Raw genomic sequence first — 57,397 nt, 5'->3', positions numbered from 1 at the left:
CCGGAAGAAGCGGAAGCTTGAAGCGGTGGCAGTTTGAACCGGGTGGCGGTTTGTGAGTCTGATCATCGGTATCGACCCGGGATCTCGCAAAACCGGCTTTGGCATCATTAGCCAGGTCGGTTCCCGCCAGGAGTATGTTACGTCCGGGGTTATCCGCCTCGAATCTTTTCCCACCTTCCCCGAGCGCCTGGACAATCTCTATCGCTGCCTGATGGAGGTGATCGAACAGTGGTCACCTCAGGAGGCCGCCATTGAGCAGGTGTTTATGGGGCGAAGTGCCAGTTCAGCCCTCAAGCTGGGGCAGGCGAGGGGCGTAGCCATGCTGGCCGCAACGCAGTCAAAGCTGCCGGTCAGTGAATATGCCGCTCGCAAAATTAAGCAGGCGGTCGTTGGCAAGGGCGGGGCAGACAAGGTGCAGGTTCAACATATGGTGCAGTTTCTGCTTAAACTACCCGGACTGCCGCAAGAAGACGCAGCCGATGCTCTGGCTGTAGCTTTGTGTCATGCCAACACCCAGGCCGGGTTGATTCGCGTTGCCGGCAGCCGTCACTCGCGACGGGGGCGCTGGCTCGAATGACCGTGCTCTATGCCATTGAACTGTTTGGCGTGGCCGTTTTCGCTATGGCTGGCGCACTGGAAGCGGCGCGTAATCGGCTCGATCTGTTTGGTGTTCTGGTGCTTGCCTTTGTGTCGGCACTTGGTGGCGGCACACTCCGCGATCTGTTGCTTAATGTGTCTCCGCTAGCCTGGATAGGTGACGTTACCCTGGCCTATACGGCCTTTGGCGGCGGCCTACTGATGTTCTTTATGGCTCGCTATTTCGCTGTCCCGTTCAAGGTGCTGCTTTATGCGGATGCCATAGGGCTGGCCGCATTCACAGTATCGGGAACCCAGGCTGCACTGGCTCTGGAGTTGCCCGGTTTAATTGTGGTGATGATGGGCATGGCCTCTGGCATCTTCGGTGGCATTCTTCGTGACATCATGGCTAACGAGGTACCGCTGATTTTTCGGCGAGACATCTATGCGACCGCCAGTTTTTGCGGTGCTCTGTTGGTTTGGCTGGGACACCAGGTCTGGCCCGATTCATCCTGGCTCTGGCTCGCCGGGTTCATTCTGGTGCTGGCGGTGCGGTCTGCCGCCATTCACTGGCGATTGTCGTTACCGGGCTTTCTCAGTACCGTAGCGTATCGAAAAGACAACCACCCGAGGGATTTATGATAGGGCGATTACAAGGGGTATTGCTCGAGAACCGCGCGCCAGACTTGCTTATCGATGTGCATGGCGTCGGTTATGACGTTCAGGCGCCTCTGTCGACAGCGTTCAAACTACCCCCTGTCGGCCAGACGGTGGTATTGCACACTCATCTTGCCGTCCGGGAAGACGCCCATTTGTTGTTCGGTTTTGGCAGTCAGCGGGAGCGCAGTTTGTTCCGGGCTCTGATCAAAACCAGTGGCGTCGGGCCCAAGCTGGCGCTCGCTATTCTCAGTGGTATGGAGCCGGATCGCTTCGTGCAGTGCATTCATGATGAAGATCCGAGTACCCTGGTAAAAATCCCTGGTGTGGGCAAGAAAACGGCGGAGCGGTTGATCATCGAAATGCGGGATCGAATCAATGATCTCGGCGGCGCTGAGCGCTTGCTGGCAATGCCTCTGGTAGGGCAGGCAGAGGTTGACGAGCCGCGACCCGAAGAAGACGCGGAAAGCGCCCTGGTAGCGTTAGGCTACAAGCCAGTTCAGGCATCGAAGGCCATTGCCCGGGTAGTTGAGCCGGGTATGGATTCCCAGTCCCTTATTCGCGCTGCCCTGAAGCACATGATGTAACGGGCCCATTCCACACCGGACAGCTGATCATGATTGAAACGGATCGTTTTATAGCGCCAGAACCCCAGAGCCCGCGTGAAGAGCAGTATGACCGGGCAATACGCCCTACCAGTCTGGCTGAGTACATCGGTCAGGCGGTGGTGCGTGAAAAAATGGACATTTTTATCAGCGCAGCACGGATGCGCCGGGAACCGCTGGACCACACACTCGTGTTTGGCCCGCCCGGGCTGGGCAAAACCACCCTGGCCAACATTATCGCTCATGAAATGGGGGTCAGCATCAAGACAACTTCAGGTCCGGTGCTTGAAAAGGCGGGAGATCTGGCCGCTATGCTGACCAATCTCGAATCCGGCGATATTCTGTTCATCGATGAAATTCATCGTCTGGCGCCACATATTGAAGAAGTGCTGTACCCGGCGATGGAAGACTATCAACTGGACATCATGATCGGTGAAGGCCCGGCTGCCCGCAGCATCAAGCTCGATTTGCCCCCCTTTACCCTGGTCGGTGCAACCACCCGGGCTGGTCTGCTGACGTCACCATTGCGAGATCGCTTTGGTATTGTCGAGCGGTTGGAGTTTTACAGTGTTTCAGAGCTGACCCAGATTATTGAGCGCTCTGCCGGTAAACTCGGCGTGACCATCAATCATGAAGGGGCCTCTGAGATTGCTTGTCGGTCGCGGGGTACCCCACGGATCGCCAATCGGCTGTTACGCCGGGTTCGCGACTACGCTGAGGTCAAACACAACGGGTCGGTTGACCATGAAATCGCGGACCTGGCACTCGATATGCTCAACGTTGATAAAGCCGGGTTCGATCATCTGGATCGTCGGTTGTTACTGATGCTGATCGAGAAGTTCTCCGGCGGCCCTGTTGGCGTAGAGAGTCTTGCTGCCGCCCTCAGCGAGGAGCGCGATACCATTGAAGATGTCGTGGAGCCTTATCTGATTCAGCAGGGGTATCTGATCCGGACACCCAGAGGGCGAATGGTCACTGATTTAGCCTATCTTCATTTCGACCTGCAACGCTGATCCAAACCTCGGTCAAACCCCGCTCGGGCCCTGTGCAAAGGGTTCGAAAAGCCCCTGGGCCGTTTCGGACACTGCTAGTATTTACGCCGAAAACTCTTTAGCCTAGCGCTCATTGTTATCAAGAGGAATTGGGTGTGGGCAGTCAATTGTCAATCTGGGAATTGGTCAGCGAAGCCTCGCTGTTAGTGCAGTTGGTCATGTTGACATTGCTGGCAGCTTCCGTCGCGACCTGGATCTTTATTTTTGAACGTCGCAAAGTGTTACGTGCGGCTTATCGTCGCTTTGCCGGGTTTGAGGAACGCTTTTGGTCCGGTATGGATTTGGCGCAACTGTATCGCCAGGTAAATGCCAATCCGGATCCGCAAAACGGCGGTGAACATATTTTCCGCGTCGGGTTTAAGGAATTTAACCGGTTGCGCCAGCAGAATATGACCGATGCCGATGCCATCATGGCCGGGTGCCAGCGCGCCATGCGCGTGGCTTGTAGCAAGGAAATGGAGAAGTTGGACCATCACCTGCCTTTTTTGGCGACGGTCGGTTCAACCAGTCCTTATATCGGGCTTTTTGGTACTGTCTGGGGCATCATGAACTCCTTTCGTGGCCTGGCCTCTGTGCCCCAGGTGACACTGGCTACGGTCGCGCCGGGTATTTCCGAAGCGTTGATTGCTACAGCCATGGGCTTGTTTGCGGCCATTCCTGCGGTCATTGCCTACAACCGTTTTTCGGCTCAGGCCGATAAACTGGTCGGCAACTATGAAACCTTCGCCGAAGAGTTTTCCGCGATCCTGCATCGACAGGCGCATTTGTTGGGCAGCCAGCCAGCAAAACAGCGAGAAGTGCCAGCATGATTTCAGTGCGTCGAGGCCGCAAGCCGATGTCTGACATTAACGTCGTGCCGTATATCGACGTAATGCTGGTGTTGCTGATCATTTTTATGGTGACGGCACCGATGATGATGCAGGGCGTAGAAGTAGACGTTCCCCAAGTAGTGTCGGGGCCGTTGGATCGGGATGACGAGCAGGAATACCTGATCGTAGCCGTCGATGATCAGGGGCAGATATTCATTGAGCGCGGAGAAGAGGCACCTGAATCAGTGCAGGTTGGCGCGGTAGGTGAGTACGCACTCCGGGTATTGCAGCAGCAGCCAAGCCTTGAAGTATACATACGCGGTGATAATCGGGTTCCCTACGGAACCGTCATGCAAGTCATGTCGGCGTTACAGCAGGCGGGCATCAGCTCGGTTGGGCTGATCACCGAGGCGCCGGATGAAAGCTGAGACAGCTCGGTGGCAGGATCTGGCAGGGCCTGTCAGTTGGGCCGTTGTACTGCATGCGTTAATCGGCTTTGTATTGCTTGTGGGGTTTAGCTTTACGTCGCCTACTGCGGATAAGTTTGAACTGCCGCCCGTTATGCAGGCAAGTCTGCAAATAGAACCCCGGCAGCAAGCAGCAGCGCAACCCAAACCTGAACCAGCACCACAACCAGAGCCAGCACCGGAGCCCGAGCCAGTACCAGAGCCAGAGCCACCAGCACCGAAGCCGGAACCCGAGCCAGCACCACAACCGGAGCCAGAGCCACCAGCACCGCAACCGGAACCTGAGCCAGCTCCGGAGCCAGAGCCACCAACACCGCAGCCGGAACCCGAGCCAGCACCGCAACCTGAGCCAGTTCCACAACCTGAGCCAGTTCCAGAGCCGAGAAGAGATCCTGCACCTACAGAGAATGCGTTCAGTGACTTGCTGGCGGGGCTGGATGAAGAAGATGCGGTCATTGAACAGCAACAGCAGCAGGCTGAGCAGCGTCGGGCTACCGAGGAGCGGATTTCCTCTGTAACAGACGATTACAAAGGGCGTATTGGACAGCAGGTTCAGCGAGCCTGGTCGCGGCCCATGGAAATCAGGGTAATGGATCTGCGCGACAGGGAGACGGTTGTGCGTATTAACCTGTTGCCGACGGGGGAAATGCAGGGGGAACCTGTTATCGTGTCGAGCAGTGGCATTGCGAGCCTGGATCAGTCGGCGCTCAGAGCCCTGCAACGAATTCGCCGATTCGAAGTGCCTGAAGACATGCAGGCGTTTAACCAGAATTTTCGCAGCTTTACCATTACCTTCAAACCAGAGGATCTGATGTAGTGAGAATAAAAGATTCAGTGATAGTCAGCCTGCTCGCCCTGGTGTCCATGGTCTGTTCGGGCCTCGTGCAAGCCGAAGACCTCGATATCGTTGTAACCCGGGGCTACGACACCAAGACAAAGATCGCTATTGTTCCGTTCTACTGGGAAGGTCGTGAAACCCTGCCAGAAGAGGTGCACAGCATTATTGACCAGAACCTTTCCCGAACCGGACGGTTTGAATCTTTACCTCCCCGCAATATGTTGACTCAGCCAACATCGGAAGATGCGGTGTTTTATCGCGACTGGCGTTTGCTCAACCAGGAATACCTGGTCATTGGGTCCATTGAGCCCATGGGCGATCAGCGTGTGAAGGTTAACTTTGCCCTCTATGACGTGGTTGAAGGCCGTCGTGTTGTTTCGGGCAACCAGACTGTGGGCATTGTTCAGCTCAGGGACCTGGCTCACTCGGTATCTGATTTGATCCACGAGCGCATTACCGGGGTGAAGGGTATCTTTTCGACCAAAATTGCCTTTGTGACCCGTCGGCCGACGACGGACAATAATTTCGAGTTCCGATTGCAGGTGGCCGATGCCGATGGACAACGTGCACGTACCGTGTACCGCTCCAGTGAACCCATTATTTCCCCGACCTGGTCACACAGTGGCCGCCGGTTAGCGTTTGCCAACAAAGTCGGTGATCGCTGGAAGGTATTTGTTCAGGAGTTGTCGACCGGTCGGTCAAATTCAATCAATGGGCCGCGGGGCTATACCTCAGCACCTTCGTTCTCACCCGATGGTCAATACCTGGCATACGTGTCCAGCACAGCGGGTAATCCTGAACTCTATCTCTATGATTTCTCAAGCGGTGACAGCACCCGATTAACGCAAAATAACTACATTGATACAGAGCCGAGCTTCTCTCCGGACTCAAAATCACTGGTCTACACTTCAGAAAGGGGCGGGAGTCCACAAATTTATCAAATGGACCTTGCCAGTAAGCGTGCGCAACGCTTAACCTTTGAAGGCAGTCAAAACCTGAAGGCTCAGTACAGTAGCGACGGCGAGTATCTGGTCTTTGTGCATCAGATGAACGGTCGATTCCACGTTGCCGCAATGGACCTGGCAAGCCGGGAGATCCGCATACTGACTGAGACCAACCTGGATGAGTCACCCAGCATTGCTCCCAACGGTACAATGCTGGTCTATGCTACTAAGTCCAGGGGTAAAGGCGTTTTGGCGTGGGTGTCGCTGGATGGCCAGGTCACCAGTGAAATGCCTTCGATTCATGGAGACGTGATTGAACCATCATGGTCTCCTTACCTGAACTAGTCACACTTTATAACGGTGTACTTGAACTAGGTGATCAAGCAAGGCAAGATGCGAAATAGGCCTCGTGCTTAGCTGAGCACCTGATAATAATGATCGACAACAGATGGGAAAAGGAAAATGGCTAAAACCAAACTGATTCATGTTGCTGCTATCACGTTCGCGGTGTTTTTGGCGGGCTGTGCGTCCAACGATGTTGAAGAAACCAGCGGTGCGGAAACGACTGAAACCGGTACAGACGAAGGTCTGGGCGATCTGACACTCGAAGTTGAACAGCAGGATCCTGTTGAAATGGATACTTCTGGCGACGACGAAATGGCCGATGCTGTAACCAGCGAGTTTATGGACCTGCTGGACCAGACGTTGGTTTACTTCGATTTCGACGAGTCTTCAATCCGTTCAGAGTTCCGTACCGTGCTGAATGCGCACGCGATGAACCTGGCAGCGAACCCGAATATGAGCGTTGTCCTGGAAGGGCATGCTGATGAGCGCGGTACTCGCGAGTACAACCTGGCACTGGGTGAGCGTCGTGCAAAGGCTATCGCTGATTACATGATGTTGCGCGGCGTGGCTTCTAGCCAGATCGATACCGTCAGCTACGGTGAAGAAATGCCGCTGGCGCTGGGTAGCACAGAAAGTGACTACGCTGAAAACCGTCGTGTAGAGATTGTCTATCCGTAATCGAGAGACCATGTTTAAAAAAATGGTAATGACAAGTGCTGCCGTGATCGGCAGCACTTTTGTTTGTGTTTCACCGGTCATGGCTGAGCCTGTTGTTGTTCAGTCCCAAGCCGATCATCTTGCCAATTCGCCTTCTCGGGGGAGTTCCTCGACGCCGGGCCCTGATCCTGCTTTTGTCGAAAACCTGATGTTTCAGGTACGTGACCTTGAGCAGCAAGTGGCCGAGCAGCGCGGATTGGTTGAAGAATTGAACTACCAGATTCAGATACTTCAGCAAGAACAAAAAGAGCGCTATGTCGATCTTGATCAGCGCCTTTTGAATATGCAGCAGCAGTTGGACATGCAAGCCGTGGCCCCTGCTGAGCGTGAAGTATCTTCTTCCCTTAGCGAAAGTGCAGTCAGCGATGAAGACGTTCTGGCTGAATACAACGCGGCGAGGGAACTCATTCGTAACCGGGACTTCCCGGGGGCTATTGCAGCCCTGTCCGACTTTGCCCAGGCCCATCCGAACCATGAACTGACGCCCAACGCCTGGTATTGGCTGGGTGAAGTGCATTTGGTCAGTCGGGAGGTGACACAGGCACAGGCTGCCTTTGAGACCGTAGTCGATGACTTCGGAAGCCACTCCAAGGTTCCCGATTCGCTCTATAAGTTGGGTGTCATCGCTCAGCAGCAGGAGCAGGGACCCCGGGCGACTCAGTTGTTCAACCGGGTTATTAGCGATTATCCGGGCAGTCAGAGCGCGAAGTTATCTCAGGCTCGGCTTGAGAGCAACTGAGCAACAGCACCGGGTCTGTACCAGCCGCTACTGAACCTTTTCGTTTATCAAACCTGCTGCCAAAATCAGGGTGAGCCACATCAGTGGCCCCCCGGCAAGGTAGGCAGGGTATTGATGCCCGAGCCAGGGCTATGATTAACAGGATGCATGAGCATTGAACAAGAAAGCTGTTGTACTGCTGTCAGGTGGGTTGGATTCGACCACCGTTCTAGCCAAAGCCATTGCTGACGGTTACGAGGTTTATGCCCTGAGTTTCGATTACGGGCAGCGCCATGATGTGGAGCTCGAAGCTGCCCGGCGTATTGCGAAGTCGATGGGTGTGCGAGAGCACAAGGTGATCCCGATGGACCTGCGATCATTGGGCGGTTCTGCCCTTACCGATGACAGCATAGATGTGCCCGTAACGGCGAGCGAGGGCATTCCTGCTACCTATGTACCGGCCAGGAACACTGTTTTTCTGTCGATTGCGCTGGGATGGGCGGAAGTGCTTGAAGCTCAGACCTTGTTTATCGGTGTCAGCGCGGTGGATTATTCAGGCTATCCGGATTGTCGTCCCGAGTTTATTTCTGCCTTTGAGCGGCTGGCCAATCTGGCGACTCGAATGGGTGTTGAAGGGCACGTACTTACGGTGCAGGCGCCTTTGCTTAACCTCACCAAGGCTGCAACAGTTAATTTGGGGCTCTCGCTAGGGGTCGACTACAGTATGACGGTCAGTTGTTACCAGGCGAATGTGGCCGGTGAGGCCTGCGGTTTGTGCGACAGTTGCCGCTTGCGGAAAATAGGTTTTGAGCAGGCTGGCGTTGCCGATCCGACCCGTTACGTCTCATAACGGCGTATTCAAAGTCTTTGTAGATCAAAGGCTTGGAGAAAAAAAGTGAGCCGTCGGGGTTGCGCCGACCCGAAAAATACATATTATATGCGCCTCCTTAGGGTCGTTAGCTCAGTTGGTAGAGCAGTTGGCTTTTAACCAATTGGTCGCAGGTTCGAATCCTGCACGACCCACCACTTTCTCATTGGGCTGTCTTGATCGGGGAAGTGAGGCTTTAAAATTGACAAATTAAAGGTAAGTGGTTGTTTTAATTTGTATTTTTTTTAGGCTTAGGTAAAATAGTCCAACCAGTTGAGGGTCGTTAGCTCAGTTGGTAGAGCAGTTGGCTTTTAACCAATTGGTCGCAGGTTCGAATCCTGCACGACCCACCAAACATCGAAAAGGAGAGCCCAGGCTCTCCTTTTTTTGTACCTGAATGTTTTCCTCAATGGTCTCTTTTGCCCTTGGGGAATAGCAGTGCGGGCTTGTTGGGGTAGGGTCAGGCATTGTTGTTTGCGCCTGGCACCCCCACATTGCGCAGACAAACACGTGAGTCCTTCGCGACGGCGTTGTTTGTCGTTACACTGTATCCAATATGACTGAGTGACCGGGTAGCCATGATTGATGCTGTTGAATTGTCAGACCTGACAATCAATTTCGACATTCCTGTGACCGAGCAGGCCACTAGCCTGACACCAGATCAGGTGAAGGCGCTGAGCTCTGAGATCGAGACACTGCTTCGCGAACAAAATGCGGTATTGGTTGCGCATTATTACACCGACCCTTTGATTCAATCGCTGGCTGACTCTACCGGCGGGTTTATCGGCGACTCACTCGAGATGGCACGATATGGGCGCGATGTGGATGCCGAGACTGTGGTGGTAGCCGGTGTTCGGTTTATGGGGGAAACTGCAAAAATCCTGAGCCCCGACAAACGTGTGCTCATGCCGACACTGGAGGCAACCTGTTCACTCGATCTGGGCTGTCCTGCTGACGAATTTGCGGCGTTTTGCGATCAACACCCAGACCGGACCGTTGTTGTTTATGCCAACACATCGGCAGCGGTCAAGGCCCGGGCAGACTGGGTGGTGACGTCCAGTATTGCGTTGGACGTGGTGGATCATCTGGACCGCGCGGGTGAGAAAATTCTGTGGGCACCCGACCAGCATCTGGGGCGCTACATTCAGCGGGAAACGGGTGCTGACATGTTGTTGTGGAATGGCGCCTGCATTGTTCACGAAGAATTCAGGGCGAAAGGGCTTCAGGATATGAAGGCCATGTACCCCGACGCTGCCGTACTGGTGCACCCCGAGTCACCCGAGTCGGTTGTCGAGCTCGCAGACGTGGTTGGGTCCACGACCCAACTGATCGCAGCCTCTGAGCGGTTGCCGAATCAGCAATTCATCGTCGCGACGGATCGTGGTATTTTTTACAAGATGCAGCAACGTTCTCCGGGTAAAACGTTCATTGAAGCGCCCACCGCCGGTCAGGGTGCCAGTTGTCGCAGCTGTGCGCATTGCCCCTGGATGGCCATGAATGATCTGCAACGGCTGCGACAGGTATTGATGCAGGGGGGCGAGGAAATTGAAGTGTCTCCTGAGCTGATCCGTCAGGCGCGCATACCGTTGGACCGCATGCTGGCCTTTAAGCAAGGCTAATGTCCTGAGTCAGAAATTCGCAGGGTAATTGGCTGGTCGTCAACCATTGCGTCTGTGCCATCCGGGCTGTCGGGTGCATTTGCGTGGGGAACGCTGTCAATACGTCCCTGTGAGCTCGGAGACCGCATCCATGCGGTCTAACGACCCCGGGTAGATGCACCCAACAGTCTTTCAATCGTGAGTCGGATAATCGTCACGAATTTTTGACTCAGGACACTAGCTGGCCCTAACGTCAACGGGGCAATAGGGCCAGTTGGCGCTCATATTCTGATACTTTTTCCCTCAGTCGCGCCAGTTGGCTGGCATCGCCAGGCTGCTCAATGGCGCGTCTAAGCAGATTCAGGGCGCGTGACTCCTCACCTCGATGCCAGTACCAGGCAGCTGTTGCCTCGGCTTCCCGGCTTTGCAGGCATTCGCCGCTGAGACGGTGGCGTAGCTCAACGACCTGTAAATACTGACCTCTGACTCGGTCGAGTGCGAGCAGCGCATCGCGACACGCATTGCTCGCGCCCGATTGTGCAAGGAGTTCTGCCCGCGCGTACCAGGCTGGATCAAAGTCCGGAAACATCGTCAACAGCAATGCTAGCCGCTCCAGTGTAAGGGCCTTGTTTGTCTCCGGTTGAAACCGGATCCAGCCAAGCAGGGTATTTGGGTCTGCATCGTTCATCAGTGACTGTGGTAGCAGTTGTTCGGGCGTGGTGGCCAGGGATTGCCAGGCCGGGTCTGGCGCAAAATCATCCTCAGCGGCATAGCGCATATTGATGTACCAGCGCAATGTGTCGTATTGATTGTAAGTCTGTCCGGTGACCCCGGTAGCGCTGCCTTGCCGGGCTTCCAGTTGCGCGGAGCGAGTGATCGCTCTGGGGTGGGTTTGCCAGTAGTCGGACCCGGAGCGGCCGCCCAGTGACTGTTGCAAGCGGGCAAACACAGCCGCACCTGCGGATGGGTTGTAACCGGCTTCGCGCAGCATATCGGTAGCGTAGCTGTCCGCTTCGCTTTCCATCGATCGGCTGAAAGCCAGGCTTTGTTGTGCTGCGCCCATTTGTGAACCGATCAGAGTGGCACCGCCTATTTCGCTGTCCATGGTTGCCAGAGCAACACCCAGTAACGCGCCGCTGATGGCCAGCCAGGCCTGTTGTCGGTTATTGTCTGATAGCCGGTTGAAGTGGCGCAGACTCAGGTGTGCGATTTCGTGTGCCACCACCGAGGTGAATTCATCCTCAGTGCGGGCGTTCTGCCAGAGGCCGAGGTTGAACCCCATGACATTGCCTGGCAAGGCAAAGGCGTTGAAGGCTTTTTGCCGCAATAACACCACGCTGACGGGTCCCAGGCTCGCGCTGGAGGTTTGTCGCAGCCGTTCGGCGCGTTCGGCCAACCAGTATTCGAGCCAAACATCATTGATGACATTGCCTTGTCGCTGTAATCTGCGCTGCAGGTAGTCTGCTACGGCGCGTTCCTGCTCCTGAGTCCAGCCCAGTGACGAGTCACCAAATTCGGCACGGGCCGGTGTTATTGAACCCATCATCAGACAGAGGCAAAGCCAGGATATGCAGCGCCGCCATTGAAGCCGCCTGTGAAATCGTTGGCATTGCAATGAAAAGGTTGGGTAACGAGTGGTTCGGTCTTGCCTGGAATGCACGTGGGTTCCATACAACGTAGATGTGTTGCCCTATAATACGAGCTCTTTGGAATCCCGACAGCGAGGCGTTGTAATTGACTTGTAAAAGTACCCCGGCGCGGCAGCTCGATGCCTGCGGATTGCGATGCCCATTGCCGCTATTACGCACCAAGCAGGCTCTTGCCGGTATGCAATCGGGAGAAACTCTGGAAGTATTGGCGACAGATGCCGGTTCCTGGCGGGACATTCCTGCCTATCTCAGCCGAGCCCCCCACCAGTTATTGGAGCAGGACGAATCCGAAGCAGGCTTGTTTCGGTTCCTGATTCAGCGAGGAGAAGATTGATTTGAAACTGTATCGTGTCGTACAGGGATTCTTTTCACGTTATTTTTCAGATGAAGAAGCGGTTATATTCTTTATCCTGCTGATGTTGTCGATCCTGCTCGTCTACAGCCTTGGGCAGGTGCTGGCTCCGGTTTTTACCGCAGTGATTCTGGCCTACCTGCTGTCGCCCTTTGTCGATCGGTTGAATAACCTCAAAATTCCCCATCTGTTATCGGTGACGACTGTTTGTCTGGCCTTTTTTGGCTTGCTGGTGGTTGCGATGCTGATTATCGTGCCAGCTTTGCTGCGGCAAATCACCAGTCTGGTCAGTGAAATGCCGGTAATGATTCGCCTGATGCAAGAACAGATTCAGTCACTACCGCAGCGTTATCCCGAACTCATTTCCAATGAGCTGGCGCAGCAATGGCTGCTGGGTGTTGATTTACGAGGCATTAGCCAGCAGTTGACCGGGTTCCTGCCCAGAGTGCTGTCTTTTTCGCTAAATACCCTCCCCAGCGCCGTTGGTGTATTGATCTACCTGATCGTTGTGCCGCTGATGGTGTTCTTCATGTTGAAAGACCGGGTTGTGCTTTGGGACAGCTTCAAGGCAGCTTTGCCCGCCCGGCGCAGTCTGATGAATCAAATTGCACTGGAAATGAACCAGCAGATTGCCAACTACATTCGCGGCAAGGTCATCGAGATTCTGATCATTGGCAGCATTTCCTTTGTGACGTTTGAAATGTTTGGCCTGAATTACTCAGCTTTGCTCGCGGTGCTGGTGGGCGTATCGGTTCTGATTCCTTACATCGGGGCGACCATTGTGACCATTCCGGTCTTCGCCATCGGTGCGTTTCAGTTTGGGTTCACTAACGAGCTGTACTACATCATGATTGCCTACCTGATCATTCAGATACTGGACGGTAACGTCCTGGTGCCGTTACTGTTCTCAGAAGCTGTTAACCTGAATCCGGTCTCTATTATTGTCGCGGTACTTCTGTTCGGCGGGATATGGGGGTTTTGGGGGGTCTTTTTCGCCATTCCATTGGCGACACTGGTCAAGGCCATCTTCAATGCCTGGCCCAAACATCAGGAAGCCAGGGCTGCTGAAGAAGCCAAAGTCGAAGAGGTTAACTAGTTTACTGTAACAGACTAAATGCCCTTGTCGGAGCTTCCCAAAAGGTTCGCAACAAGGCCCCGGCAGAGTAAAGCCCGGGAGGCTAGCCGGTTCGCCTGGGCCGGGCACCAAGTTCATCGAGAATTCGGTGAACGTGATTGCGGGCATCGACGTCAACCCAGGCCCGAGTCAGAACGCCTTGTTCGTCGATCAGAAACGTACTGCGCACCAGGCCGGTTATGGTGCGACCAAGCAATTCTTTCTCCCGCAGCACCCCAAAAAGATTACACAGTGCTTCGTTGCTGTCGGAGATCAGCTCAAAGGGCAGGCTTTGGGCTCGCTTGAATGATTCATGGCTGTCGAGGCTGACCCCAAACAGAATGATGTTTTGCTGGCGGAAGCGACCATAGTTGGCACCGAAGTCCTGCGTTTCAATGGTGCACGCCGGGGTGTTATTTTTCGGATAGAAGTACATCAGTATTCGGTATCCGCGCAGTGCACGCAGATGAACGTTTTTGTGGCTGGTCGCTGGCACGACAAAATCAGGCACCGGCTGACCTATTTCGACGGTCATGATGTTACTCCTTAAGCAGTTGTCCATACGAGAGCGAGCCTTCATTTGTCGTATGGGTTGTCAGCCTGGTCGTCAGGGTTGCCATGAAATAGGCGCGGCCGGGACGCAGCTCTGTTGAGTATGGCTCAATATTTGAACAATTCCAGTTGACCGTATGGTCAGGTGATCGAAAGGGCGCTGGCCGGACTTGTGTCAGTGCAGGCGCGCCAGTACCATTGCCGGTTTAGACCATAGTAGTCCCAGCGTCCGGAATGACCTGTGTCAGCCGAGGCGATCGAATCAAGAGCACACCGGAGACGTTAGTTTCATGATCACAGGCAGTATTGTCGCCATGGTTACACCGATGCACCCTGACGGTGCTGTCGATTGGACCAGCCTTGAGCAGCTCATCGAGTTCCACATAGACAATGGCACCGCTGCCATTGGTGCTGTTGGCACGACGGGTGAAGCTTCTACGCTCGACATGAAAGAGCACGAGGAAGTGATTCGGTTTGCCGTCGACAAATGCGCCGGTCGCATACCGGTTGTCGCGGGTACGGGGAGTAATTCTACCCGTGAGGCCATGCATCTCACCCGGGCCGCCAAGGCGGCTGGTGCTGATGCGGCTTTGCTGGTTACGCCTTATTACAACAAACCGACTCAGGAAGGCTTGTATCAGCACTACTGCTATATTGCTGAAAACGTCGACATACCTCAGATTTTGTACAACGTCCCCGGTCGAACCGCATGTGACATGCTTCCTGAGACAGCCTTGCGTCTGGCTGAAATAGACAACATAGTTGGCATCAAGGAAGCGACCGGGGATCTCGAACGCGCCCGGTTTCTGATTGATAACGCACCTGAAGGTTTTGCCATTTACAGTGGTGATGACGCCACCGCCATGGAATTGATGCTCATGGGCGGGCATGGTGATATTTCAGTGACGGCCAACGTCTCTCCCAAAGCCATGTCGAGTCTCTGTGCCGCCGCCATAGCCGGTGATCGGGAGCTGGCGACACGGCTGAACGACCTGCTGATGCCCCTGCACACCAATCTATTTGTTGAAGCAAACCCGATTCCGGTGAAGTGGGCCCTGAACCTGATGGGGCTGATTCCGGCGGGCATACGCCTGCCGTTAACCCCTTTGTCTGAACCCATGCACGACATTGTTCGCAAGGCGCTGATGGAATCGGGTGTTGTCTGACGTGAGACTCCCACTGGTACTGCTGAGCGCCATACTGGTGCTGGCCGCTTGCGGTCAGCGCGAGATCAACGTCGACTATAACCCGAATGCCCAGGCACCATCAGACTGGTACCCGATACCGGTTGAGGAGCCTCGCACGGTCACCAACGGCAATCGCCTGGTTAACCGACCACCTGTCACCATCGATGACTCCCTGTTTGAACGCAGTGGCACCACCGACCTGATCATTACGGATAATACTGACAGTTTTGGCAACGTATCGCTGCAGGTCAATCGCAGCGCCAGCCTGACGTGGGAGTTGCTGGAAGGTGCTGTAGTGCAGCTGGGTTGGCCGGTGGCCGACCGCAACCGTAGCCAGTATCGCCTGGAGCTTGAAGATGCCGATGTCGCCAGTCGCAACCTGTTCGGTCGCATCGGCGCCTTTTTCAGCGGAGAGCGGCAAACGGTCTATTTGATACTGGTGCCAAGAGTCAGCGGTACCGGCATCGCAGCCGAATACCCGGATGATCGTGTATTGAGTGCCGAGGAAAACCGTGAGTTGATGAACCAGCTTCGTGATGCCTTGCTTCAAGGTCGGGCGCAAACCAGCGGTCAGCCGGCCGATCAGGAGTAACAATAATGCGGTTTACCTCCCTGGGCAGTGGCAGTAAAGGCAACGCCACACTGATCCAGGCAGGCGCTACAACGCTTCTGGTGGACTGCGGTTTTGGGCTGAAAGAAGCTGAATCCCGATTGCTGGCCAGGGGTGTTGATCCGGCGCAATTGACGGCAATCATGGTAACTCATGAGCACGGCGATCATTTGCGCGGAGCTCCCATGCTCAGTCGCAAACATGGCGTGCCGGTATACACGACACCCGGAACGGCGCGTTCGTTTAAAACTCCTGTTCCATTGTTTGAACCGATTAACGTGCACCGCCCGTTTCGCATTGGCGATATTGACATCGAACCGGTCACGGTGCCTCACGATGCACGCGAGCCGGTTCAGTTTGTCTTCACCTTCCAGCAGTACTGTATGGGGGTGCTAACCGACCTGGGCAGTATTACGCCCCTGGTCACACGCAGTTATCAACGTTGTCAGGCATTGCTGCTAGAATGCAATCACGATCCCGGGATGTTGGCGAACGGGCCTTATCCGGCCAGCCTCAAGCGCCGGGTCGGGGGAGATTGGGGGCATTTGAGCAACCAGCAGGCGGCCCAGCTGTTGTCCGGTATCGAGTTAGCGGGTTTGCAGCACCTGATGATTTCGCACATCAGTGAGCACAATAACCACCCTGATTTGGCCATGGCTGCCCTGGCCCCTGTTCTGCAGAACAACACAGCATTGAAAGTGCATACCCTGACCCAGGATGAAGGGTGCCCCTGGATCCCATTACAACCCGCCTAACTGACGAGGCCAAGCAATGAAAAAAACGGGTGAGCTCTACGCCGGCAAGGCAAAAACCGTTTACACCACCGATGATCCTGCGCTGTTGGTGCTGGAATTTCGCAATGACACCTCTGCGTTCGACGGTGAAAAGATGGAGCAACTGGAGCGTAAGGGCCAGGTCAATAATCAGTTCAACGCCTTCATTATGAAAGCGCTGCAGCAGGCTGGTATTGCGACCCATTTTGTAGACCAGCTCTCAACCAATGAAAGTCTGGTACGAAATCTGGATATGATTCCGGTAGAGTGTGTAGTACGTAACCGGGCTGCAGGCAGTCTCGTGCGTCGCCTGGGGATTGAGGAAGGTAAGGAACTGGTACCCGCAATATTCGAGTTTTTCCTCAAGAACGACGCCTTGCACGACCCGATGATCAACGATTCACACATCGCCACCTTTGGCTGGGCGAGCGAGCAGGAAGTGGCGGCCATGAAAGCACTGACCTTGCAGGTCAACGATGTGCTTACCCAGCTGTTTGCCGATGGCGGCATGGTGCTGGTCGACTATAAGCTCGAGTTTGGGCGGTTTAATGGCGATATTGTCCTCGGGGATGAGTTTTCACCCGACGGTTGCCGGTTGTGGGATGCCCGTACCGGTGAGAAGATGGATAAAGACCGGTTCCGGCAGAATCTCGGCAATGTCATCGAAAGCTATGAAGAAGTCGGTCGCCGTATTGGTATTGAGTTTCAGTCCTGAGCTAAGCTCAAGCATTGGAGTTATGGGTGGGTGTGTTGCCAGGAGCCCGTGCCAGGCAACGGATATACCTGACCGGGGTCGGCGTTAACCCGTCCATGGAGCCTAGGCCGCAACATCCTTGTTGCGGACTACCCCGGGCAGGCACATCCGTTCCCTGGCACTCAAATGTTGCAAACGCTGAAAGTTAAGTTAGAGGTCTGTTTTTGTGCAGACTTTGTCTACGAAACGTTCACATGAGGAATCATTATGAAAATCTGGATGGCTACCGCTGCTGCGGCTACCGTTTTGTTTGCGCCCCTGGCATCAGCCAAGGTACTTATCGATATTGATGGTGGGTTGGGGTACAGCTTCAATTCATTGAATGAAGGGTCTTTGGCAAATGACGAAATTGATCTGCAGGGCAACCAAAGCTCTGGTAGTCCTACAGGGTTAAATCAGGATGCGGAAAACGGTCTATATGCTTGGACCAAGATTTCGGTTCCTATCTTCCCGGATGTAGGGCTGAAGTATCAAAATCTGTATAGCACAGGTACCAATACGATTGCCAAAACGTTCCAGTACGGTGATAAAACAGAAACATTTTCTGGTGAAGTTGAGTCTGAATTTGATCTGAGCTATTTCGATTTATCGCTTACCTATGGCATTCCCCTGCCTACAGCATCCATAGACTTTGGTTTGAATTTTCGCTCGCTGATCGGTGGGTTTTCGGCTGAGAATGATAGCTTGAATCAATCAATTGATACGGCATTTGAAGTCGGAAGTACTCCGATCATTGTGCCCATGCTGTACCTGGGTGGTACTTTTGACATTCCTGTAGCCGATGTTCGCCTTGGCGCAGAATTGAAAACCCTGCCGATTGGCGATACCAACATCACGGACTGGGAAGTGAAAGGCACCTGGTTTGCACCCCTGCCAACCAATATCCTGGTTAAACTGGGTATTGAAGCTGGCTACCGCAACTATGGCCTGACCATTGGTGATTCCACCCTGGGTGCTGATACCTCTGACTTTGCGTCAGAAGTTAACTATTCCGGTTTCTTTGCTGGCGCAGCGATGAGCTTCTGATCGGTCGACTCACCTATTGCGCGGTGAGTAGGGTTAACGTTTAAAGCCTCCTTCGGGAGGCTTTTTTGTTGAATGGCCTGTGCGCCTCTATTATGGAGGGTACCAGCCCAACCAGTGAGAGTGCCCAATGAAACCCGTTTTGGCAGCCGCCGATGTGGCAACCGTTGAAAACGCCTGGGCGTCGGTTCAGGCCGGGGAAGACGGTACCTGGCCGTTGATGTTGGCCGCCGGTCAGGCGGTTGCACGACGCGTGGAAGCGCTGGCCTGCGACGGCACCATCTGGATACTGGCCGGAAAGGGCAACAACGGTGGTGATGGCTACGTGGCCGCCTGGTATTTGCACCAGGCGGGGTATGACGTACGACTGATTGCTCCGCTTGGCGCATCGCGGGCGGGTTCGGATGCTGAACGCGCCCGGCGGCGCTGGCTGGATGTGGGTTCAGAGCAAGCGACGCTGCCAGACAGTCAGCCTGCTGTGGTGATCGATGCTCTGCTGGGTTCTGGTCAGCAGGGCCCTCTGGCCGGGTCACTGGCAGAAATGATGATGAAAGTTAACCGTATCTCTGCCAGTCAACTCGCGGTTGATGTGCCGACGGGTCTCAATGCGAATACCGGTGTGGCTGACGCAAACGCCTTTCAGGCTGACCAGACCTTGAGTTTCATCGCCTTCAAGCCAGGCTTGCTGACCGGTGACGGACCCGGTTGTGTGGGTGAGCTGGTACTTGAAACATTGGGCATTGACGCCGCTGACTGGGCACAACGCCTGAATTTGTCCATTCATTGGCAGATGAACACTGAGCCGGCCTGGCCAGCGCGCAGCCCTAACGGTCACAAAGGTGGCTTTGGGCAGGTCAGTATAATGGCGGGCTCTGCGGGGATGGGTGGGGCCGGATTGCTGGCAGCCCGGGCCGCGCTGGCTGCTGGTGCCGGTAAAGTGATCTGGCACACAACGCACGGCATTGCCCAGTCTGCACTGAGTGCGCAGCCGGAATTGATGACGGCAACGTCCGATGCCTCAAGTGTTCCTGCCGCGGCCATTGTGGTGTTGGGGCCGGGTCTGGGCCGAACCGGGGAAGCCTATGCTCTCTGTGAACGCCTGGCCCAGCAGTGTGGAGCGGGTGTATTGGATGCAGATGGATTGTCCTGGCTGGCTGCTCATCCCAAAGCACTGCCTGGCTGGGTGATGACGCCACACCCGGGCGAGGCGGCTGCATTGCTGGGCCTGTCGGCAGCGGCAGTGCAGGCGGATCGCTGCGCGGCCGCGCTGGCATTGAGTGAGCGTTATGAGGCGGTGATTGTGTTAAAAGGTGCTGGCAGCATCATTGCAGAAGCCGGTCAGCTATTTTTCAGCCATCCCGGGACGGTGGCCATGGCTACACCCGGCATGGGCGATACGCTGGCCGGGTGGATTGGCGGGCTCATGGCTCAGGGTTTTTCGTCGCTGCAGGCGGCATGTTCGGCCACATGGTGGCATGCCGCTCTGGCGGCAAATCTGGCTGATCAGCAGCGAATCGTGTTGGCCAGCGACCTGCTACCCCTTATGCAGGCGGCTCGCCCGACCAGTCTCGACCAAGGTTATTAACGCACTGGTTGCGCAGTCTTGTGCGTTGTTCTGTCAGCGTTTCGCCTGTGTTGCGCCGCGGGTTGTCATAGTGATACACCCGTACCTGGTTCAGAACCGAGGTGCAGGTACCCAGAAAAACCCCACCCTGTTGAGACACCGGAGAGCAGGGAGCCGGGCTGAACCGGGTTTGTGTGCTGCCGCTGTTATCGGCGACACAGGCGCCAAGAGAGCCGCCGTCTACGGTGCTGATGCAAATATTGCTGGCATTGGCTGTTAAGGGTGACGTACTGCAACTGCCCTCAGCGCCAAAGCTGGGTTGGCTGATGACGTCACTGGCGTTGGCTTGCAGGGCAAGGCCATCAGTCGCCTGATTACCTTCGCTGTCGGTTGCTACAACGGTCCAGGTGTAGGGGCCTGGGTCGGTCAGAGTGGCGGAGAAAAGCGACCCAAGGCCGGTAGAAACCCGCCCATCGGGACTCACCAGGGTGTGCTGAAACGACAGATTTCCCAGGATGTCTGAGCGGCTACCGCTTACGTCAACCTGCCAGTCTTGCGGTGCGGTGAAGGGCGACGACGGTGTGGCCTGATAGTCGATGCTGATTGGGTTGTTGTCAGTCGGAATCGTCGGTGGAATTGAGAAGGCGTTCGCGAGAGCGTCCCGGCCAATTGGGATGAGCGACGCAGTGTCATCAAACAGCGTGTCATAGGCGAGTGTGGCAAGCGTGTCCGCATCATTGTCGAGGGCGCTCAATCCGCCTGGCGTTGCGGCCAGTTGCACGTGGTCATGCAGTGCATCCAGCCAGTCGAGGTCAGGGTCGGCGATGTATGGGTCGGTATAGGGGCTACGGGCCGTTTCCCACTCCGGCGCGAGCCAGGCTTGCAATTGTGCTTGCGCGGCCTGCTGAAGGGCTGGCGTAAAGCTGCTGATCAATGCATCGCGACATGTTTCATTGGTTGAGCAGTCGTCCAGAGTCTCTCCCTGTTGATACTGGCTCCAGCTATCGAGCAGGGCATCCGTGGTCGGGTTGATATTGATCAGGGAAACGGTCTGGGCGGGCTGATGTCGATACAGGCTCGTGAGGTTGACGGTGGACTGGTCAGCATTCTCTATGGTTGCGTGCATCAGCGCCGAGCGACGCCGCTCGGCCAGGAGTCGATAGACTCCGACATGGTTGGCACGGCTGCAGTCGGCTTCGATACAGACCTCGCTCCAGGCGCCAGGTCGGCCGATCGCCACGGTGCCAGTCAGGCGATACAGCGGATCGTCGGCCCCGGATCGTCCTGAGCCGCCCCCTTCAGGTTGGCTGCAGGCTGTCAGTGCCGTGATAAGCAGGGTGGTGGTGATGAAGCCAGGACCTAGGTGCACAAAAAAACTCCGGATCAGGCAGCCAGGCAGCTGCAGGTATTACATCGGACAGGACGCCCGGAACTTGAGCGGCGCTGACCCGATCTCTCTTTTTCGCTAAACTGGGCATTCTTCCAGCCTTGGCGGCCGATTTACCCTGACTCCGACAGATATCCGGGCCTGAGCAAAGGTTGCGGATAATCGGGTTGAGGCTATGCTGGCAGCCTAAGGCGTGATCATCCCTGAATACGCAGACAGAACAGTGAGAACAATGTGAGTTGGATCATTATACCCGATCAGCCATTGCTGTCCGCGATGGTGTGGGTGGCGATTGCCATGGTCGCGGGCTATGTGGCCCGGGCCTCGGTGGTGCGTCTGTTGAATGCATTGACCGGCTCGATCCGGCTGCTGCTTCGCGCTCAGTCCAAAGCGTTGATAGACGCTGCTGATCAGTTGCGCCGCCGCAACCAGGCGGTGTTGCTGGAAATGGGTCAGCAACGGCTTGAGCGTCGACTGGATCGTGAGTTTCACCAGGTCTGGCATCTGATCGACCGGGACCTGGCTCAGTTTCCTCATTGGCAGCGTCAGATCAGTGAACACATCAGTCAGCTCGAGGAGGATTATCACAAAACGGCGGAAACGCCGCCACCAGCCCCGGACTGGCTCGACTCCATCGCCGCCGTGGTGCGTCTGAAGGAGACGCAGAGCGGTAATCCGGCGTTTTCCAGTGTCCTGAAAGATTTGGAGGCAAATCTTAACCGGCAGCATGAACAGGCTTTGCATGATTACCGTAAAAGCATGAGTCAGCGACACCGGCTGTTGCACAGTATGATGCCGCAGTGGCGCAAGCTCAGCCATGCTATTGAGCGGATCCGTTCGGGTATCCGCGGTCTGCTCGACAGAGCCCGTGACATCGACCGGCATATGGATCAGTACCAGCGCCTGGTTACCGGGACAGAGCAAGCGAGTCGGGGATTGCAGGTGTCATTGCTGGTCGATGGGTTCTTGAGTGCCATGGTGTTATTGCTGTGGTGTGGTGTTGCCTGGTTGAGTTTTGATCTGATGAATGCACCTCTGCAGGCGCTGATGGCAGTGGGCGAGCCGCTGGCCGGTCTGGCGATGAACGACTGGGCCGGCCTGATGTTAATCGGCGTGAGTGTGTTTTTGGGCTGGTTATTGATGGAATCGTTGCGTATCACGCATGTGTTTGACGGTTTGTATGGTATGGACTCACGGGACAGGCGCCGCCTTGTCTGGGTGCTGGCCAGTCTGCTGGTGCTGTCGGCATTGGCTCAGGCAGGTTTGGTGTATATGCACCATAGGGCGGGAATGCCTGTAACCGAGCTTGAACGGTTGATTCAGTATCCGGTTATTGTCTATGAAGCACCTTTGTTGGATCAGGGGTTGGTGCTGGGTGCACGCATGATGCTGGCGTTTGTATTGCCCTTGCTATTGATATTTTTCGCAGTCCCTTTTGAGCGGCTGATACACTGCCTGCGCATCGTAATAGTCGCCCTTGTCGGGTTTGCATTGCGCATTCTGGCCTGGGTGCTGCGGCTTGCGTCGGGTTGGCTATGGTATGCGAATCGCGCCTTGCAGGCGATATACGATGTCTTTATTGGTCTGCCTTTGTGGCTAGCATCGCGTTGGCGATTGAAGTCTGCAAAGGCGGCAAACCAATCAGACGGTGCGACTGAGATTCGCAAGCCGGTTTAGCTTCGTCCAGTTCGGCTTAATGGCTCTAACAGCCCGGATACCCAGTCAATTCCCGGTAAACGCAGTGGTTTCTGGCCTGGCGCCCGGTTAGACTGGCCTCTGTCTTTCGACGGTGTCCGTACAGGTGCTCCGGGTGTGTCCCGGGCTGGTGTGATCCGAGTCGTGTTATGCGCCGGGGCAAATAGACCCGGGCAACGGCTTTCAGGTTGCTATCGGACAGGCGCCGAAAGAATCTCGCGGGAAGGGCATGCCCCACCCTGGCAATACATAGTAAGCTGGGTTTAAACCTGGCGCTTAACACAAGAAAAGGCAGGCATATTGATGCATTTGAAAAAAGGTTTGTTGGCCGGTGCAATCGCATTGGGTTTTGTAGGGTCAGTCATGGCAGAAGAGCTGAATACGGACGAGCAGAAAGCGTCTTACGGCATCGGTTTCGGTTTTGCATCAAACCTGATGCAGCAAACGCAGGGTCTTGACCTGGATACCGAAGCACTGATCTCAGGTATTGAAGCGGCCATGAGTGGTTCGGAGACTGCGGTGGGACAGGCTGAGATCAACGCTGCCATTCAGGCGTTGCAGGAAAAGCAACAAGCCGCCATGGCTGAACAGCAGGCTTCCCAGCAAGGGCAGGTCGCGGAAAACAAAGCCGCAGGTGAAACCTTCCTGGCCGAAAACGCCGACCGTGATGACGTGACGGTCACGGATTCAGGGCTTCAGTATGAAGTGATGTCGTCTACCGACGACGGGGCTTCTCCCACCGCTGATGACACCGTTCGCGTGCATTATCACGGAACTCTGATGGATGGCACGGTCTTCGACAGTTCGGTAGATCGTGGCGAGCCTATTGAGTTTCCGCTCAGTGGCGTGATCGCGGGCTGGACTGAAGGTGTTCAGCTGATGACCGAAGGCGATAAGTACAAGTTCTACATCCCGGCTGAACTGGCTTATGGCGACGCTAGCCCAAGCCCCTCTATTCCGGCGGGTTCGGTACTGATGTTTGAAGTTGAGTTGCTGGAAGTCATGTAACTGTGACGATCGGTGTCTCCGGTTTTGGCGGAGGCACCGAACACGTCTGGTATCGCGAGGCTTGAATCCCGCGATAGGCACCTGTTAATCAGGAAGAGGTCGAATCAGGCGTGATAGATACAAAAAAGGCGTACCCGTGGGTACGCCTTTTTTATGTGTGGCTCCTCGAGCAGGACTCGAACCTGCGACCAATAGATTAACAGTCTACTGCTCTACCAACTGAGCTATCGAGGAATAAGCTCTACCCAGTGCCACGCCCAATCGGGCAGGGTGGCCCCGGTGTTAAATTTTTGGCTCCTCGAGCAGGACTCGAACCTGCGACCAATAGATTAACAGTCTACTGCTCTACCAACTGAGCTATCGAGGAGCAACGGCGTTGTATTCTAGTGATTCGGACTGATGTGTCAACACTAATGCGTTGTTTTTTTTAGGTTTTTTGCAACTGGGGCATCTTTTCAACGATCGGCTTGAAGGGGTTTAAACGCCTTTGCAATGAGGTTTTTGGTTTAGGTACGAAACTTGCTAATTTGAGACTAATGCAAGATAACCGTCAAAAAAATAACGAGGTACCCCATGGTCACATTGGAAATGGTCGATGCTGGTGTCAAAGTCGCAGCCGGCATGCTGGTCAGTGGTCTTTTCTTCTGGTGGTATCTGCGCCGTCACACGTCGCTGGACCAGAAAGTGGTTGAAGATTTGCGCAAGCGTCGGGAGCTGATGGAGCAAGTGGCCAACAATGTGGGTCGCGTTCATCATGTTTATCAGCAATATCTCTCACTGGCGACCGAGTTTGCCCGCTATGGTCAGCAATGGCCAAAAAGCCGTCGCGATGAATTGACCCGGGTAGGGCAGGAGCTGGTGACCGTGTTTCACGACCTTACCGAGGCTGAAAGCACACTGTTGCTGTTGGGCGAGAAAAAACTCGAGCGCGCCCTGCGCATTTACGGCGCCAAAATTGTCAATTTGCGGCGACAGGTGCATGCCGAAAAGCATCAGTTCAGTGGCGAGGAGTTGCATACACTGGATGAAGTCAAACGTGAGATCGCGCAATTGCGTGAGAGCTTCTTTGACGCTCTGAGTACCCGCTATATGCCGCGCCGGGCTGCCTGATATGGCTAAAAAACCCTGTAAGCGATGCCAGCAAGTGCGTTACACCGGTTTTTTCATCGCTATCACATTGTTGCTGGGGTATATGCTACTGAAGGCAACGAGTTAAGCGGCCTGTACTCAGGCTTCAGTGTCAGGTCGGGAATGCGCACAGGGCGGGTGAATCGGGGTCGCACTGGCTGTCATGATTCAGTAGAATGCCGCGCTCACTTCGCCAGCTATGGCCGAGGCAGCCTGCCGTGACTCACAACGATCTTGAATTCCCCCCCTATGTTGCCGGGTGGGGTATGGCCAACGGTCATCTGCAATCCATCGTACCGTCGGTTTTCCGTCAGGTCTCTGTACCTTACCAGCGTTATCGCCTGGAACTGGACGATGGCGATTTCCTGGATCTTGATGAATTGCCGGCCGAAACGGCCAAGGCCCCGCTGGTCATCATCAGTCACGGACTCGAAGGCAGTAGCCACCGGCCTTATGTACAGGGCATGGCGCGCCATTTTCATGACGCGGGCTGGGGTGTCATCGCCTGGAATTTTCGCGGTTGCAGCGGCGACATGAATCGTTTGCCGCGGTTCTATCACAGCGGCGCCATTGCTGACCTAAAAGCCGTCATTAACCATGCCGTGCACCAGGGCGTAGAGCGCATTTTTCTAGTCGGTTTCAGCATGGGGGGGAATCAGACGGTATTAACCCTGGCCGAACCGGATTTGCCCGAGGCTGTCGTCGGCGGCGCCACCTTCAGTGTGCCCCTGGACCTTGAGGCGTGCGCCCATGCTCTGGCCCGGCCAGCCCAGCGAATTTACATGCGACGTTTTCTGCGCGATCTGAAAGTGAAAATCGCCGATAAAGCCGAACGCTTTCCCGATACCGTCAGCCTGGAAGGTTACGACGAGATCCGAAATTTCAAACAGTTCGACGACCGCTACACCGGCCCTTTGCATGGTTATCGCGACGCTGAAGACTATTGGCACAGTTGCTCCAGCGTTAAAGTCCTGGGCCGGCTGCGTCGTCCCACTCTGGTCGTGAATGCGCTTGATGACCCTTTTCTCGCCAGCCCCTGCTACCGCAGACCCAGCAATGCGTCGTCCAACTTACTGCTGGAAACGCCATTGCGCGGGGGCCATGTCGGCTTCATGCGCTGGCGTCTTAACCAAACCCTCTGGTCTGAGTTCCGCGCACTGGCCTTTGCCCGAAGTTGCCTGGAAACGGTGGATTATAAAACCGGTGTCCCGGTTTTATAATCCAGTTCTTCGGCTGGGTTTAGCTGATAGCATCTAGAACCTGCTGGCCACCGGGTAGGCCTATCCAGGGTCGGGCGGAATGCAGCCCACTCAACCCATCCATGGGGCCTAGTCTCCACGGACGGATTCACGACGACCCCGATTGACCATACCCAATGTCACCTACCTCACGCCACGGTAGTCTAAAAAACCGTAGCAGAGCCACAGTCGCAAACCAGGAGTCCCAATGACAGACCCGGAATTTGATCATTTGCTGGATACGCGCGGATTAAGATGCCCGGAACCGGTGATGATGTTGCATCGCCAGATTCGGAAGATGGCCATGGATGAAGTGGTGTGCGTGGTCGCCACCGACCCTGCCACCGAGCGTGATATTCCCCAGTTTTGTGAGTTTCTCAAGCACATCCTCGTCCAGCACTCCAAGCTGGACGACGAGTACCGGTACTGGGTTCAGAAAGCCGGGCGTTGAGCGCTTTTCAAACGGTGACCGGTGCATCCAGATTCGCCAGTGGCTGGCGGCTGAACCAGAACAGCCGAATCACCAGCAGGAAGGCAGCACTGGTCAGACCCGCGATCAGGCCGATCCAGAAGCCGGCCGCGCCCATGGCAGGGGCGATCCAGTCGGTAAACGTCAGCACATAGCCCAGTGGCAGGCAGATGGCCCAAAACGACAGCATCATGATGTACATCGGTATGCGAGTGTCACGGTAACCGCGCAAGGCGCTGATGCAGGTAACCTGCATGACGTCGGCAATCTGAAAAATGGCGGCGTAGGCCAGTAACAGCCCGGCCACGGCCTGTACCTCAGGGTCACTGGTGTAAAGTCGGGCGATCAGGCCAGAGCCGAGAAAGAACAGGGTTGCATATACGGCGGCGATCGCCATCACCAGAACGAGTGAGCTGCGCGCGTTCAGTCGGGCGGCGTCTGTTGCTTTGGCGCCAATCAGAAAGCTGATGCGCAAGGTCAGGGCCATGCCAAGGCTCAGCGGCACCATAAACACCAGCGACACAACATTCAGTGCAATTTGGTGGCCTGCGACCACAACGGGCCCCAGCGGTGCCAGAAACAGCGCGATGACAGAGAAAACGCTGGCTTCGATGAATATCGTGAAACCAATCGGGACGCCCAATGTCAGCACGTATTTGATGTCAGCCCAGTGAGGCTTGACCCAGTCGTCGATCAGGTGGAAACGGCTGTAATGGCGGCTACGATTGAGGTATATGATGAAGCCGGTGACGGCAACCCAGTTGGAGATGGCTGTCGCCCAGCCACAGCCGATACCACCCAGTTCGGGCATGCCGAGTTTGCCGTAGATCAGAATGTAGTTGAGCGGCAAGTTCAGTCCCGTTCCGAGTAGGGAGAAGGCCATGAAAGCCTTGGTATGGCCCAGGCCGTCAGTCAGGCCGCGTAATGCAGCAAATACCAGAATAGCGGGTATGCCCCAGGCGAAAGCAGACAAGTAACCCTGGGTGATTCGCGCCGTGTTGGCCTCCAGTTGCAGAGCATTCAGAATGGGCCGGACATTGACCAGAAACAGAATGATCAGGGCGGCGGCGGCGACCGCAATGTACAGGCCTTGCCAGGTAATCGGCATGACTCGGTTAAGGGTATTGCTCCCCCTATAGCCGGAAATGATCGGTTGCAGTGCGCTCAGGGCACCCATGAAAAACAGGAACAGCGGCACCCAGAGGCTGGTGCCAATGGCCACGCCCGACAGGTCTTCAGCACTGGCGTGGCCAGCCATGATGGTGTCAATGACCCCGTTTGCCATCTGTGCCAATTGTGCGACCAGGATTGGCCCGCCCAGCAGAGCCAGTGTCTTCCATTCGCTCAGCGTGCGTCCTATCAGGCTGGCCTGTCGAATGGGCTTTGGTTGATGACTTTGGTCCACTGCAGAATCCTTGAAAGAGGTGCGCTGTTAAAGAGGCGCGATAGTATGCTCACTTTTGGGGCGTTTCGCCATGGATCCCTGAATCGAACGGGCCCGGCTTGCGTCGTGGTTCCCAAACCGTAAACTGCCCGTCGAACGATTCGAAGGCCAACCCATGCAGACATCACATGCCTTAATCCATACTGATCAGCCATTAAAAGGGGCTGACTTGCCCGTTACCCGCTGGGAAGCCGGTGTGGAGGGGTTGCTCGATTGTCTGAACCCCTGGCTTGAGCAGCGCTGGCGGACCACCCTGGTCGCCGGGGCGGGTGAGCCGGTCTATTTGCCCGCGACGCAAAACAGTGCGTTGCATCAGATTGTATTTGCCCATGGCTATTTCAACAGCGCCTTGCATGAACTGGCACACTGGTGCCTGGCTGGCGCCGACCGGCGGTTGCTTGAAGATTACGGTTACTGGTATTGCCCGGATGGTCGCGATGCCGCTCAGCAGGCTGCGTTCGAGCAAGTCGAAGTTAAGCCTCAGGCGATAGAGTGGTGGTTTGCCGAGGTGTCGGGGCGATCGTTTCGTACCAGCACCGATAACCTCAATGGCACCCCAACCGACAATCAGCCTTTTCGCGAGGCCGTTCAAAAGCAAGCAATACATTACCTGTTGGAAGGTTTGCCTGCCCGGGCAGGTCAGGCCGTTGGCTTGCTGTGCCGCCATTTCGGGAATGCCAGTCCCAAGGCCATCTGTTTCGCTGACCTGCCAGACTGATGGGTTGCCCCCAGAGCATGTCATCCCAATCTATGACTGGACGACGGTGCAAAAAGTCGCTTATTGTCGGACCCGTCTGAACATACCGGTGAGGAAATAGCACATGGCTTCGATTCAACGCGTCAGTTTTTTAGGCTTGGGGGTTATGGGCTTCCCTATGGCCGGGCATCTGCAACAGGCCGGCTTTGAGGTCAGTGTTTATAACCGAACAGCCAGCAAAGCCCGGCTGTGGGTCGATGCATATGGTGGACGCCTCGTAGAGACACCGGCCAGTGCTGCCAGCGAGGCTGATGCCATTCTGGTGTGTGTTGGTAATGACGACGACGTCCGCTCCCTGTTGCTGGGGGAAGATGGGGTTATCGCCAATGCTCGCCCCGGGACGCTGATTATCGACCACACCACAACGTCGGCCGACTTGGCCCGTGAGTTGGATGACGAGTGCCGAAAAGCCGGGCTGAGTTTCCTTGATGCGCCGGTTTCCGGGGGGCAGGCGGGGGCGGAGAATGGTCAGCTGAGTATCATGTGCGGTGGTGATTCTGACGCTTTTGAGCGCGCACGGCCTCTGTTTGCGGCGACTGGAAAGCAGGCGCGCCTTCTGGGGGCAGCGGGCAGTGGGCAATTGTGCAAAATGGTTAATCAGGTGTGCATTGCCGGCATACTGCAAGGTCTGGCCGAGGGCGTCAGCCTGGCCAAAGCGGCGGGACTGAGCGTTGAAGACGTCCAACAAGTGCTGGGGGGTGGAGCAGCCCAAAGCTGGCAGTTGGATAATCGGGCCATCACCATGGCAAACGATGAATTCAATTTTGGCTTCGCCATCGACTGGATGCGCAAGGATCTGGACTACGCATTGGCTGAAGCCGGGAGGCTTGGCCTGGAGCTGCCTGTTGCGACCGAAGTTAATGGTTACTACCGCCAATTGCAGGATGCCGGGTTAAACCGCTGTGACACTTCAGTGTTGATTCGCCGCCTCGCTCCCGGCTGGTCGGGCTAATCAGCGACGCGCTCTGGCGCAGAACCAGTGGCTGCGCCGAAATGGGCCGAAGGCGCTGAAAAGGTCGAGAGTGCATAAAAAGTGCGCTACAATCGGCACCGCTTGCGCAGCCGCGGGTGTGGCACTCTTGTTAATATAGGTGCCACGGGCCCAGCCCCAGTGACGTGTGCGGTGATTGACTGGCTCCTGAAGCCCGGCACCACACACGGTTACAAGCCCTGAAAACGAGTGCAAGTGCGTTAACAGCCAGCGTGCCCCAGGCCCTTGCTGTGTTCTTTAGTAAGGCATTACCGCCGAAGCCTGCCACCTCTGAAATGCTAGAACCAGGTGGCCTTCGGACAACGAAGGGTAACGATCCATATTGCCGATCCTGACAGGACGGACGGGTCAGTTGCCGTAAAACCAACAGGTACCCGGCCGGTGAATCGCCGAGTGCCTCCAACTATATTGGTCTGTGTGAATCTGTGACAAGTCAAGCTAGAAAACCTCGTAAACCCCGTTGGCACATCTCTCAATTCAAAGTACCCGAAGAACCCGGCAAAGTTCGTTTTCACGATCTGTTTTTGCCGATTGCTCTGATGCGCGCCATCCACGAAATGAGCTATCAGTACTGCAGTCCCATCCAGGCGATGACCCTGCCTTATACGCTGGCGGGTCACGACTGCATCGGTAAGGCACAGACGGGCACGGGTAAAACCGCCGCCTTCCTGATTACGGTCATTACCGATCTGATGGAACACCGGTTGCCGGAACAATACGCCGGTGAACCCCGTGCCCTGATTCTCGCACCAACGCGTGAGCTGGCCCTGCAAATTGCTGAAGACGCCAAAGCCCTGACCAAACACAGCCGCCTGAAAGTGGCCGCGTTGGTTGGCGGCATGGATATGGACAAGCAGCGCAAACAACTGGAAGAAAGCCGACTCGACATTCTGGTGGCGACACCGGGCCGTCTGATCGACTTTATGAATCGCAAGCAGGTGTTTCTTGATCAGGTCGAGACACTGGTCATCGACGAAGCCGACCGCATGCTCGACATGGGCTTCATTCCGGACATCAAAACCATTGTCCGGGCGACACCGAAAACCGAAGAGCGCCAGACCCTGCTGTTCTCGGCTACCTTCTCCTACGATATTCTCAATCTGGCTGAACGCTGGACGCGTGAGCCGGTGCGGGTGGAAGTAGAGCCGACCGTGAAAACCGCCGAAGACGTTGAACAACACGTCTATCTGGTGACCACTGCTGAGAAATACCCGCTGCTGCGCCATGTGTTGCGTCAGCCGAATGCTGACCGTGTCATGGTGTTCGCCAATCGGCGTGACATCGTTCGGGACCTGAGCGAGCGCCTTGGCAAAGACGGCATTCAGTGCGAAGTGTTGTCGGGCGAAGTGCCTCAGGCCAAGCGCATCCGTACGCTTGACAACTTTAAAGAAGGCAAGGTGCCGGTTCTGGTTGCGACCGACGTTGCGGGCCGGGGCATTCATGTAGAAGGCGTCTCGCACGTTGTGAATTACACGCTGCCGGAAGATGCCGAAGATTACGTGCACCGCATTGGCCGTACCGGTCGTGCTGGCGCCAAAGGCGTCTCTATCAGCTTTGCCTGCGAAGACGACTCTTTCCAGATCCCGGCGATTGAAGATTACATCAAGCGCAAGATTGAGCTGGAACAACCACCGGTCGAGTGGTTGGCTGAAATCGGCGAGACGACGCCGTTGTCGAAAGCTGACGAAGACGCTGAGCAAGCCAAAGACGATGCTGCTGCGCAGGAAAATGACGCTGAGCAGAAGCAAACAGCCCGTGCAGATCAGGCAGAAGCAGCTGAAGTGATTGTCGAAGCCGACGTCACCGTGCAAGCAGAACAGGCCGATGCCGACCCGGTTGAAGCGGACGACGACCGGGGCAACCGTAAAGACGGTGCCCAGTAAATGACAACGGCACCACCGGGGCTGCGCATCGTCGCTGACGAGAACATGCCCCATGTCGAGCCCTGGTTCTCAGGGCTTGCGACTTCCCTGACTCGCTTGCCGGGTCGCTCCCTCTCCCGATCTGATCTGATGAACGCTGATGTACTGCTGGTGCGCTCCGTTACCCGGGTAGACGCGCAGCTGCTGGAAGGTACGCCGGTGCGATTTGTGGGCAGTGCTACCATCGGCACTGACCACATTGATCTGGCCTGGCTTGAACAGCACGGTATTGCCTTTCATCATGCGCCCGGCTGCAACGCTCAATCGGTAGTAGATTGGGTACTGTCGGTATTTGCCCGCTTGCATCTGGATCTGGAATTGCCCTGGTGGCAACAGACCATTGGCGTTCTGGGTGCTGGCAATGTCGGCGGGAAACTGGTCGAACGGCTGCAAGCCCTGGGCGTCCGCACGCTGGTGTGTGACCCACCCAAAGCCGCACAGAGCGGTCAGGGTGGCTATGTTGATTTACCCACCCTGTTGCAAGCCAGCGACATCGTCTGCATGCATGCGCCCCTGACCCGGGGCGGCAAATACGCCACGGAAGGGATGATCGGCTCAGAACAGCTTGGCTGGCTAAAGCCGGGAGCCTGGCTGATCAACGCCGGTCGAGGCCCGGTCATACAAGAGGCACCCCTGCAGGAAGCCCTCGATGCCCGCTCTATAAACGCCGTACTCGACGTTTGGCCAGATGAACCCCGGGTCGGTGAAACTCTGCTTAATGCGGTTTACCAGGCGAGTCCTCATGTAGCCGGGTACAGCCAGGAAGGCAAGTGGGCAGGCACCCGCATGCTCGCTGAAGCCGTGCATCAATGGTCAGAAAAACCTCTCCCCAACGGTCCGGATTTACCCGAAGGCCCCAGGCTCGACGCTTTCTTTTTCGACACGGACACGCCTGAATACCTTGGCAGCGAATTGATCCAGGCTTTACATGACCCGGCACGCGACACGGTGGCGATGCGGTATGCCCTGGATAGCGGGACTGTCCCGCCGGATACCTTTGACAGCCTGCGCAAACATTACCCCAAGCGTCGGGAGCTGGCGGCCGCCCATGTGATCAATGTGCCCGAAGGCGCGCGAGCCTGGCTGAGTAAGTTGGGTTTTGCGATAGAGCAATGAATGAGACGCTGGTGTTCAGCGTATCGGCTCGGCTCCTCGTGGCGGAAACCAATAAGTTGACCATTCTCAGCCGAACTGCCTTAAACCAAGCTATTGATCAGCCGGGGTGTCGATGCGCTCAATGAGAAACTGGTTACGACCCTTTTCCTTGCATTGATAAAGCAGCTCGTCGGCCCGGACATAGAGATTGTCGGGTGTGACGTCACTGCCATTGAGTACGCAAGCCACTCCGATGGAGGCGGTGATCGGGGTGGTGTCGGTTGTTGACGAAATGACCGTCAATGCTGCCTGGAACTGGTGCAGCATCTGTTTGATTGCTGTGCTTGATTCCGTTCGAAACACGACTCCAAATTCCTCACCACCAATACGGAATACATGATCATCGCTGCGCTGAAACGTGCGTTGTAGCAATTGACCCAGTTGCGTTAGCAAGACGTCACCGGCCGGGTGCCCGAATTGATCGTTAAAGTTCTTAAAATAGTCCAGGTCGATCAAGGCGAGGCAAAGCCAGGGGTTATCCCGGTCTTTACTGCGAACCGATTGTTCCAGTGTTGACTCAAACGTTCGTCGATTTTTCAGCCCCGTCAGTGCATCGGTAATAGAGTCCTGTTCGAAACGATTGGCCAGTTGCTTCAACTCCCGGGTCTTGATCGCCACTTGTTCCTTGAGTTCCTGGTTCATTCCCCGTTCCCGCTCGAACAGGTAGGACTGGTTTTCAATCCTCTCCAGTTTCAGTGATCGGATACGGTCTGCCATGGCCAGGGACAGTACCAGCAGTTCGATCAGCGAGCCGATATTCAGGGCGTTTTCAGTCAGCCAGGTCGAGGGTACCAGGGAAAGTACACGTCCGTAGTACGCGAAGGCTGAAGCAATCAACAATACCCAGGCCAGCAAGTAAATGCGCGCGGTTCGGAGCCCTTGCCATGACAAGTAGATCGCGACCGCCAGTACGGTGAGCATGGTGATCATCGCAGCCGGGATGATGAGCTGGAATGCAAAGGCGTAGTAATCCAGCGTCGACAAAACAACGGGGATGAGCATGGCCATGGCAAGGAACAGTAGACATCGGCTGGTGCGAGGCATGCGGGTGTTCAATGCCAGGAAGCGACGCGTAAAAATAATCAGCGTGATAAAAATGCTGCCACCAAAAAAGGCGGTCGCGATGTTGTTCAGAATCGGGGCGTTGGCCAGTGGCCCCAATGCAAGATAGCCGCGAAACGCCAGATTCCAGAGCAGAAAACAACTCAGATACAGGCTGTACAACAGGAAATCACGTTCACGTGTCGCGATCCCGACAAACAGGTTATACAACAGCAGGATCGTTATTGCACCGTAGTAGAAGCCAAACCAAAGCGCTTCCCGGTCTTTTTGCATGAAAAACGAGCCCTGACTCATCAGTGCCAAGGGGAGGGCATCGTAGAGACCATCGTGGCTGTCGAACCGGGCTATAAACTGAATCTGCTGGTCTGGTGCAATGCTGATCGGAAAAGCAAATGCCCGATAGAGAAAGGGTCGGTCAGACGCAGGGCGGCGGTCGCCTGTTTGCCAGGATTGAACGGTTGATTTGTTGCCATCAAGCAGCCAGGCATCAATGTAATCCTGCAGGGGTTGGGCGACATCCAGTATTAACCGGATGTTGGTGTCAGTCGGGTTGTGAAGGGTGAAGCGGACCCAGTAGGCCGAAGGGTCGAAACTGAAGTTGAGGACAGAGTCGCTAATAGGTGTCCAGTCTGCATTGGGTTTTCTGAGGACGGTATTGAGGCCCCATGCTTGGGTATCAGGGGGTTCTTGCAACAGCTCTGCCGAACCGGTCAAGTCGTCAGGTAGCTGGTTGGCGGACAGAACAACGGCATAAGCGGTGTTAAGCAATGAAGCAAAAACCCAAACCAGCGCGGTTGTAAAAATGGCAAGGCACCAGCCCTGCCGACGGCTTTTACGGCGCATTCCACCTCCCAGTTGAGAAGTCAATTCCCTGTCGAGTGACCATTGAAACTCTGTTCGAGCGAGTATAACGGTCCTTTTCAGTTCGCGTAAGAAAGAAAGCACGTTATTGAGTGGGTTTTTTCACCGCCAGGGCCACACCGACTACAGCAACCGCGATACCAACCAGGGCCAACGGCCCGAGTTGCTCGTCAAACAGAACCCAGGCCTCTATGGCTACGACCGGAGGGACCAGGTAGAACAGGCTGGCGACCCGGGATGCAGCTCCCCGGCGTATCAGGGTCATCAGCAAGAGAATGGCCGCAATCGACAGGCCAAAAATCAACCAGAGCAGTGCCAGAGTGAAGGTTGGCGTCCAGTTGATGGTGCGTGTCTCGAATAACCAGGCACCGAGGCCGAGTATCAGGCTGGCACCCAGATACTGGATGAACGTGCCCGTTACCAGGGGCATACCGGTGCAATAACGCTTCTGGTAGAGGGTGCCAACGGAGATGCCCAGCAGTGCAGAAAACGCGCTGGCGACAGCGATCCAGCCAAAACCGGCAAACAGGTGAGTGGGGTTGTTCATATCCAGCTGTTCGGACAGCACAAGAGCGATGCCAACCAGTCCCAGCAGAATGCCGAGCCACTGTTGTCGGTTAATGGTCTCGCCTAACCAGAAACGAGCAAGAATAGCCGTTACCAGAGGCTGCAAACCGACGATCAGGGCCGTTACCCCGGCTGGCATGTCCAGGCTTATGGCGGTAAATACGGCGCCCAGATAGAGCCCGTGAACCAGCATACCGACAATGCCAATGTGCAACCACAGCATAGGCGCTTTGGGCCAGCGTTCATTGAGAAACTGGATCAGGACAAACAAGACCGCCAGAACGCCAATGAAACGTACGAACAGGAAGGTATAGGGTTCGGCATACGGAAGGCCGAATTTTGCGCCAATGAAACCAGTACTCCAGAGCAGCACAAAAAGGACGGGCGTAGCTTTTAACCAGAGACCGTGAGCAGTGTATGAGGCCATTCAGTTTCCCTGTTGTTCGAGGCTGACACAGTGTTCGATGATGAATGAAAGAAGGTGATGATAATGGAAATCTGCCAAAAAGGGGGGGGGGTAATGGCGGATATCCGTTCAGGTCGCAGAGAACCTTGATTTCCAGGGTGCATTCCTTTTTGTTCATTTTGCCTAAAGAGGGCGATTGCTCTCTGAAAACGTTTTCTCTCATATTTTTGTAATATATCGGATTTATTCTTCCAATTAGTTCGAATACAGCACAAATAGACCGTAAATATTGTATTGAATGAAAACGTTATCTAGTTTTCTGGCTCCAATAAGAACAAAACCAAACAAAAGGGAAAAACATGAAGAAATTAGTGCTTCCATTTGCTGTCCTGTCTCTGGTGCTCGCTGGCTGCAATACAACGAGTTCTGATGGCGACAGCGCGCCCATGAACTTTGAACCGCGCATCAATGCCACCGATGTCGTTCGCGGGGATGCGCCTGAACTGGCGGCGCTCGGTGACTATGAGACCGGAATTACCACACTCACCGTGGTCAATGAAGACCAAACGGACCTGGCCAGTGCATCGGAATCGGGCGTGCCCACCTATGATCGTTCGTTGACTCTGGAAATCTGGTACCCGGCTGAGGCGGTCAGTGACGACACCGCTGATCGTACGTCACAGGCCGTTACACGCGATGGAGAAACCATCGCGACGCTGCGCGGGCAAGCAGCCCGGGACGCAACCCCACTGTATGCTGATGGGCCCTTCCCTTTGATTCTGCTTTCACACGGTTTCCCCGGTAATCGTTACCTGATGTCGCACTTTGGCGAGAATCTGTCTTCCAAAGGGTTTGTGGTCGTGTCCATTGATCACATGGAGAGTACTTATTCAGATCAGTCAGTGTTTGCCAGTACCTTGCTAAACCGGTCCCTCGACCAGAACTTTGTGCTTGGTGAAATGGCGCGATTGCGTGATGACAATACCCACCTTTTTGGGGGGCTTATTGATACCGATAAAGCAGGCATCATCGGCTATTCAATGGGGGGGTATGGTGCCATCAATACCGTTGGCGGCGGTTTGAGTGACGGAGTAACCACGCTGCCTTTCGGAAGCGCCACTCAGATGGGTTTGTTAAGCCAGCGTCAGTTGAGTGATGCGGGTTATCAGGCCACGGTCGACGAACGTTTCAAGGCGGTGATTGCGATTGGCCCCTGGGGTAACCAGGCGGGCATGTGGGATGCGGCTGGTTTGGCCAATATTGACGTGCCGGTGATGGTGATCGGTGGCAGTGTCGATGATGTGTCTAACTATCAGGGCGGGATAGAGCCGCTATACCAGGGTTTGTCAGGCATCGACAAATATCTGCTTACTTTTCAGAACGCCAATCACAACGCCGCGGCGCCCGTATCAGCACCCCAGGAAGTGTATGAGACCGGAGAAGGGTTTGATCACTATGCCGATGCGGTCTGGGACAATACCCGAATGAACAACATTGCCCAGCATTTTGCGACGGCGTTCTTTGAGCAGTATCTGAAAGGAGAAGATCGCGCCGCCTATCTGGATTTGATCCCGCTGGCACAAGACAGTGACGATGAAGCAGGCACCACCTGGGAAGGGTTTGATGAGCGAGATGCGGTTGGGCTTGAATTCAAGTCTGAATTGAAATAAAACTGCGCATCCCTGAAGAGTCGTACAGTGGTTCGGGCGTGATCGTTGACCGAGCTTTCGCGTGGACCACTGTCAGTTTTTGGAATCTTAGGGAAAGGTTCATAGCAAGGGTTCGAAAAACCCATAACACAGGGATTGAACGTGATTGAAGTATTTTATACGCATCGGATTGAAGGCCCGGAACTTGTTGAGCATCGGCAGGTAGTCAGGGGCTACAGTGAAGCCAGGGAAATAATCGAGCAGTACCCCTGGTCGTCAGAAGTGGCGCTCACCGAGGAACTGGGGGAAGGCGGTGGCTTGTTCTTCTTGCGCACGGGCGACAATGATGCCCGGGCCAGCTTGCAGCTGGTACCCACAGAGCCTGGTAAAGGTTTTTTGGATCTCAGTATCATGGCCAACAAAGGGTTTCTGGGCATCTTCGGCCGCAGATCAGCCAGTGTTACCGTTGATGAAGTCTCCATTGCAGAGGCGAAGACCTACGTGAAGCAGTTGTTTGACTATTCAATAGATGATTTGTACCAGAAACATAGCTCCTAACAGTCACAAGCCAGAGAGGGCTTGTTGTTAGTATCAGAGCCTCCTTAGTCCAGTATCCATCCTAATGGCGATCGCTTTCGTACTAGTTGAATAGCAGGTTAGGAAAAAACTGGCATGACAACCGTCTATTGGCTGACGCGCGATCTGCGTCTGGACGACAATCCGGCGTTGTATGAGGCCTCGAAAGCGTCGACTCTGGCGTGTGTGTTTATAATCGACCCGCGATGGTTTGAGCCCGGCTCATATGGCTGGTCGCCGATGGGGCCGCATCGCTGGGCGTTCACTTGGCAGAGTCTGATGGCCCTGGAAGCGTCTTTGCAAGCGTTGGGTCAGCGTCTGATTGTTCGCTGGCAAACACCAGAGGATGGCATCCCAGAGGTGGTCAGAGCCCTTGGTGCCGAGCGTGTTGTCGCCAGTCGCCCCACCGCTGTGGATGAAAGCCGACAGTGGCAACTGATCACTGCCTCATTGCCAGATGTTCAATGTGACCTGGTCGAAACGCTGACCCTGTTTGACGAAGCAGACTTACCCTTTGAACTGGAAGCCTTGCCAACCACCTTTTCGGCGTTCAGGCGCGCGATTGAAAAATCCGGGCCTGGCCCGGTGAACCCCTTGATGATACCCGCTTCATTGCCTGCGCCAGCACCTGATCTGAGTCTTGATCAACGGCTTCAGCGTCCGTTTTCTGGCAGCATGGCATCACGCTTTGTCGGTGGCGAGGCGTGTGGCGTGAAGCATCTGGCCGGATACCTCTGGGAAGACCGGTCTATCCTGACGTACAAGGAAACCCGTAATGCGCTGGACGATTGGTCCGCTTCCAGCAAACTGTCTCCCTGGCTAGCCAGTGGCGCCTTGTCGGCTCGACGGGTCGTTGCGCAAATTGGCCAATTCGAGTGGGATGTTACCCGCAACGAGTCTACTTACTGGCTGTATTTTGAGCTGCTCTGGCGCGAGTATTTTCAGTGGTACAGCCGATATAGAGGCTCTCTGTTGTTCAATTCTCCAGAACATCCCGGCCAGCCTGTTTCCCTTATTGGTGTATCTGACTTTAAGCGTTGGCTAGTTGATCCGACCACGCACATTCTGGTGCGCGCTGGCCGGGCGCAATTGGAAAACACCGGATACCTGTCGAACCGGATGCGACAAATACTGGCCAGCGCCTGCGTTTATGACGGACAGTTCGACTGGCGGATAGGAGCGGCCTGGTTTGAGCATTTCCTGGTGGACTACGACGTGGCCAGCAACTATGGCAACTGGCAATACATCGCCGGTGTTGGTGCTGACCCAAGAGGTGGCAGGGTGTTTAAACTCGACAAGCAACTTAGCCAGTTTGACCCAGAAGGAGCCTATTGCCAGCGCTGGCTTGGCCAGCCCTGAATCATCGGTTCGGCCGGTGCGCCATCAACACCTGGCGTAACACTTCCTCGGTCATGTCGGATGAACCCTCTTGCAGGGCCAGCCTCAACTCGTCGATGCGCGAGACGCCGCCCACGACCGGATCGATGTGACTGAGCAGGCGAAAGCCATCGAGTGTGAGTACACAGTGGTTTACCGCAAGGGATCGTTCATGGTCGCTGTAGCGCATCAGGCCTTCGTCGGTCAGCCACAATACCGCGTTGAAGCAAGCCATGTGGCGGTCGCTGTGTAAGCCATATTCATCGGGCGTATCAGGGCCACTGATGTCTTCGATATAGACCGACACCTGGCGCGGGAAATGCCGGTAAAGCGTGACGAGAATGCGCGCCATGTCGTTGTAGAATTCCGTGATGTGAATATCCAGCATCGGATTTCCTCTGGCTCAAATCAAGGTAGCCTGAACGTACCCGTCAGGCCTGCGTATAGTGGCTGAAAAAGCGTTCAAGCCGGTTCATTGCATCGTTCAATACTTCCCGGGGTGGCAAGAACACCAGTCGGAAGTGATCGACATCCGGCCAGTTAAAGCCCCGGCCGTGTACCACTAGCATTTTCTCCTGGCGCACCAGGTCCAACACCAGTCTTTCGTCGTCGGTCAGCTTAAACTTTTGTTTGTCCATTTTGACAAACATATAGAGCGCGCCCTTGGGTTGCACGCAACTGAGGCCGGGAATAGCATCGATGCGCTCATAACACAGATCCCGCTGATCACGCATGCGACCACCCGGAATGATCAGATCGTTGATGCTCTGGTAGCCGCCCAGTGCAGTTTGAATGGCATGCTGGGCTGGCACGTTGGCGCATAAGCGCATGCTGGCCAGCATGTTCAGCCCTTCAATAAAGTCTTGTGCCTTGTGCTTGGGACCGCTGACGACCAGCCAGCCGGACCGAAATCCGGCGAGCCGGTATGACTTGGACAAACCATTAAAGGTCAGTGTTAATACATCCTGTGACAGGGCGGCGAGGCAGTGGTGTTCGACCTCGTCGTACAGAATCTTGTCGTAGATTTCATCAGCCAGAATGACCAGACTGTGTTGGCGTGCTATCTCCACGACATCCAGCAGCAGTTGTTTCGAGTATACCGCACCGGTTGGGTTGTTCGGGTTGATCAGGACAATAGCCTTGGTGCGCTCGGTAATCTTGCTGCGAATATCGTCCAGATCCGGAAACCAGTCGGCCCCCTCATCGCAGTGGTAGTGCACGGCCTTGCCGCCGGACAGGGTTACGGCGCCGGTCCACAGCGGGTAATCGGGTGCCGGTACCAGCACCTCATCGTCGGTGTTGAGCAACCCCATGCAGGCGAGCTGTATCAACTCGCTGACGCCATTGCCCAGGTAAATGTCGTCGATTTCGACCCCCTGAACGTCGCGCTGCTGATAATATTGCATAACCGCCTTGCGCGCGGAATAGAGACCTTTGGAGTCGCTGTACCCTTCACCCTGCGGTAAATTGCGGATGACGTCGGTGATGATTTCGTCCGGAGCATCAAAGCCGAAGGGTTTGGGATTGCCGATGTTGAGCTTTAGAATACGGTGTCCTTCATCTTCCATACGCCGCGCTTCGTCGAGAACGGGCCCGCGAATGTCGTAAAACACATTGGCCAGCTTGTGAGATTTATGCAGCGTTTTCATGGCACTCCTGAGGATGCGTGAGGTCAAAACCGGGATGAAGGCCGGTATACAATGAACAGGTTTCACCGGGCTAGGGTCAACACCGGACCCGCTCATGCCGATGGTACGGGCTAATCGCCTGTCTACTTACGCTGAGTATAAGGCGACGCCAAACACTTTCCTATGGGAGACCCGCATGACGGATAAAATTGTGAAGACCGATGACCAGTGGCGTGCGGAACTGACGCCGGAACAGTACCGTGTGACACGACACGCAGGCACAGAACGACCTTTCTCAGGAGCCTACTGGGACACCACAACCGAGGGGCTTTATCGTTGTGTGTGCTGTGGTTCCGAGCTGTTTCGCTCTGATACCAAATTCGATGCAGGTTGCGGTTGGCCAAGCTTTTACGAATCCCTGAATCGTGAGGCGATCATCGAGCGTGAAGACCGGTCCCATGGTATGACCCGGATTGAAGTGCTGTGCGCCCAATGCGAAGCCCATTTAGGGCATGTATTTCCGGATGGCCCGGCACCGACCGGATTACGCTATTGCATTAACTCGGCGTCGCTGAATCTGGAAGAAGGCTGAGCTATCCAAAAGCCTCTTGCTTGTGTCCGGGTGACTGCAAAGGCACCCGGATTCGCCAACCCACCGTTGATCATGCCTGAAAACTCTCCCCGAGCTCACTAATTGTTTCGACCTCGAAACGATGTTCGAGCCAGCCTAGTCCCTGCCTGCAGCCGATTTGTGTCAGGTTTTGTTAAAGACTTTGTCAAAGTTGCCCTTGAACTTTAGGGGTCGATGCATTACTTTGTTTTATATTGAACGACCAATCAAAAAAGATTGTTGGTCATTTGGTGGTAAACTGGCATCCGGTCAATCGAGACTCTTTTCATTGAGACAGGACGAGTGAAACGCTATGCCAAAAGTCGGAATGGAGCCCATAAGGCGCAAGCAACTGATCGATGCGACGCTCGAGTCGATCGGCGAGGTGGGTTACAGCGCAACAACGGTTCAGAGCATTGCTCGCCGGGCGGGTGTGTCAGCCGGCATCATCGCGCATTATTTTGGTAACAAACTGGGGCTGCTGGAAGCGACCATGCTGGAGTTGTTACAGCAACTCAAAGTCGACTTGCTGACCCGTTTGCCAGAAAACCCGACGCCTCAGGATCGGCTTTCAGCCATCATTGCCACCAATTTTTCCAAAACCCAGACCGACAGCCTCTCGGCGAAAACCTGGCTGGCGTTCTGGAGCAGCGCCATGCATGAACCGGCCTTTGCCCGATTACAGCAGATCAATAAATCGCGTCTGCACAGTAACCTCAGAGCCAGTTTCAGAGCGCTCGGCCACAACAACCCGTACCTGGCCGCCACGTCGCTGGCGGCTTTGATCGATGGATTGTGGTTGCGCGGTGCCCTTACACAGGAAGGTATCGATGCGCAGCAGTGTATTGCTGTCTGTCGTCATCACGTGAACCAGATGATCGCCTCGATTCCGTCCAAACCTCAACTGTTAAAGGAGTCTGCCTGATATGACAGCCCCCACCACTTTGTTGCAATCCTTTATCGACGGTGTTTATTGCCCCAGCCAGTCCGGTGAAACGTTTCCTGTGGTCAATCCGGCTACCGGAAAAGTGCTGTATCAGGTTGAGCAGGCGGATGCTGCTCTGGTTGATGCCGCCGTGCAATCGGCACAGCGTGGCTTTGCTACCTGGTCGGCAATGACGGCGATGGAACGCACCCGAATTCTCAACCGGGCCGTAGCGTTGTTGCGTGAACGCAATGATGAACTGGCGCGGGTGGAAGTGCTCGATACCGGCAAGCCCTGGCAGGAAGCCAGTGTGGTCGATGTGGTTACCGGTGCTGATGCGATTGAGTATTACGCGGGTTTGACCTCAGCCGTCGAAGGCACACATCATGATCTGGGGCGGGATTTTTTCTATACCCGACGCGAACCGTTGGGTGTGTGTGCCGGCATTGGCGCCTGGAACTATCCCTTGCAGATTGCTTGTTGGAAGGCAGCCCCAGCGCTGGCTTGCGGTAATGCCATGGTGTTTAAGCCTTCGGAAGAAACGCCCATGGGTGCCGCCAAATTGGCTGAGATTTTTATAGAGGCGGGCGTACCTGCAGGGGTGTTTAACGTGGTCCAGGGTGACCATCGGGTTGGCCAGGCACTGACCGGCCACCCGGACATTGCCAAGGTATCCTTTACCGGTGAAGTCGGAACCGGAAAAAAGGTCATGGCCGATTCAGCCGCGACCCTCAAGGGTGTGACCATGGAGCTCGGTGGCAAATCGCCACTGATCATTTTCCCGGATGCCGATCTTGACAATGCCGTGGGTGCCGCGTTGCTGGCCAATTTTTACACTCAGGGTGAAGTGTGCACCAACGGTACCCGGGTATTTGTTCATGCTGATATTTACGATGCCTTTCTCGATCAGGTCAAAGACCGGACCGAACGCAATGTGGTGTTTGGCGACCCGATGCATCCCGACACCAATATGGGTGCACTGATTTCAGCCGATCATCAGGCCAAGGTACTGGCGGCCATTAAAGCGGGTGTCGAGGCAGGTGCACGGCTGATAACCGGAGGCGAGGCTGTTCATCCCCAGGGCTGTGAACAGGGGTATTTTGTGCAACCCACCGTATTTGCCGATTGCACAGACGATATGCCTCAGGTACGAGATGAAATATTCGGACCGGTCATGTCTGTACTGAAGTTCAGTGACGAAGCCGACGTCATAGCGCGCGCCAATGACACTGACTACGGCCTGGCTGCCGGCGTCTTTACCAGCAATATTCAGTGTGCGCATCGGGTCGTCAGCCGATTGCAGGCTGGTATCTGCTGGATCAATGCCTACGGTGATTCTCCGGCAGAGATGCCGGTTGGTGGCTACAAGCATTCCGGTATTGGCCGCGAAAATGGCTTGGCAACGTTGAACCATTACACCCAGATCAAATCGGTCTACGTGGGTATGGGTCCGGTTGAGTCACCGTTTTAAACAGCACCGCATTAACGCGCTGCGTGATATGAATTGAATGGGTATTTATTCGATATGACAGTCTCGTTTGATCAGACAACGGATTACATCATTGTGGGTACAGGGTCAGCCGGGTGCGTCCTGGCTAACCGGTTGTCGGAAGACAGCGATGTCGAGGTATTGGTACTGGAGGCCGGTCGCAAAGACGACACCTGGAAGATACACATGCCAGCGGCACTGACCTATAACCTGGGCGACGAGAAGTACAACTGGTATTACCACACCGAACCGCAAGCTCATATGAATAACCGCAAACTTTACTGGCCACGCGGCAAGGTGTGGGGTGGTGGTTCTTCGCTGAATGCCATGGTCTATATACGCGGTCACGCCTACGACTATGATCGTTGGCAGGAAGAGGGCGCCCAGGGGTGGTCCTATGCAGACGTGCTGCCCTATTTTCGCAAAGCTGAAACCCGTGAAGTCGGTGAAGATGATTATCGCGGTGGTCAGGGCCCCTTGAACGTTCATACCGGCGATCAGCCCAACCCCCTGTTCGACGCGTTTATAGACGCGGGTCAGCAAGCCGGCTATCCGCACACCCGCGATATGAACGGGTATCAGCAGGAAGGCTTTGGGGTCATGGACATGACCATCAAGCAGGGTAAACGCTGGAATACGGCTCAGGCTTACTTGCGACCGGTCCTGAACCGACCCAATCTGCGCGCTGAAACCGGTGCCATGGTGCAGCGTATTCTGTTTGAAGGTAATACAGCCGTCGGTGTCGAGTACATTCAGAATAAACGAACCGTGCGCGTCAGAGCGCAGCGGGAAGTTATTCTAAGTGGGGGTGCAATCAACTCACCGCAGTTGTTGATGCTGTCCGGAATTGGCGATGAAACAGATCTGAAATCACATGGTATAGATGTGGTGGCCCATCGCCCGGGCGTTGGTCAAAACCTGCAGGACCATCTGGAATTGTATGTGCAGCAGGCCTGTACCCAGCCGCTGACGCTTTACAAGTATACGCACCAGCCGCACAAAACCATTGCGGGCGCTACCTGGTTCATTAACAACGACAAGGGTGCCTGCCGAACGGCTCACCTGGAAGCCGGTGGTTTTATTCGTTCCGAGGCGGGTGTTCGTCACCCTGATATCCAGTTTCATTTCTTGCCCTCTCAGGTGATCGATCACGGTCGGGTGGATCCCGAAGTGCATGCGTATCAGTGTCACGTCGGTCCGATGCGTCAGACCAGTCGTGGGTATTTGAAGCTCAAGTCCGGTAACCCGGCCGACCATCCCATAATCCAGCCCAATCTGCTGAGCACCGAACGTGATCGGTGGGAAATGCGCGAGGCGGTGAAACTTACCCGTGAGATTCTGGCGCAACCGGCTTTTGCACCGTTCCGCGGTGAAGAATTACAGCCGGGACCTAAAGTGCAAAGTGACGAAGAGATCGATGCCTTTGTAAGAGAAAAAGCGGACAGCGCCTATCATCCATCCTGTACCTGCAAGATGGGCGCGGTCGATGATCCGATGGCGGTTGTTGACAGTGAGGCGCGTGTTTACGGAGTTACGAATCTGCGAGTGGTCGATGCGTCTATTATGCCGAGCGTCGTAAGCGGCAATCTGAACGCACCGACCATTATGTTGGCCGAAAAATGTGCTGATCACATTCGGGGTCGCACGCCAATCACGCCGTCGTCGGCAGCGGTATGGGAACACGCTGATTGGCGAACAGCCCAACGCTAACGTGTTTATGGCGTGCTTTTTAAGGTCAAGTGCATCAAGACCTCTGACGTTAAGTAACGCCGTTAGCACGATCAGGTAAGAAGAAAAGCAGGGCCGGGGCCAGCAAGGCGGCATGTCAGGCTGGTAACAAGGGATGCCTGGTCCTCAGGATCGTCATAGAAGACATTAACCGAGTAAAAAGAGGAAAGTAATGATGACTGTTTCAATTGCAAAGAAACTCACCGCTGCCATTGCACTGACTGGTACCGCCAGCCTGGCAATGGCCAATACCTGTGAAGAAGTTCGTTTTGCCGACGTTGGCTGGACCGACATCACGGCCACCACGGCCCTGACCTCAGTGGTATTGGAGAGCATTGGCTATGAAACAGAAAGCCAGCTGCTGTCGGTACCCGTGACTTACCGTTCCCTTGAAAACGGTGATATCGATGTGTTTTTGGGTAACTGGATGCCTACCATGGAAGCCGATATCGCACCTTATCGCGATGCGGGCACCATCGACATCCTGGGGACCAACCTGGAAGGCGCCAAGTACACTTTAGCGGTGCCTCAGCATGTGTATGATGCTGGCGTTCAATCGTTCGCCGATATCGCCAAGTTTGCCGACGAATTCGACAATCAGATTTTCGGCATTGAGCCCGGTAACGATGGCAACCGTCTGATCCAGAGCATGATCGATCAGGATGCCTTCGGCCTTGGTGAGTTTGAAGTGGTTGAATCGAGTGAATCCGGCATGCTGTCTCAAGTGAGCCGCGCCGATCGTCGTGACAACTGGATTGTCTTTCTGGGTTGGGAGCCGCACCCGATGAACGCTAACTTTGACTTGGCCTATCTTGACGGTGGCGACGACTTTTTTGGTCCGAATTACGGCGGTGCAACCGTGCATACCAACGTTCGTAAAGGCTACGCAGAAGAATGCGCCAATGTAGGCCGTCTGCTGACCAATCAGACGTTTACGCTGGCTATGGAAAACGAAGTTATGGCGTTGATTCTGGATGAAGGCATGCGTCCTAATGATGCGGCTACGCAATGGCTCACAGCCAATGCTGACGTGCTGGATGTCTGGCTTGACGGTGTAACTACGCTGGACGGTGACGCCGCGGCACCGGTTGCCAAAGCCGCGCTGCAATAATTTCCCGCCCGAAGACCGAGCGGCCTTGCGAGGCCGCTCCATTCAACGAGACTGAGACTGACTATGGAAGCTTATAAACTGCCCCTGGGTAGAACCATGGAGCGCTTTGTCGATTGGCTGGTCGATTCCGGCGCCTGGTTTTTTGATAGCCTGGCGATCGCGCTGGAATGGTTAATAGACGGCGCAACCGACAATCTGCTTTTGCTACCGCCTTGGTTGTTCATTGCCATTACCGGTGTATTGGCCCAGTGGTTGCGTCGCAACACCGGGCTGACGATTTTTACTGTGTTGTCTTTTTTGCTGATCTGGAATCTGGGGTATTGGGAGGCGACGATAGAGACACTGGTCATGGTCGTCTGTGCGACCAGTCTGTGCGTTTTGATCGGTGTGCCTATCGGTATCGCTGCCGCTCACCGGCCCTTGTTATATACACTGCTGCGTCCGGTATTGGACCTGATGCAAACCGTCCCAACCTTTGTTTACCTGATTCCTACGCTCACGCTGTTCGGGTTGGGTGTCGTACCCGGGTTGATCGCGACCATCGTGTTCTCCATCGCAGCTCCGATTCGATTGACGTATCTTGGGATTTTTCAGGTGCCTAAAGAATTGGTTGAAGCAGGTAAGTCTTTTGGGTGCTCCAATCGTCAATTGCTGTGGCGTATTGAATTACCGGCCGCCGCATCCAGCATTGCCGCTGGTATTACCCAGTGCATCATGTTGTCACTGTCCATGGTGGTTATCTCTGCACTGGTGGGTGCCAATGGCCTGGGCCGGCCTGTCGTACGAGCGTTGAACACCGTAGACATTGCCAGTGGTTTTGAAGCCGGTCTGGCGATCGTGTTGCTGGCCATTGTGCTGGACCGTTTACTCAAACAAAGACACGAGGTGAGCTGATGATTGAATTTAAAAACGTTGACCTGGTGTTTGGCAAAAACCCGGAACGCGCGCTGCCTTTGCTCGACCAGGGGTATGACCGTGATCGACTGCAGGGTGAGACCGGTCTGGTTCTTGGCGTCAGTCAGGCAAACCTGAAAGTTAATAAAGGCGAAATCTGTGTGCTGATGGGCCTTTCCGGTTCAGGCAAATCCAGTCTGCTTCGGTGTGTGAACGGCCTGAACCCGGTTACCCGGGGTGAAGTACTGATAGAGCACAAAGGCGAGGTGATCAATTTTTTTGATGCCGATGCGCACACCCAACGTGAGATTCGCATGAAGCGCATCTCAATGGTATTTCAAAAGTTTGCATTGATGCCCTGGTTGACGGTCGCCGAAAACATCGGTTTTGCACTGGATGTTCAAGGCCTTGCAAAAGACGAGATTGCTCGTCGGGTAGATGCACAGCTGGAACTGGTTGGCCTGACTGAATGGCGTGACCATAAGCCCAGTGCATTGTCGGGCGGTATGCAACAAAGAGTCGGTTTGGCCCGTGCGCTGGCAACCGAATCGGATATTCTATTGATGGACGAACCGTTCTCCGCGCTCGACCCGCTGATTCGACAGCAATTGCAGGAAGAGCTGTTGCAGCTGCAATCGCGTCTGCAAAAAACCATCGTATTCGTTAGCCACGATCTGGATGAAGCATTAAAGCTGGGCAACACCATTGCCATCATGAAAGACGGTTGCATTGTTCAGCAGGGCAACCCACAGGATATTGTGTTGAACCCGGCCACCCAATATGTTGAAGATTTTGTGGCTCACACCAATCCCTTGCACGTTTTATTGTGCGGTGACATAGCTGACCCACTGACAGCACTGCCTGCAAACGAAGGACAGTATTGTATCGATACAAAACAGGATTGTTGGTTTAATCCTGATTCTCAGGAGGCGCACTGCCAGAACCAGAGTGTACCGGTACAGCGTTGGCAGGAAGATGAGCCGAAAAGTGCATTGAAGGGCTGCCCGACACTGGTCAGTGCCAAGGCCAGCTTTCATGATGCGCTGGAAATTCGCCACCGGACAGGCTATGCCGTGCTGGTTGAATGCGATGATCGTTCGTTCAAAGTGATTGGTGACGATCAGCTTTACCGGGGTTTGTTGGGCAAACTAGGCTGAACACTGCGTTTTATTCCGCTCTACTAAGGCATGACCACAGCAAACCCCGTACACTGTCCGTTCGATAGATGCGGAGGATGAACATGCGGGGGTTGTTACTGGCCATCAGCGCTTACGGTATTTGGGGCTGCTTTCCTTTATTTTTCAGTTTGCTGTCGAACGTGACGGCTTTCGAAGTCCTTGCGCACCGTATTGTCTGGGCCTATGTGTTTACCGGGCTGGTTATTCTGGCGCTGGGGCGGCGCGAACAGTTAGCTGCTTTGATTGCCAACCGACGTGCACTGGCCTGGTTGTCGCTCTCAGCAGCACTGATTACGATTAACTGGCTGGTGTTTATCTGGGCGGTGTCGGCGGGTCGGGTATTGGAATCGAGCCTGGGCTATTTTATTACGCCACTGGTCAGCCTGTTCCTTGGTCGGCTTCTGTTAAAAGAATCCATGAATCGCTGGCAGGTTATAGCCGGACTGATCGCCACGGTAGCGGTGTTGTTCGAGCTGGTGGCTATCGGCCGTTTGCCCTGGGTTTCGCTGGTGCTGGCATGCAGCTTTGGTTGTTATGGGCTGGTGCGTAAAATGCAGCCGGTCGACAGTCTGAATGGTTTGCAGGTTGAAACCATGGTGGTCGTTCCCATCGCGTTGCTGTATTTGGCCTGGTTATGGTCGGCCGGGCAAATGATGTTCGCACAGTCACTCAGCGATACCGTCCTTCTGATTGCCGCTGGTGCGGTAACGGCTGTGCCCTTATTGTTGTTCGCAGCGGCCGCCCGGCGGCTGGATCTGATCGTGGTCGGGTTCATTATGTACCTGAATCCGACGCTGCAGTTTTTGTCGGCGGTGTTTATTCTTGATGAAGCCTACCCACCGCAACGATTGTTCACTTTTGTCCTGATCTGGGTCGCTATGGGTTTCTTCATGGCCGGCCTGTGGCAGACCCACCGTCGATCGCGGCGAGCTATCGCATAAAAAGAAACCCGGCCGGGGCTTATCTGTGCCCGGCGGCATTTATCCTGTGTTATTAAGTCTGCCGGACGAATGGCTCAGCTGCCGTGAGCCGGTCTCCATTCCTCATTTATACCGTTATCTACTTTGCGCTTTTCTGCAGTTGCTGGTAAAGGGTTTCAGCCAGGGCTTTCAACTCCAGCGCTTGCTCCGCCGTCATGTCGGTTTGGCTTACCAGAGCGGCTGGCACACTGATCGCCTGCTCCCTTAATGAATGCCCCTCCTCTGTTAACGTGATGGTCTTGCGTCGCTCATCCGTGTCGGCACGACCCCGAATCAGCAGGCCTTTTTGCTCCAGTCGTTTCAGAATAGGGGTCAGGGTGCCCGAATCGAGCCGGGTATGGTGGACCAGGTGTCGTATGGGGACGCTGTCTTCCTCCCAGAGTGCCAGCATTACCAGATACTGGGGGTAAGTCAGGTCCAGCGGTTCCAATAGCGGTCGGTAGGCGCGAACCAGGGCGTTGGTTGCAGAATAGAGCGCGTGACAAATCTGATTTGTCAGCTTCAATTGGGGCAGGGTGTCGGGGTTATCAGTCACTTGGGTGTCCGGTCGTCAATGGCATTCAGTTGTGAGGGCATAGTTTGCGCACAAGGTATTGACGGGTCAATACTTAGCGCCTATTATCTTGTGCACAAGATACATGCTCACAAATTATATGCCGGTGCTGTAAGTTTTGGCTCGGCACTCCGACGAACGCAATGCAAACTAAGGAACAAACCATGAAGACCTTGTTAATCATTCTGGCCGTGTTGATCGTGTTGGCCTTTGTCATGATCTATGTGCAAAACAGCCGGGCTCCCAGTCTGGGTCACTCTCAGGGGCGGCTAAAACCGTTGTCGGGTAAGCCGAACGCCGTTTCAACTCAGGCTGAAGATGTCGCCAAGCGAGTGGCACCATGGCCCCTCAAAGCGGATCAGGAACAGACAATGTCGGCCATTGTCTCGGCGGTAAAAGCCTATGGCGGAGCGGAAGTGATTGAACAGAAGGCGGATTATCTCTATGTGGTGTTCACCACTGATTTGATGAAGTTTCATGACGATGCGGAGTTCTACCTCGATACCGATGCCGGAGAAGTGCATTTTCGCTCATCAAGCCGGGCTGGTTATTCTGACCGGGGGCTTAATCGTCAGCGCCATGAACGTCTGACTGAACTGTATCAACAAGCCCAGCAATAATTGACTGAAGGACAGTTATGAAACCTTATGATCTGATTGTAATTGGCAGCGGGGCAGGTGGTTTGACGGCCGCTTTTACAGCGCTCGGCTTTGGTAAGCGGGTATTGATCGTTGAAAAAGACCGGCCTGGCGGTGAGTGCACATGGTCTGGTTGTGTACCAAGTAAGTCGCTGATCAATCAGGCAAAAGAGGTTCATATTGCCCGGAAATTCACGACCCTGTCGGTGGATACCGGTAGCATTCTTGAACAGGTCAGGGCGGTTAGCGAGCACGTTTACGAAGAAGAGACGCCCGAGGTCCTGCAAAAGGCCGGGGCTGATTATGTTAATGGGTTTGCCCGCTTTCTCAGCCCGACCCGGATCGAAGTAGGTGACAACACCTACGAGGGCAAGAAGTTTGTGCTGGCTACTGGCAGCTCACCTTTTGTGCCACCCATACCCGGATTAACCGAGGTCGACTACCTGACCAATGAAAACTTTTTTCAGCAGGCTACCTTGCCCGCATCGATCATTGTATTGGGCGGTGGACCAATAGGGATGGAATTGGCCCAGGCCATGAACCGTCTTGGGGTCGACGTCACTCTGGTGGAAATGATGCCGGAGATCCTGTCGCGTGAAGAACCTGAATTCTCGGCGCTGATTCGTCAGCGGCTTGCGTCAGAAGGTGTTCGGTTCGAAGTGGGGACCAAGGCCGTCGGCGTGGAGAAGACGGCTGAAGGCGTGCGCCTTAGCACCGAAAAAGGGTCTGAAACCGGTAGCTTGGAGGCCGCAAGCTTGTTGGTTGCCATTGGCCGGGCACCGAACGTAGAAGGCATGGGCCTGGAAGACATTGGGGTGGATGTCGATAAGGGGGTGCGGGTCAATCAGCACCTGCAAACCAGTGTTAAGAATATCTACGCGTGTGGTGATGTTGCCGGCCCTTATTTGCTCAGCCATATGGCCAATTTTCAGGGGAAGATCGCAGCCATGAACGCGATTCTGCCGATCAACCGCTCTGTCGACTACAGCCACGTTGCCTGGGCTACCTTTACCGATCCGGAGTTTGCCCGTACTGGCATGACCGAGCAGGAGGCCAGGGAACTGCATGGCGATAGCATCCGGGTTTACCGGTATGACTTTGCCAAACTGGACCGGGCCAAGACCAAAGCCGGTGACATTGGGCTGATCAAGCTGATTATCAGTAGTCGGGGCAGGGTGCTTGGAGCCCATATTCTGGGCGAGCGTGCCGGCGAGCTGATCGCTGAGGTTCAGGTTATGAAAACTTTGAATCTAAATTTTGGCAAATTGCAGAAAGTGATCCATCCTTACCCTACGTATGCAGACAGTTTGCGCCAACTGAGTCAACAGGTGTTTCTGGATAACATTTTTAAACATCCTGTGGTGAGCTTCCTGCGTAATGTTGGTAAGCGTAACAAATAGACTTCCGAGTAAGGGAGATATGGGCGGTTCCGGGTAAAGCCCGGTTGAGCCGGTCGGTCTCCAACTGCTCACAGCCCGCGTTTCCTTCCCCTTTTCGCGGGCTTCTTTTTGTCTGTTACTTCTATTCGATCGTCTCAATGTCATCCATCCTGAAGGGCATCCAGCAGCCCGGTACTGGCAGCGCGCTGGCGAATCCACTGGCGCACCATCTGAATACCGGCCTCATGACGGCGACTGGTTTTGTAGGCAAAATAAAAGCGATCGCCGGTAATGAACGTGTGGCACGGCAGTCTGATCAGGTCCGGATCTTCACTGACGTTGTACATGTAGTCATTGGTCAGTGCCAGGCCCTGATGGTGCCGGGCCGCTTCCAGGGCCAATAGCATATGGCTGAAATGCTGGAAGCGGGCAGTCGGGTTGAGCGTTAGACCGCCTTCGGCCATCCAGCGTCGCCAGTCGTCTTTCTGCTCGCCAAAGAGTGAATAAGTCGACAGCAGTGGGCAACGCATCAATAACGCCGGGTCAATGGATGTCGGTTCAGGCGTTGCAATTAACCCTTCCTGATACAGATCACTGCACAACTGTTGCCAGTAAGTCCGGCTACAAATGGGGAATAGTCGCTCGGTATAAAGCAAGTCTGTGGTGAAGCCTCTCTGCTCATCATGCAGTGTGATGAAACAGTCGGCCACCCGGTCCGACAGCTGTGGTGATTCGTTCATCATCTCCAGTTGCAGATCGAGCTCCGGGTGTTGGCGCTGTAAGTAGGGTAGGTTGGGAATTAGCCAGCGCACGGCAAAGGAGCTGAACAGTGCCATCCGCAGTTGGGTGTCTGGCTTGCCTTGTAACTGCTCACTGGCTCGTTCGATCTGCAGCAGCGCATTGGTGACCCCTTCCAGGTAATGGCGTCCGGGTTCGGTCAAAGCGAGGTAGCGGCCCTGGCGGGTGAACAGGTCCTCCCCCAGATAGCTTTCCAGTAACCGAACCTGGTGACTCACAGCACTCTGGCTGACCGCCAGTTCAGCGGCAGCCCGGCTGAAACTGTTCAAACGGGCAACAGCCTCGAACACAGGCAGGGCTTTCAGTGGCGGTAACTTCATGCAGTTCATCTCTCTATGTATCTAAATAACTAATACCATAAAGAAAATATCATTTTTCTCAATAGTTCTGCCAACGTATGCTGCGTGTATGAACTGATTACAGACTGTCAGTCTGAATCCGGCCTTTGAACGCTTTGAACGGGAGTACTCCGACCATGCCTGGCAGAACCATCAACAGTGCAATCTGGTTGCTGGTGGTTGGCAATGCGCTGGCGCTGGTGTCCGATGCCCTGATCAAGTGGCAGGGAGCCGAGGTCCCCATTTTTCAGTTCATTTTTGTCCGTACACTCTGTGCGATGGCTATTTTGCTGCCACTGATGTCGATGATCGATCGTCAGCGTTTGTTTGCTGGCTGGCGCATGCATCTGGTGCGCGCTCACATCAGTCTGATGGGCATTGCCTGCATGGTCGTCGCACTGGGCACCTTGCCACTCGCGACGGCCAATGCATTGTTTTATGCCGCACCCATTTTGGTGATGGTGATTGCAGTGGTGTTTTTTAATGAAAAGCTGACGCCACTGAGCTTGTTTGCTGTGATCAGTGGTTTTATTGGCATTCTGGTTATCTTGCGGCCGGTAGCGTTCAGTTGGAGCAGCCTCAGCGCGATTGGGGTGGCGTGTTCTTTGGCGATTAACATCGTGTTGATTCGCAAATTACCGGGTGGTCAGTCGATGGTGCATACACTGCAACTGACACACCTGCTGATGCTGCCGGCCGCTTTTTTATTGATGATGTGGGAAAATGAACCGTTCGACTGGACGATTCTGTTCACTGCGTTCGGTTCGGCGTTCTTTATTCTCTGCTACAACTTCACGGTGTTGATGGCTTACCGCTGGGTCGCCGCCAATGAAGTCACCAGTGCCGAATACACGGGCTTGCTCTGGGCGTTACTCGGAGGTTGGGTGTTCTTCGACGAGGCGCCGGACCTCTGGTTCATCATCGGGTCGAGCATGATTGTAGTGCCGCTGCTGCTGATCGGCCTGAAAGAACGCAAGCGGGCGAAATTGCCGGTGCGTCAGGGCAGTGTGACGCCCTGACGCTTGGAGTAACGCAAGCTTTGGAGTTGCTGAGTTGACAAGCAGCGACTGCCTGGGGGGTTCATGTGGGGAAGTCCGCAGCAGGGATGCTCCGGCCTAGGCTCCATGGACGGATTCACGCCGACCCCACAGGAACCCCCCAGGTAGTCGGTGCGGACCACTGCCACTTAACCAACTCGAACTCCAAAACTTACTTGGGTAATCTCACTCACTACAGAGCAAAAATTCCAACAACGCTTTTTGCGCATGCAAACGGTTACCGGCTTGCTCCCAAACCACGGAACGCGGGTCATCCAGCATGTCCATACTGACTTCCTCGCCACGATGAGCGGGGAGGCAGTGCATGAATATGGCGTCTTTGTGAGCCTTGTCCATTAGGGCGGGCGAGACTTGCAGGGCCTCAAATACCCGGCTGCGATCATCGGCTTCCTCTTCCTGGCCCATACTCGCCCAGACATCGGTGGTGACCAGGTGTGAATGCTCCACCGCTTCAACCGGGTCGCGCAGAATCCGCACCCGGTCACCGGCTTTGGCCAGCAGCTCGGCCATGGGCTCAAAGCCCTCAGGGCAGGCGATGTTCAATTGGAAATCGTAGAGCATGGCGGCGTTGATGTAGGAGTTGCACATGTTGTTGCCATCACCGATCCAGGTCGCGGTCTTGCCCTGAATTGACCCGCGTGCTTCCTGAAACGCCTGCATGTCGGCCAGCAACTGGCAGGGATGGTAGTCATCGGTCAGGGCATTGATGACCGGTACCGTTGAATATTCGGCAAAGGTTTCAATTTTACTGTGCTCGAAAGTACGGATCATCACCGCATCGACCATTTGCGACAATACCCGGGCGCTGTCTTCAATGGGTTCACCACGGCCCAACTGAGTATCCCGCGGGGATAGAAAAATAGCGCCACCGCCCAGTTGCATCATGCCCGCCTCGAACGAGACTCGGGTGCGCGTCGACGACTTCTCGAAAATCATTCCCAGTACCCGGTTTTTCAGCGGCTCAAACACCTCACCGCGCTTGAACAGGCCCTTGAGCTCGATCGAGCGCTGAATCAGAAAGCGCAGTTCATCCGGGGTGAGATCATTCAGGGTCAAAAAGTGCCTGACGGACATGGGTGGGTGACTCCGTTCTGGGGTTATTGAGGGTTTGGCTGGCCCCGCACAACAGCGGGAAAACCGTTAAGTTTACTGAAGCTGCCGATGCAGAGCAAATAGAAGGCGCCCAGCCACCATTGGTCCCTGTAGGAAGCCAGTATATGGTCTCCTCCCTCTTTGCAAGGCTTCCAGCTGTAACAAGCAGGGATAGGTTGGCTGCCGTATATTCGGTCTCTCTATGCGACGCATTACCATGGTGTGGTCGCGGACCTTGATGAGCTTTCGCACGTACCGTCCTCTAGCGTCCTCACGGGCTTTGCCCTTTGGCTTCCACGGGTTTTCGGTACGTCGGTTCAACCTGTTATGCCGTCAATGCTGTCTGCCTTCGCAACCTGGGAAGTGAGTGGTGCTATTCAGCCTCCAACTGCTTGCTCAGGCGTACGCCGCCTGAACCTTCTGATAACTTGTTTGCTGTCTGACAACCGACCAGCCAATTCGAGCCAGCTTGCTGGCCAGTGCCACCACAGCGATGTTGTGCCCTCGCCGGGCTTTAACCCGCAGGAACCACTGACTCAGCGGATCCTCTCTGCCAGGCATCACACGCGCGGCGGCGCGTGCGCCGTGAACCAGCAAGGCTCTTAAATTCTTATCGCCCACCTTACTAATGCCCAACAACACCGTGCGTCCGCCGGTACTGTGCTGCTTTGGCACCAGACCCAGCGCACTTGAGGCTTGGCGACCTTTGCGGTACTGGCTGCCATCGCCAAGCCAGCAACTGAACGCCGTGGCCACCAGAGCGCCAAACCCAGGTATGCTCATCAGCCACTGGCAGTGCTCGTCCGCTTTGGCCAGCGACTCGATCTGTTTTGTATACCCGTCGAGCTCTTGTTCCAACAGTTGATACACCTCATAGCGACGGTGCAGCAGTTCTCGTATCGGCGGTGTCAGGCCGTTGGTGGCATCTTCCAGTACCAACGGGAGCGCACGTTTGAAGTGCCGTTTTCCTTGTGGGATCGTTACCCCATACTCCATCAGAAGCCCCCGAACCTGATTAATGAGAGCTGTTTGTTCTTTCAATAGCTGCTCACGCACCCGAAACAGGCTTTGCAGGTCTTGTTGAGCCAGGGTTTTCACCTCGGTTGCTCGAATACGGCCGTGCAGATGCGCCTCGGCGATGGCAGTCGCGTCGTTGAAGTCATTTTTCTGACCACGCTGATAGGCTTTCACATGCTGAGCGGGCAGGATCGCGACGGGAATATTCAGCTCCTGCAGCGACCGTGCCCAATGGTGGGCGCCACTGCAGCCTTCCATCGCAACGATGCCCGTCTTCTGAGCCAGAAAGGGCAGCAACCGATCACGAGTAGCTTTCTTGCGCCAGACCGTTTTGCCCGTGGCACTTAAGGCCACCAAATAGAACGTGTTTTTTGCCAAATCAACGCCGATTGTTTTAACCTTTGCCATGGTTTCCTCCTCGCGTCATGAGTTGGATGTCTCACCCACCATGATGGCGCAATATGACGCCGAGCCCAATGGGCGGGGGAGGAGACCATCTCAGCGTCCTCTGGGTGAC

56 protein-coding genes, 4 tRNA genes and 1 pseudogene (1 of these 61 cut by a window edge) are annotated in these 57,397 nt (G+C 55.1%); 46 read left to right on the top strand and 15 right to left on the bottom strand.

What is annotated here, in order from left to right; translation table 11 throughout:
- The 7 genes from G565_RS0105885 to tolR form a co-directional block, all read left to right on the top strand.
- Positions 1 to 21, top strand: partial view of a YebC/PmpR family DNA-binding transcriptional regulator gene (locus tag G565_RS0105885; protein WP_028670107.1) — the end only. 711 nt of this gene lie to the left of the window's left edge; the window shows 21 of its 732 coding nt (coding positions 712-732); the start codon falls outside the window, past its left edge; the stop codon is at positions 19 to 21.
- Between the two features lie 31 nt (positions 22 to 52).
- Positions 53 to 577, top strand: a complete 525-nt coding sequence (gene ruvC / locus G565_RS0105880) for a crossover junction endodeoxyribonuclease RuvC (RefSeq protein WP_028670106.1) — start codon at positions 53 to 55, stop codon at positions 575 to 577.
- The gene (locus G565_RS23170) at positions 574 to 1,218 is read left to right on the top strand and encodes a trimeric intracellular cation channel family protein (protein ID WP_051207437.1); all 645 of its coding nucleotides are present in this window, start codon (positions 574 to 576) and stop codon (positions 1,216 to 1,218) included. The genes ruvC and G565_RS23170 overlap by 4 nt, the downstream gene beginning before the upstream one ends.
- Complete coding sequence (gene ruvA / locus G565_RS0105870) at positions 1,215 to 1,820, top strand: Holliday junction branch migration protein RuvA (protein WP_028670105.1); 606 nt, start codon at positions 1,215 to 1,217, stop codon at positions 1,818 to 1,820. The genes G565_RS23170 and ruvA overlap by 4 nt, the downstream gene beginning before the upstream one ends.
- Before the next feature lie 29 nt (positions 1,821 to 1,849).
- Positions 1,850 to 2,851, top strand: coding sequence for a Holliday junction branch migration DNA helicase RuvB (gene ruvB, locus G565_RS0105865; RefSeq protein WP_028670104.1), 1,002 nt, complete (start codon positions 1,850 to 1,852; stop codon positions 2,849 to 2,851).
- 134 nt (positions 2,852 to 2,985) lie between these two features.
- The gene (gene tolQ / locus G565_RS23165; RefSeq protein ID WP_051207435.1) at positions 2,986 to 3,699 is read left to right on the top strand and encodes a protein TolQ; all 714 of its coding nucleotides are present in this window, start codon (positions 2,986 to 2,988) and stop codon (positions 3,697 to 3,699) included.
- A gap of 26 nt (positions 3,700 to 3,725) precedes the next feature.
- Positions 3,726 to 4,127, top strand: a complete 402-nt coding sequence (gene tolR / locus G565_RS0105855; RefSeq protein WP_245584131.1) for a protein TolR — start codon at positions 3,726 to 3,728, stop codon at positions 4,125 to 4,127.
- Between the two features lie 131 nt (positions 4,128 to 4,258).
- Here the strand turns inward: tolR and G565_RS26995 are convergent, their stop codons facing one another.
- A complete protein-coding gene (locus tag G565_RS26995; protein ID WP_051207432.1) occupies positions 4,259 to 4,564 on the bottom strand; it encodes a hypothetical protein in 306 nt (101 codons plus the stop codon).
- Between the two features lie 20 nt (positions 4,565 to 4,584).
- Here G565_RS26995 and tolA point away from each other — a divergent pair.
- The 8 genes and pseudogenes from tolA to nadA all read left to right on the top strand — a co-directional run.
- Positions 4,585 to 4,983 (top strand): annotated as a pseudogene (tolA, locus tag G565_RS26990) (cell envelope integrity protein TolA); the annotation flags it as partial.
- Positions 4,983 to 6,293 (top strand): Tol-Pal system beta propeller repeat protein TolB, encoded by a 1,311-nt coding sequence (gene tolB / locus G565_RS0105845; protein WP_051207428.1) that lies wholly within the window; start codon positions 4,983 to 4,985, stop codon positions 6,291 to 6,293. The pseudogene tolA and the gene tolB, both read left to right, overlap by 1 nt.
- A gap of 117 nt (positions 6,294 to 6,410) precedes the next feature.
- The gene (gene pal / locus G565_RS0105840; protein ID WP_028670101.1) at positions 6,411 to 6,971 is read left to right on the top strand and encodes a peptidoglycan-associated lipoprotein Pal; all 561 of its coding nucleotides are present in this window, start codon (positions 6,411 to 6,413) and stop codon (positions 6,969 to 6,971) included.
- Positions 6,972 to 7,158: 187 nt separating this feature from the next.
- A complete protein-coding gene (gene ybgF, locus G565_RS0105835; RefSeq protein WP_169579619.1) occupies positions 7,159 to 7,749 on the top strand; it encodes a tol-pal system protein YbgF in 591 nt (196 codons plus the stop codon).
- A 154-nt stretch (positions 7,750 to 7,903) separates the two neighbouring features.
- Positions 7,904 to 8,578 (top strand): 7-cyano-7-deazaguanine synthase QueC, encoded by a 675-nt coding sequence (queC, locus tag G565_RS0105830; RefSeq protein WP_028670099.1) that lies wholly within the window; start codon positions 7,904 to 7,906, stop codon positions 8,576 to 8,578.
- Between the two features lie 100 nt (positions 8,579 to 8,678).
- A tRNA-Lys gene (locus G565_RS0105825) sits at positions 8,679 to 8,754 on the top strand.
- A 119-nt stretch (positions 8,755 to 8,873) separates the two neighbouring features.
- Positions 8,874 to 8,949, top strand: a tRNA-Lys gene (locus G565_RS0105820).
- Positions 8,950 to 9,174: 225 nt separating this feature from the next.
- Positions 9,175 to 10,215, top strand: a complete 1,041-nt coding sequence (gene nadA, locus G565_RS0105815) for a quinolinate synthase NadA (protein ID WP_028670098.1) — start codon at positions 9,175 to 9,177, stop codon at positions 10,213 to 10,215.
- A 232-nt stretch (positions 10,216 to 10,447) separates the two neighbouring features.
- Here nadA and G565_RS0105810 read toward each other — a convergent pair whose 3' ends face one another.
- Positions 10,448 to 11,740: a M48 family metallopeptidase gene (locus tag G565_RS0105810; protein WP_028670097.1), complete on the bottom strand. Its 1,293-nt coding sequence runs from the start codon at positions 11,738 to 11,740 to the stop codon at positions 10,448 to 10,450.
- Between the two features lie 188 nt (positions 11,741 to 11,928).
- Between G565_RS0105810 and G565_RS0105805 the strand changes: the two genes are divergently transcribed.
- Together G565_RS0105805 and G565_RS0105800 are read left to right on the top strand one after the other, a co-directional pair.
- Positions 11,929 to 12,177: a sulfurtransferase TusA family protein gene (locus G565_RS0105805; protein WP_028670096.1), complete on the top strand. Its 249-nt coding sequence runs from the start codon at positions 11,929 to 11,931 to the stop codon at positions 12,175 to 12,177.
- 1 nt (position 12,178) lies between these two features.
- Positions 12,179 to 13,291: an AI-2E family transporter gene (locus G565_RS0105800; protein ID WP_028670095.1), complete on the top strand. Its 1,113-nt coding sequence runs from the start codon at positions 12,179 to 12,181 to the stop codon at positions 13,289 to 13,291.
- A gap of 82 nt (positions 13,292 to 13,373) precedes the next feature.
- Here the strand turns inward: G565_RS0105800 and G565_RS0105795 are convergent, their stop codons facing one another.
- A complete protein-coding gene (locus tag G565_RS0105795; protein ID WP_028670094.1) occupies positions 13,374 to 13,844 on the bottom strand; it encodes a peroxiredoxin in 471 nt (156 codons plus the stop codon).
- 307 nt (positions 13,845 to 14,151) lie between these two features.
- On the opposite strand from G565_RS0105795, the gene dapA reads away from it, so the two are divergent.
- The 6 genes from dapA (at position 14,152) to G565_RS23155 (ending at position 19,793) form a co-directional block, all read left to right on the top strand.
- Entirely contained in the window at positions 14,152 to 15,027 is an 876-nt protein-coding gene (dapA, locus tag G565_RS0105790) for a 4-hydroxy-tetrahydrodipicolinate synthase (protein ID WP_028670093.1), read from the top strand.
- On the top strand, positions 15,020 to 15,640 hold the full coding sequence (locus G565_RS0105785; protein ID WP_028670092.1) for a hypothetical protein: 621 nt from the start codon (positions 15,020 to 15,022) through the stop codon (positions 15,638 to 15,640). Before dapA ends, G565_RS0105785 begins: the two co-directional genes overlap by 8 nt.
- 5 nt (positions 15,641 to 15,645) lie before the next feature.
- On the top strand, positions 15,646 to 16,413 hold the full coding sequence (locus G565_RS0105780) for an MBL fold metallo-hydrolase (RefSeq protein WP_028670091.1): 768 nt from the start codon (positions 15,646 to 15,648) through the stop codon (positions 16,411 to 16,413).
- Between the two features lie 16 nt (positions 16,414 to 16,429).
- On the top strand, positions 16,430 to 17,146 hold the full coding sequence (gene purC / locus G565_RS0105775) for a phosphoribosylaminoimidazolesuccinocarboxamide synthase (protein WP_028670090.1): 717 nt from the start codon (positions 16,430 to 16,432) through the stop codon (positions 17,144 to 17,146).
- 246 nt (positions 17,147 to 17,392) lie between these two features.
- Entirely contained in the window at positions 17,393 to 18,211 is an 819-nt protein-coding gene (locus G565_RS0105770) for a TIGR04219 family outer membrane beta-barrel protein (RefSeq protein WP_028670089.1), read from the top strand.
- Between the two features lie 127 nt (positions 18,212 to 18,338).
- The gene (locus tag G565_RS23155; protein WP_051207425.1) at positions 18,339 to 19,793 is read left to right on the top strand and encodes a bifunctional ADP-dependent NAD(P)H-hydrate dehydratase/NAD(P)H-hydrate epimerase; all 1,455 of its coding nucleotides are present in this window, start codon (positions 18,339 to 18,341) and stop codon (positions 19,791 to 19,793) included.
- On the opposite strand, the gene G565_RS0105760 is transcribed toward G565_RS23155, so the two are convergent.
- A complete protein-coding gene (locus G565_RS0105760; protein WP_028670088.1) occupies positions 19,750 to 21,141 on the bottom strand; it encodes a hypothetical protein in 1,392 nt (463 codons plus the stop codon). The two genes, G565_RS23155 and G565_RS0105760, sit on opposite strands and share 44 nt — an antisense overlap.
- A gap of 252 nt (positions 21,142 to 21,393) precedes the next feature.
- On the opposite strand from G565_RS0105760, the gene G565_RS0105755 reads away from it, so the two are divergent.
- Together G565_RS0105755 and bamJ are read left to right on the top strand one after the other, a co-directional pair.
- The gene (locus tag G565_RS0105755; protein WP_028670087.1) at positions 21,394 to 22,836 is read left to right on the top strand and encodes a hypothetical protein; all 1,443 of its coding nucleotides are present in this window, start codon (positions 21,394 to 21,396) and stop codon (positions 22,834 to 22,836) included.
- A 321-nt stretch (positions 22,837 to 23,157) separates the two neighbouring features.
- Positions 23,158 to 23,862, top strand: a complete 705-nt coding sequence (bamJ, locus tag G565_RS0105750; protein WP_037337909.1) for a BamJ family beta-barrel-assembly machinery protein — start codon at positions 23,158 to 23,160, stop codon at positions 23,860 to 23,862.
- Positions 23,863 to 24,020: 158 nt separating this feature from the next.
- Here the strand turns inward: bamJ and G565_RS0105745 are convergent.
- Both G565_RS0105745 and G565_RS0105740 read right to left on the bottom strand, forming a co-directional pair.
- A tRNA-Asn gene (locus tag G565_RS0105745) sits at positions 24,021 to 24,096 on the bottom strand.
- Between the two features lie 57 nt (positions 24,097 to 24,153).
- Positions 24,154 to 24,229, bottom strand: a tRNA-Asn gene (locus G565_RS0105740).
- Between the two features lie 206 nt (positions 24,230 to 24,435).
- Between G565_RS0105740 and G565_RS0105735 the strand changes: the two genes are divergently transcribed.
- The 3 genes from G565_RS0105735 (at position 24,436) to tusA (ending at position 26,679) form a co-directional block, all read left to right on the top strand.
- Positions 24,436 to 24,972: a hypothetical protein gene (locus G565_RS0105735; protein WP_028670085.1), complete on the top strand. Its 537-nt coding sequence runs from the start codon at positions 24,436 to 24,438 to the stop codon at positions 24,970 to 24,972.
- A 236-nt stretch (positions 24,973 to 25,208) separates the two neighbouring features.
- Positions 25,209 to 26,210, top strand: coding sequence for a YheT family hydrolase (locus tag G565_RS23150; protein WP_211227133.1), 1,002 nt, complete (start codon positions 25,209 to 25,211; stop codon positions 26,208 to 26,210).
- Positions 26,211 to 26,436: 226 nt separating this feature from the next.
- Positions 26,437 to 26,679, top strand: a complete 243-nt coding sequence (tusA, locus tag G565_RS0105725) for a sulfurtransferase TusA (protein WP_028670084.1) — start codon at positions 26,437 to 26,439, stop codon at positions 26,677 to 26,679.
- A 7-nt stretch (positions 26,680 to 26,686) separates the two neighbouring features.
- Here tusA and G565_RS0105720 read toward each other — a convergent pair whose 3' ends face one another.
- A complete protein-coding gene (locus G565_RS0105720; RefSeq protein WP_028670083.1) occupies positions 26,687 to 28,102 on the bottom strand; it encodes an MATE family efflux transporter in 1,416 nt (471 codons plus the stop codon).
- A gap of 154 nt (positions 28,103 to 28,256) precedes the next feature.
- On the opposite strand from G565_RS0105720, the gene G565_RS23145 reads away from it, so the two are divergent.
- From G565_RS23145 to G565_RS23135, 4 genes are all read left to right on the top strand, one after another.
- Positions 28,257 to 28,859: an elongation factor P hydroxylase gene (locus G565_RS23145; RefSeq protein ID WP_084649249.1), complete on the top strand. Its 603-nt coding sequence runs from the start codon at positions 28,257 to 28,259 to the stop codon at positions 28,857 to 28,859.
- Positions 28,860 to 28,962: 103 nt separating this feature from the next.
- The gene (locus G565_RS0105710; RefSeq protein ID WP_028670082.1) at positions 28,963 to 29,850 is read left to right on the top strand and encodes an NAD(P)-dependent oxidoreductase; all 888 of its coding nucleotides are present in this window, start codon (positions 28,963 to 28,965) and stop codon (positions 29,848 to 29,850) included.
- Positions 29,851 to 30,428: 578 nt separating this feature from the next.
- Positions 30,429 to 31,772, top strand: a complete 1,344-nt coding sequence (gene rhlB / locus G565_RS23140; protein ID WP_425413967.1) for an ATP-dependent RNA helicase RhlB — start codon at positions 30,429 to 30,431, stop codon at positions 31,770 to 31,772.
- Positions 31,773 to 32,927, top strand: a complete 1,155-nt coding sequence (locus G565_RS23135) for a 4-phosphoerythronate dehydrogenase (RefSeq protein ID WP_051207421.1) — start codon at positions 31,773 to 31,775, stop codon at positions 32,925 to 32,927. It begins immediately after the preceding gene.
- 90 nt (positions 32,928 to 33,017) lie between these two features.
- On the opposite strand, the gene G565_RS0105695 is transcribed toward G565_RS23135, so the two are convergent.
- Positions 33,018 to 34,871: a sensor domain-containing diguanylate cyclase gene (locus tag G565_RS0105695; protein ID WP_028670081.1), complete on the bottom strand. Its 1,854-nt coding sequence runs from the start codon at positions 34,869 to 34,871 to the stop codon at positions 33,018 to 33,020.
- 103 nt (positions 34,872 to 34,974) lie between these two features.
- Positions 34,975 to 35,883, bottom strand: a complete 909-nt coding sequence (locus G565_RS0105690) for a DMT family transporter (RefSeq protein ID WP_028670080.1) — start codon at positions 35,881 to 35,883, stop codon at positions 34,975 to 34,977.
- Positions 35,884 to 36,221: 338 nt separating this feature from the next.
- Here G565_RS0105690 and G565_RS23130 point away from each other — a divergent pair, with 338 nt between their 5' ends.
- The 3 genes from G565_RS23130 to G565_RS23125 all read left to right on the top strand — a co-directional run bounded on the left by G565_RS23130 (position 36,222) and on the right by G565_RS23125 (position 39,446).
- Complete coding sequence (locus G565_RS23130; protein ID WP_211227132.1) at positions 36,222 to 37,532, top strand: alpha/beta hydrolase family protein; 1,311 nt, start codon at positions 36,222 to 36,224, stop codon at positions 37,530 to 37,532.
- 141 nt (positions 37,533 to 37,673) lie between these two features.
- Positions 37,674 to 38,069: a hypothetical protein gene (locus tag G565_RS0105680; protein WP_051207419.1), complete on the top strand. Its 396-nt coding sequence runs from the start codon at positions 37,674 to 37,676 to the stop codon at positions 38,067 to 38,069.
- 114 nt (positions 38,070 to 38,183) lie between these two features.
- Complete coding sequence (locus tag G565_RS23125) at positions 38,184 to 39,446, top strand: DASH family cryptochrome (protein WP_037337948.1); 1,263 nt, start codon at positions 38,184 to 38,186, stop codon at positions 39,444 to 39,446.
- A 1-nt stretch (position 39,447) separates the two neighbouring features.
- On the opposite strand, the gene G565_RS0105670 is transcribed toward G565_RS23125, so the two are convergent.
- Positions 39,448 to 39,852, bottom strand: a complete 405-nt coding sequence (locus G565_RS0105670) for a hypothetical protein (protein WP_028670078.1) — start codon at positions 39,850 to 39,852, stop codon at positions 39,448 to 39,450.
- A 43-nt stretch (positions 39,853 to 39,895) separates the two neighbouring features.
- Complete coding sequence (locus G565_RS0105665; protein ID WP_028670077.1) at positions 39,896 to 41,113, bottom strand: pyridoxal phosphate-dependent aminotransferase; 1,218 nt, start codon at positions 41,111 to 41,113, stop codon at positions 39,896 to 39,898.
- 175 nt (positions 41,114 to 41,288) lie between these two features.
- Here G565_RS0105665 and msrB point away from each other — a divergent pair, with 175 nt between their 5' ends.
- From msrB to rarD, 8 genes are all read left to right on the top strand, one after another.
- Positions 41,289 to 41,684, top strand: a complete 396-nt coding sequence (msrB, locus tag G565_RS0105660) for a peptide-methionine (R)-S-oxide reductase MsrB (protein ID WP_028670076.1) — start codon at positions 41,289 to 41,291, stop codon at positions 41,682 to 41,684.
- Between the two features lie 331 nt (positions 41,685 to 42,015).
- Positions 42,016 to 42,627, top strand: a complete 612-nt coding sequence (gene betI / locus G565_RS23120) for a transcriptional regulator BetI (protein ID WP_051207417.1) — start codon at positions 42,016 to 42,018, stop codon at positions 42,625 to 42,627.
- A gap of 1 nt (position 42,628) precedes the next feature.
- Entirely contained in the window at positions 42,629 to 44,098 is a 1,470-nt protein-coding gene (betB, locus tag G565_RS0105650; protein ID WP_028670075.1) for a betaine-aldehyde dehydrogenase, read from the top strand.
- 54 nt (positions 44,099 to 44,152) lie between these two features.
- A complete protein-coding gene (gene betA, locus G565_RS0105645) occupies positions 44,153 to 45,826 on the top strand; it encodes a choline dehydrogenase (RefSeq protein WP_028670074.1) in 1,674 nt (557 codons plus the stop codon).
- Between the two features lie 193 nt (positions 45,827 to 46,019).
- A complete protein-coding gene (locus tag G565_RS0105640; protein ID WP_028670073.1) occupies positions 46,020 to 46,955 on the top strand; it encodes a choline ABC transporter substrate-binding protein in 936 nt (311 codons plus the stop codon).
- A gap of 63 nt (positions 46,956 to 47,018) precedes the next feature.
- A complete protein-coding gene (gene choW, locus G565_RS0105635) occupies positions 47,019 to 47,849 on the top strand; it encodes a choline ABC transporter permease subunit (protein WP_037337906.1) in 831 nt (276 codons plus the stop codon).
- Positions 47,849 to 49,006, top strand: coding sequence for a choline ABC transporter ATP-binding protein (gene choV, locus G565_RS0105630; protein ID WP_028670071.1), 1,158 nt, complete (start codon positions 47,849 to 47,851; stop codon positions 49,004 to 49,006). The genes choW and choV overlap by 1 nt, the downstream gene beginning before the upstream one ends.
- Positions 49,007 to 49,089: 83 nt before the next feature.
- Positions 49,090 to 49,968, top strand: coding sequence for an EamA family transporter RarD (gene rarD, locus G565_RS0105625; RefSeq protein ID WP_028670070.1), 879 nt, complete (start codon positions 49,090 to 49,092; stop codon positions 49,966 to 49,968).
- Between the two features lie 118 nt (positions 49,969 to 50,086).
- Here rarD and G565_RS0105620 read toward each other — a convergent pair whose 3' ends face one another.
- Positions 50,087 to 50,542, bottom strand: a complete 456-nt coding sequence (locus tag G565_RS0105620; RefSeq protein WP_028670069.1) for a MarR family winged helix-turn-helix transcriptional regulator — start codon at positions 50,540 to 50,542, stop codon at positions 50,087 to 50,089.
- Between the two features lie 182 nt (positions 50,543 to 50,724).
- On the opposite strand from G565_RS0105620, the gene G565_RS0105615 reads away from it, so the two are divergent.
- Entirely contained in the window at positions 50,725 to 51,180 is a 456-nt protein-coding gene (locus G565_RS0105615; RefSeq protein WP_028670068.1) for a DUF1499 domain-containing protein, read from the top strand.
- Between the two features lie 17 nt (positions 51,181 to 51,197).
- Entirely contained in the window at positions 51,198 to 52,598 is a 1,401-nt protein-coding gene (locus G565_RS0105610) for a dihydrolipoyl dehydrogenase family protein (protein WP_028670067.1), read from the top strand.
- 140 nt (positions 52,599 to 52,738) lie between these two features.
- On the opposite strand, the gene G565_RS0105605 is transcribed toward G565_RS0105610, so the two are convergent.
- Positions 52,739 to 53,695, bottom strand: a complete 957-nt coding sequence (locus tag G565_RS0105605) for a LysR family transcriptional regulator (protein ID WP_028670066.1) — start codon at positions 53,693 to 53,695, stop codon at positions 52,739 to 52,741.
- Between the two features lie 155 nt (positions 53,696 to 53,850).
- Here G565_RS0105605 and G565_RS0105600 point away from each other — a divergent pair, with 155 nt between their 5' ends.
- Positions 53,851 to 54,732, top strand: a complete 882-nt coding sequence (locus G565_RS0105600) for a DMT family transporter (RefSeq protein ID WP_028670065.1) — start codon at positions 53,851 to 53,853, stop codon at positions 54,730 to 54,732.
- Between the two features lie 204 nt (positions 54,733 to 54,936).
- Here the strand turns inward: G565_RS0105600 and argF are convergent, their stop codons facing one another.
- Positions 54,937 to 55,845 carry an ornithine carbamoyltransferase gene (argF, locus tag G565_RS0105595; RefSeq protein ID WP_028670064.1) on the bottom strand — a complete coding sequence of 303 codons (909 nt, stop codon included), beginning with the start codon at positions 55,843 to 55,845 and terminating at the stop codon, positions 54,937 to 54,939.
- Between the two features lie 414 nt (positions 55,846 to 56,259).
- Positions 56,260 to 57,288, bottom strand: coding sequence for an IS110 family RNA-guided transposase (locus G565_RS0105590; RefSeq protein ID WP_028670063.1), 1,029 nt, complete (start codon positions 57,286 to 57,288; stop codon positions 56,260 to 56,262).
- Positions 57,289 to 57,397 lie beyond the last annotated feature (109 nt).

It is taken from the genome of Saccharospirillum impatiens DSM 12546, assembly GCF_000423605.1.
GTDB classification, from domain to species: domain Bacteria; phylum Pseudomonadota; class Gammaproteobacteria; order Pseudomonadales; family Natronospirillaceae; genus Saccharospirillum; species Saccharospirillum impatiens.
This window is presented reverse-complemented; position numbering and strand designations above follow the sequence as displayed.

Coding starts and splice junctions, on each gene's coding strand:
- betB (WP_028670075.1), top strand. CDS start 42,629: ATGACAGCCCCCACCACTTTGTTGCAATCCTTTATCGACGGTGTTTAT.
- G565_RS0105610 (WP_028670067.1), top strand. CDS start 51,198: ATGAAACCTTATGATCTGATTGTAATTGGCAGCGGGGCAGGTGGTTTG.
- nadA (WP_028670098.1), top strand. CDS start 9,175: ATGATTGATGCTGTTGAATTGTCAGACCTGACAATCAATTTCGACATT.
- msrB (WP_028670076.1), top strand. CDS start 41,289: ATGACGGATAAAATTGTGAAGACCGATGACCAGTGGCGTGCGGAACTG.
- G565_RS0105810 (WP_028670097.1), bottom strand. CDS start 11,740: ATGATGGGTTCAATAACACCGGCCCGTGCCGAATTTGGTGACTCGTCA.
- pal (WP_028670101.1), top strand. CDS start 6,411: ATGGCTAAAACCAAACTGATTCATGTTGCTGCTATCACGTTCGCGGTG.
- ruvB (WP_028670104.1), top strand. CDS start 1,850: ATGATTGAAACGGATCGTTTTATAGCGCCAGAACCCCAGAGCCCGCGT.
- ybgF (WP_169579619.1), top strand. CDS start 7,159: ATGTTTCAGGTACGTGACCTTGAGCAGCAAGTGGCCGAGCAGCGCGGA.
- purC (WP_028670090.1), top strand. CDS start 16,430: ATGAAAAAAACGGGTGAGCTCTACGCCGGCAAGGCAAAAACCGTTTAC.
- choV (WP_028670071.1), top strand. CDS start 47,849: ATGATTGAATTTAAAAACGTTGACCTGGTGTTTGGCAAAAACCCGGAA.
- G565_RS23155 (WP_051207425.1), top strand. CDS start 18,339: ATGAAACCCGTTTTGGCAGCCGCCGATGTGGCAACCGTTGAAAACGCC.
- dapA (WP_028670093.1), top strand. CDS start 14,152: ATGATCACAGGCAGTATTGTCGCCATGGTTACACCGATGCACCCTGAC.
- G565_RS0105695 (WP_028670081.1), bottom strand. CDS start 34,871: ATGCGCCGTAAAAGCCGTCGGCAGGGCTGGTGCCTTGCCATTTTTACA.
- G565_RS23135 (WP_051207421.1), top strand. CDS start 31,773: ATGACAACGGCACCACCGGGGCTGCGCATCGTCGCTGACGAGAACATG.
- G565_RS23145 (WP_084649249.1), top strand. CDS start 28,257: ATGCAGACATCACATGCCTTAATCCATACTGATCAGCCATTAAAAGGG.
- G565_RS0105670 (WP_028670078.1), bottom strand. CDS start 39,852: ATGCTGGATATTCACATCACGGAATTCTACAACGACATGGCGCGCATT.
- betI (WP_051207417.1), top strand. CDS start 42,016: ATGCCAAAAGTCGGAATGGAGCCCATAAGGCGCAAGCAACTGATCGAT.
- betA (WP_028670074.1), top strand. CDS start 44,153: ATGACAGTCTCGTTTGATCAGACAACGGATTACATCATTGTGGGTACA.
- bamJ (WP_037337909.1), top strand. CDS start 23,158: ATGCATTTGAAAAAAGGTTTGTTGGCCGGTGCAATCGCATTGGGTTTT.
- G565_RS0105770 (WP_028670089.1), top strand. CDS start 17,393: ATGAAAATCTGGATGGCTACCGCTGCTGCGGCTACCGTTTTGTTTGCG.
- G565_RS23130 (WP_211227132.1), top strand. CDS start 36,222: ATGAAGAAATTAGTGCTTCCATTTGCTGTCCTGTCTCTGGTGCTCGCT.
- G565_RS0105710 (WP_028670082.1), top strand. CDS start 28,963: ATGGCTTCGATTCAACGCGTCAGTTTTTTAGGCTTGGGGGTTATGGGC.
- rhlB (WP_425413967.1), top strand. CDS start 30,429: ATGCGCGCCATCCACGAAATGAGCTATCAGTACTGCAGTCCCATCCAG.
- argF (WP_028670064.1), bottom strand. CDS start 55,845: ATGTCCGTCAGGCACTTTTTGACCCTGAATGATCTCACCCCGGATGAA.
- G565_RS0105640 (WP_028670073.1), top strand. CDS start 46,020: ATGACTGTTTCAATTGCAAAGAAACTCACCGCTGCCATTGCACTGACT.
- G565_RS0105735 (WP_028670085.1), top strand. CDS start 24,436: ATGGTCACATTGGAAATGGTCGATGCTGGTGTCAAAGTCGCAGCCGGC.
- G565_RS0105615 (WP_028670068.1), top strand. CDS start 50,725: ATGAAGACCTTGTTAATCATTCTGGCCGTGTTGATCGTGTTGGCCTTT.
- G565_RS23125 (WP_037337948.1), top strand. CDS start 38,184: ATGACAACCGTCTATTGGCTGACGCGCGATCTGCGTCTGGACGACAAT.
- choW (WP_037337906.1), top strand. CDS start 47,019: ATGGAAGCTTATAAACTGCCCCTGGGTAGAACCATGGAGCGCTTTGTC.
- G565_RS0105605 (WP_028670066.1), bottom strand. CDS start 53,695: ATGAAGTTACCGCCACTGAAAGCCCTGCCTGTGTTCGAGGCTGTTGCC.
- G565_RS0105590 (WP_028670063.1), bottom strand. CDS start 57,288: ATGGCAAAGGTTAAAACAATCGGCGTTGATTTGGCAAAAAACACGTTC.
- G565_RS0105600 (WP_028670065.1), top strand. CDS start 53,851: ATGCCTGGCAGAACCATCAACAGTGCAATCTGGTTGCTGGTGGTTGGC.
- G565_RS0105665 (WP_028670077.1), bottom strand. CDS start 41,113: ATGAAAACGCTGCATAAATCTCACAAGCTGGCCAATGTGTTTTACGAC.
- G565_RS0105780 (WP_028670091.1), top strand. CDS start 15,646: ATGCGGTTTACCTCCCTGGGCAGTGGCAGTAAAGGCAACGCCACACTG.
- tusA (WP_028670084.1), top strand. CDS start 26,437: ATGACAGACCCGGAATTTGATCATTTGCTGGATACGCGCGGATTAAGA.
- rarD (WP_028670070.1), top strand. CDS start 49,090: ATGCGGGGGTTGTTACTGGCCATCAGCGCTTACGGTATTTGGGGCTGC.
- tolR (WP_245584131.1), top strand. CDS start 3,726: ATGTCTGACATTAACGTCGTGCCGTATATCGACGTAATGCTGGTGTTG.
- G565_RS0105795 (WP_028670094.1), bottom strand. CDS start 13,844: ATGACCGTCGAAATAGGTCAGCCGGTGCCTGATTTTGTCGTGCCAGCG.
- G565_RS0105690 (WP_028670080.1), bottom strand. CDS start 35,883: ATGGCCTCATACACTGCTCACGGTCTCTGGTTAAAAGCTACGCCCGTC.
- G565_RS23170 (WP_051207437.1), top strand. CDS start 574: ATGACCGTGCTCTATGCCATTGAACTGTTTGGCGTGGCCGTTTTCGCT.
- ruvA (WP_028670105.1), top strand. CDS start 1,215: ATGATAGGGCGATTACAAGGGGTATTGCTCGAGAACCGCGCGCCAGAC.